Origin of the sequence: Corynebacterium ulceribovis DSM 45146 (assembly GCF_000372445.1) — a bacterium.
Lineage (GTDB): Bacteria > Actinomycetota > Actinomycetes > Mycobacteriales > Mycobacteriaceae > Corynebacterium > Corynebacterium ulceribovis.
Genome location: NZ_AQUY01000004.1, coordinates 1 through 57,671, shown reverse-complemented (window position 1 = coordinate 57,671; position 57,671 = coordinate 1). Strand labels below are relative to the sequence as shown.

52 protein-coding genes (1 of these 52 running past the window's edge) are annotated in these 57,671 nt (G+C 58.7%); 24 read left to right on the top strand and 28 right to left on the bottom strand.

The annotated features are described in order from the left end of the window. Positions 1-1,072, bottom strand: the 5' end (the start) of a protein-coding gene (gyrA, locus tag A3EC_RS0110110) for a DNA gyrase subunit A (RefSeq protein ID WP_018025073.1). The gene continues 1,448 nt to the left of window position 1, outside the view; only the first 1,072 of its 2,520 coding nucleotides appear in the window; it begins with the start codon at positions 1,070-1,072; the stop codon falls past the left edge of the window. A gap of 149 nt (positions 1,073-1,221) precedes the next feature. Between gyrA and A3EC_RS0110105 the strand changes: the two genes are divergently transcribed. Together A3EC_RS0110105 and A3EC_RS0110100 are read left to right on the top strand one after the other, a co-directional pair. Further along, on the top strand, positions 1,222-1,431 hold the full coding sequence (locus tag A3EC_RS0110105) for a hypothetical protein (protein WP_026162406.1): 210 nt from the start codon (positions 1,222-1,224) through the stop codon (positions 1,429-1,431). 28 nt (positions 1,432-1,459) lie between these two features. Further along, positions 1,460-1,699, top strand: coding sequence for a hypothetical protein (locus A3EC_RS0110100; protein WP_018025071.1), 240 nt, complete (start codon positions 1,460-1,462; stop codon positions 1,697-1,699). On the opposite strand, the gene A3EC_RS0110095 is transcribed toward A3EC_RS0110100, so the two are convergent. From A3EC_RS0110095 to dnaA, 6 genes are all read right to left on the bottom strand, one after another. After that, complete coding sequence (locus tag A3EC_RS0110095) at positions 1,696-2,604, bottom strand: alpha/beta fold hydrolase (RefSeq protein ID WP_018025070.1); 909 nt, start codon at positions 2,602-2,604, stop codon at positions 1,696-1,698. The two genes, A3EC_RS0110100 and A3EC_RS0110095, sit on opposite strands and share 4 nt — an antisense overlap. Before the next feature lie 13 nt (positions 2,605-2,617). Further along, positions 2,618-4,711: a DNA topoisomerase (ATP-hydrolyzing) subunit B gene (gyrB, locus tag A3EC_RS0110090; protein WP_425386775.1), complete on the bottom strand. Its 2,094-nt coding sequence runs from the start codon at positions 4,709-4,711 to the stop codon at positions 2,618-2,620. A gap of 97 nt (positions 4,712-4,808) precedes the next feature. After that, on the bottom strand, positions 4,809-5,414 hold the full coding sequence (locus A3EC_RS0110085; protein WP_018025068.1) for a DciA family protein: 606 nt from the start codon (positions 5,412-5,414) through the stop codon (positions 4,809-4,811). Next, on the bottom strand, positions 5,407-6,636 hold the full coding sequence (gene recF, locus A3EC_RS0110080) for a DNA replication/repair protein RecF (RefSeq protein WP_018025067.1): 1,230 nt from the start codon (positions 6,634-6,636) through the stop codon (positions 5,407-5,409). The genes A3EC_RS0110085 and recF overlap by 8 nt, the downstream gene beginning before the upstream one ends. A 12-nt stretch (positions 6,637-6,648) precedes the next feature. Beyond that, positions 6,649-7,842, bottom strand: coding sequence for a DNA polymerase III subunit beta (dnaN, locus tag A3EC_RS0110075; RefSeq protein ID WP_026162404.1), 1,194 nt, complete (start codon positions 7,840-7,842; stop codon positions 6,649-6,651). A 710-nt stretch (positions 7,843-8,552) separates the two neighbouring features. Beyond that, positions 8,553-10,283 (bottom strand): chromosomal replication initiator protein DnaA, encoded by a 1,731-nt coding sequence (gene dnaA / locus A3EC_RS0110070; RefSeq protein ID WP_018025065.1) that lies wholly within the window; start codon positions 10,281-10,283, stop codon positions 8,553-8,555. Positions 10,284-10,980: 697 nt separating this feature from the next. Here dnaA and rpmH point away from each other — a divergent pair. From rpmH to A3EC_RS12135, 9 genes are all read left to right on the top strand, one after another. Next, the gene (gene rpmH / locus A3EC_RS0110065; protein ID WP_026162403.1) at positions 10,981-11,118 is read left to right on the top strand and encodes a 50S ribosomal protein L34; all 138 of its coding nucleotides are present in this window, start codon (positions 10,981-10,983) and stop codon (positions 11,116-11,118) included. A gap of 23 nt (positions 11,119-11,141) precedes the next feature. Beyond that, positions 11,142-11,528 (top strand): ribonuclease P protein component, encoded by a 387-nt coding sequence (gene rnpA / locus A3EC_RS0110060; RefSeq protein ID WP_018025063.1) that lies wholly within the window; start codon positions 11,142-11,144, stop codon positions 11,526-11,528. After that, entirely contained in the window at positions 11,506-11,808 is a 303-nt protein-coding gene (gene yidD / locus A3EC_RS12815) for a membrane protein insertion efficiency factor YidD (RefSeq protein ID WP_083880026.1), read from the top strand. The genes rnpA and yidD overlap by 23 nt, the downstream gene beginning before the upstream one ends. 127 nt (positions 11,809-11,935) lie before the next feature. Then, positions 11,936-12,994: a membrane protein insertase YidC gene (gene yidC / locus A3EC_RS0110055; RefSeq protein ID WP_018025062.1), complete on the top strand. Its 1,059-nt coding sequence runs from the start codon at positions 11,936-11,938 to the stop codon at positions 12,992-12,994. Between the two features lie 119 nt (positions 12,995-13,113). Continuing rightward, the gene (locus A3EC_RS0110050) at positions 13,114-13,608 is read left to right on the top strand and encodes a Jag family protein (protein ID WP_018025061.1); all 495 of its coding nucleotides are present in this window, start codon (positions 13,114-13,116) and stop codon (positions 13,606-13,608) included. Positions 13,609-13,815: 207 nt separating this feature from the next. After that, entirely contained in the window at positions 13,816-14,445 is a 630-nt protein-coding gene (gene rsmG, locus A3EC_RS0110045; RefSeq protein ID WP_026162402.1) for a 16S rRNA (guanine(527)-N(7))-methyltransferase RsmG, read from the top strand. A 312-nt stretch (positions 14,446-14,757) separates the two neighbouring features. After that, positions 14,758-15,684, top strand: a complete 927-nt coding sequence (locus A3EC_RS0110040) for a ParA family protein (RefSeq protein WP_018025059.1) — start codon at positions 14,758-14,760, stop codon at positions 15,682-15,684. Between the two features lie 21 nt (positions 15,685-15,705). Beyond that, positions 15,706-16,893 carry a ParB/RepB/Spo0J family partition protein gene (locus A3EC_RS0110035; protein WP_018025058.1) on the top strand — a complete coding sequence of 396 codons (1,188 nt, stop codon included), beginning with the start codon at positions 15,706-15,708 and terminating at the stop codon, positions 16,891-16,893. 46 nt (positions 16,894-16,939) lie between these two features. After that, complete coding sequence (locus A3EC_RS12135) at positions 16,940-17,590, top strand: GNAT family N-acetyltransferase (protein WP_018025057.1); 651 nt, start codon at positions 16,940-16,942, stop codon at positions 17,588-17,590. Between the two features lie 46 nt (positions 17,591-17,636). Here the strand turns inward: A3EC_RS12135 and A3EC_RS0110025 are convergent, their stop codons facing one another. The 8 genes from A3EC_RS0110025 to A3EC_RS0109990 all read right to left on the bottom strand — a co-directional run bounded on the left by A3EC_RS0110025 (position 17,637) and on the right by A3EC_RS0109990 (position 27,812). Beyond that, positions 17,637-18,827: an N-acetylmuramoyl-L-alanine amidase gene (locus A3EC_RS0110025; protein ID WP_018025056.1), complete on the bottom strand. Its 1,191-nt coding sequence runs from the start codon at positions 18,825-18,827 to the stop codon at positions 17,637-17,639. A gap of 77 nt (positions 18,828-18,904) precedes the next feature. After that, positions 18,905-19,228, bottom strand: coding sequence for a thioredoxin (gene trxA / locus A3EC_RS0110020; RefSeq protein WP_018025055.1), 324 nt, complete (start codon positions 19,226-19,228; stop codon positions 18,905-18,907). A gap of 109 nt (positions 19,229-19,337) precedes the next feature. Then, a complete protein-coding gene (trxB, locus tag A3EC_RS0110015) occupies positions 19,338-20,288 on the bottom strand; it encodes a thioredoxin-disulfide reductase (RefSeq protein WP_018025054.1) in 951 nt (316 codons plus the stop codon). 58 nt (positions 20,289-20,346) lie between these two features. Next, on the bottom strand, positions 20,347-20,985 hold the full coding sequence (locus A3EC_RS0110010) for a hypothetical protein (protein WP_156812932.1): 639 nt from the start codon (positions 20,983-20,985) through the stop codon (positions 20,347-20,349). Between the two features lie 56 nt (positions 20,986-21,041). Further along, on the bottom strand, positions 21,042-21,608 hold the full coding sequence (locus A3EC_RS12130; protein ID WP_018025052.1) for a sigma-70 family RNA polymerase sigma factor: 567 nt from the start codon (positions 21,606-21,608) through the stop codon (positions 21,042-21,044). 118 nt (positions 21,609-21,726) lie between these two features. Then, a complete protein-coding gene (gene murJ, locus A3EC_RS12125) occupies positions 21,727-24,177 on the bottom strand; it encodes a murein biosynthesis integral membrane protein MurJ (protein WP_018025051.1) in 2,451 nt (816 codons plus the stop codon). Positions 24,178-24,189: 12 nt separating this feature from the next. After that, positions 24,190-26,679 (bottom strand): hypothetical protein, encoded by a 2,490-nt coding sequence (locus A3EC_RS0109995; RefSeq protein WP_156812931.1) that lies wholly within the window; start codon positions 26,677-26,679, stop codon positions 24,190-24,192. A 71-nt stretch (positions 26,680-26,750) separates the two neighbouring features. Further along, complete coding sequence (locus A3EC_RS0109990) at positions 26,751-27,812, bottom strand: NUDIX hydrolase (RefSeq protein ID WP_018025049.1); 1,062 nt, start codon at positions 27,810-27,812, stop codon at positions 26,751-26,753. A gap of 124 nt (positions 27,813-27,936) precedes the next feature. Between A3EC_RS0109990 and A3EC_RS0109985 the strand changes: the two genes are divergently transcribed. Beyond that, on the top strand, positions 27,937-29,364 hold the full coding sequence (locus tag A3EC_RS0109985) for a CCA tRNA nucleotidyltransferase (RefSeq protein ID WP_051061074.1): 1,428 nt from the start codon (positions 27,937-27,939) through the stop codon (positions 29,362-29,364). Positions 29,365-29,382: 18 nt separating this feature from the next. Beyond that, positions 29,383-29,991, top strand: a complete 609-nt coding sequence (locus A3EC_RS0109980) for a YqgE/AlgH family protein (RefSeq protein WP_026162401.1) — start codon at positions 29,383-29,385, stop codon at positions 29,989-29,991. Here A3EC_RS0109980 and A3EC_RS12120 read toward each other — a convergent pair. Then, positions 29,988-31,007 carry a bile acid:sodium symporter family protein gene (locus A3EC_RS12120; RefSeq protein ID WP_018025046.1) on the bottom strand — a complete coding sequence of 340 codons (1,020 nt, stop codon included), beginning with the start codon at positions 31,005-31,007 and terminating at the stop codon, positions 29,988-29,990. The two genes, A3EC_RS0109980 and A3EC_RS12120, sit on opposite strands and share 4 nt — an antisense overlap. Before the next feature lie 13 nt (positions 31,008-31,020). Then, a complete protein-coding gene (locus tag A3EC_RS0109970) occupies positions 31,021-31,509 on the bottom strand; it encodes an SdpI family protein (protein ID WP_018025045.1) in 489 nt (162 codons plus the stop codon). 75 nt (positions 31,510-31,584) lie between these two features. Here A3EC_RS0109970 and leuS point away from each other — a divergent pair, with 75 nt between their 5' ends. Beyond that, positions 31,585-34,455 (top strand): leucine--tRNA ligase, encoded by a 2,871-nt coding sequence (leuS, locus tag A3EC_RS0109965; protein WP_018025044.1) that lies wholly within the window; start codon positions 31,585-31,587, stop codon positions 34,453-34,455. 91 nt (positions 34,456-34,546) lie between these two features. On the opposite strand, the gene A3EC_RS0109960 is transcribed toward leuS, so the two are convergent. The 4 genes from A3EC_RS0109960 to A3EC_RS0109945 form a co-directional block, all read right to left on the bottom strand. After that, positions 34,547-35,023 (bottom strand): hypothetical protein, encoded by a 477-nt coding sequence (locus tag A3EC_RS0109960; RefSeq protein ID WP_018025043.1) that lies wholly within the window; start codon positions 35,021-35,023, stop codon positions 34,547-34,549. Positions 35,024-35,037: 14 nt separating this feature from the next. Then, positions 35,038-35,949 (bottom strand): universal stress protein, encoded by a 912-nt coding sequence (locus A3EC_RS0109955; RefSeq protein WP_018025042.1) that lies wholly within the window; start codon positions 35,947-35,949, stop codon positions 35,038-35,040. Between the two features lie 33 nt (positions 35,950-35,982). Then, a complete protein-coding gene (locus A3EC_RS0109950; RefSeq protein ID WP_018025041.1) occupies positions 35,983-36,492 on the bottom strand; it encodes a MarR family transcriptional regulator in 510 nt (169 codons plus the stop codon). A gap of 212 nt (positions 36,493-36,704) precedes the next feature. Continuing rightward, positions 36,705-37,796, bottom strand: a complete 1,092-nt coding sequence (locus A3EC_RS0109945; protein WP_018025040.1) for an inositol-3-phosphate synthase — start codon at positions 37,794-37,796, stop codon at positions 36,705-36,707. A 141-nt stretch (positions 37,797-37,937) separates the two neighbouring features. Between A3EC_RS0109945 and A3EC_RS13075 the strand changes: the two genes are divergently transcribed. The 8 genes from A3EC_RS13075 to A3EC_RS0109905 all read left to right on the top strand — a co-directional run bounded on the left by A3EC_RS13075 (position 37,938) and on the right by A3EC_RS0109905 (position 46,264). Then, a complete protein-coding gene (locus A3EC_RS13075; protein ID WP_083880031.1) occupies positions 37,938-38,300 on the top strand; it encodes a DUF5318 family protein in 363 nt (120 codons plus the stop codon). A 35-nt stretch (positions 38,301-38,335) separates the two neighbouring features. Further along, a complete protein-coding gene (locus A3EC_RS0109940) occupies positions 38,336-40,702 on the top strand; it encodes a transglycosylase domain-containing protein (protein WP_018025039.1) in 2,367 nt (788 codons plus the stop codon). Positions 40,703-40,706: 4 nt separating this feature from the next. Continuing rightward, on the top strand, positions 40,707-40,904 hold the full coding sequence (locus tag A3EC_RS0109935; protein WP_018025038.1) for a hypothetical protein: 198 nt from the start codon (positions 40,707-40,709) through the stop codon (positions 40,902-40,904). Positions 40,905-41,099: 195 nt separating this feature from the next. After that, entirely contained in the window at positions 41,100-41,387 is a 288-nt protein-coding gene (gene rpsF, locus A3EC_RS0109930) for a 30S ribosomal protein S6 (RefSeq protein ID WP_026162399.1), read from the top strand. 73 nt (positions 41,388-41,460) lie between these two features. Continuing rightward, the gene (locus A3EC_RS0109925; RefSeq protein ID WP_018025036.1) at positions 41,461-42,015 is read left to right on the top strand and encodes a single-stranded DNA-binding protein; all 555 of its coding nucleotides are present in this window, start codon (positions 41,461-41,463) and stop codon (positions 42,013-42,015) included. A gap of 94 nt (positions 42,016-42,109) precedes the next feature. Continuing rightward, a complete protein-coding gene (gene rplI, locus A3EC_RS0109920) occupies positions 42,110-42,562 on the top strand; it encodes a 50S ribosomal protein L9 (RefSeq protein ID WP_018025035.1) in 453 nt (150 codons plus the stop codon). A gap of 716 nt (positions 42,563-43,278) precedes the next feature. Continuing rightward, the gene (gene dnaB / locus A3EC_RS0109910; RefSeq protein ID WP_018025033.1) at positions 43,279-44,862 is read left to right on the top strand and encodes a replicative DNA helicase; all 1,584 of its coding nucleotides are present in this window, start codon (positions 43,279-43,281) and stop codon (positions 44,860-44,862) included. Positions 44,863-44,962: 100 nt separating this feature from the next. Beyond that, entirely contained in the window at positions 44,963-46,264 is a 1,302-nt protein-coding gene (locus tag A3EC_RS0109905) for an acyltransferase family protein (protein WP_342661863.1), read from the top strand. Here the strand turns inward: A3EC_RS0109905 and A3EC_RS12115 are convergent. From A3EC_RS12115 to A3EC_RS0109880, 5 genes are read right to left on the bottom strand one after another with little or no spacing between them, the layout of a single operon-like run. Continuing rightward, positions 46,187-47,023, bottom strand: a complete 837-nt coding sequence (locus A3EC_RS12115) for an EamA family transporter (RefSeq protein ID WP_018025031.1) — start codon at positions 47,021-47,023, stop codon at positions 46,187-46,189. The two genes, A3EC_RS0109905 and A3EC_RS12115, sit on opposite strands and share 78 nt — an antisense overlap. A gap of 12 nt (positions 47,024-47,035) precedes the next feature. Further along, positions 47,036-48,322 carry a glycoside hydrolase family 3 N-terminal domain-containing protein gene (locus tag A3EC_RS0109895; RefSeq protein ID WP_083880025.1) on the bottom strand — a complete coding sequence of 429 codons (1,287 nt, stop codon included), beginning with the start codon at positions 48,320-48,322 and terminating at the stop codon, positions 47,036-47,038. Next, a complete protein-coding gene (locus A3EC_RS0109890; protein ID WP_018025029.1) occupies positions 48,291-49,973 on the bottom strand; it encodes a formate--tetrahydrofolate ligase in 1,683 nt (560 codons plus the stop codon). Before A3EC_RS0109890 ends, A3EC_RS0109895 begins: the two co-directional genes overlap by 32 nt. 10 nt (positions 49,974-49,983) lie before the next feature. Continuing rightward, positions 49,984-52,263 (bottom strand): heavy metal translocating P-type ATPase, encoded by a 2,280-nt coding sequence (locus tag A3EC_RS0109885; RefSeq protein WP_018025028.1) that lies wholly within the window; start codon positions 52,261-52,263, stop codon positions 49,984-49,986. Between the two features lie 44 nt (positions 52,264-52,307). Then, on the bottom strand, positions 52,308-52,511 hold the full coding sequence (locus A3EC_RS0109880) for a heavy-metal-associated domain-containing protein (RefSeq protein WP_018025027.1): 204 nt from the start codon (positions 52,509-52,511) through the stop codon (positions 52,308-52,310). Positions 52,512-52,778: 267 nt separating this feature from the next. Between A3EC_RS0109880 and A3EC_RS0109875 the strand changes: the two genes are divergently transcribed. After that, entirely contained in the window at positions 52,779-53,168 is a 390-nt protein-coding gene (locus tag A3EC_RS0109875) for a thioredoxin family protein (RefSeq protein ID WP_018025026.1), read from the top strand. 63 nt (positions 53,169-53,231) lie between these two features. On the opposite strand, the gene A3EC_RS0109870 is transcribed toward A3EC_RS0109875, so the two are convergent. Then, positions 53,232-54,347 (bottom strand): serine hydrolase, encoded by a 1,116-nt coding sequence (locus tag A3EC_RS0109870; protein WP_169331409.1) that lies wholly within the window; start codon positions 54,345-54,347, stop codon positions 53,232-53,234. A 143-nt stretch (positions 54,348-54,490) separates the two neighbouring features. On the opposite strand from A3EC_RS0109870, the gene A3EC_RS12110 reads away from it, so the two are divergent. Next, the gene (locus A3EC_RS12110) at positions 54,491-55,456 is read left to right on the top strand and encodes a PspA/IM30 family protein (RefSeq protein WP_018025024.1); all 966 of its coding nucleotides are present in this window, start codon (positions 54,491-54,493) and stop codon (positions 55,454-55,456) included. Positions 55,457-55,572: 116 nt separating this feature from the next. On the opposite strand, the gene A3EC_RS0109860 is transcribed toward A3EC_RS12110, so the two are convergent. Beyond that, positions 55,573-56,925, bottom strand: coding sequence for an NYN domain-containing protein (locus A3EC_RS0109860; RefSeq protein ID WP_018025023.1), 1,353 nt, complete (start codon positions 56,923-56,925; stop codon positions 55,573-55,575). Positions 56,926-57,671: the final 746 nt, after the last annotated feature.

The following is a 57,671-nucleotide window of genomic DNA, read 5'->3' as shown; positions in this document are numbered from 1 at the left end:
CCATCTGGTCAATGCGCAGGGTACGTGGCACACCGTCGACGATGGACAGCATGTTGCAGCCGAAGGTGGTCTGCAGCTGCGAGTGCTTGTACAGGTTGTTCAGCACCACACGTGGCACGGCGTCGCGCTTGAGCGTCACCACAATGCGCATACCGACACGGTCGGAGGATTCATCCTCAATCTTCGCAATACCCGCGAGGCGGCCGTCGCGCACCTGCTCCGCAATGTTGGCAATCATGCGGTCCGGGTTCACTTCATACGGCAGCTCGGTAATGACAATGGTTTGCCGCGAGCCTTCTTCTTCAATTTCGGTGACACCGCGCATGCGGATGGAACCACGGCCGGTGGTGTACGCATCCTTAATGCCGGAGGTGCCAACAATCATGCCGGAGGTTGGGAAGTCCGGTCCCGGAATCCGTTCCATGACCGCTTCGAGGGTGGCGGCGTCGTCCGCGTCTGGGTTATCCAGGCACCAGGACACGGCGGCGGCGATTTCGCGCAGGTTATGTGGCGGAATCTTCGTGGCCATACCGACGGCAATACCGTTGGAGCCGTTCATCAGCAGGTTCGGCACCCGCGATGGCAGCACCACAGGTTCGGTGGTTTTACCGTCGTAGTTCGGCTGGAAATCCACGGAGTTTTCGCGGATATCGCGCACCATTTCCATGGCGATTGGCGTCAGTCGCGACTCGGTATAACGCATTGCTGCCGGGCCGTCGTCACCGCGGGAACCGAAGTTACCCTGGCCGTCGACCAGCGGGTAGCGCATCGACCATGGCTGCGCCATACGCACCAAGGTGTCGTAAATCGCGCTGTCACCGTGTGGGTGGTAGTTACCCATGGTGTCGGCCACTGGCTTTGCAGACTTCACATAACTGCGGTCTGGGCGGTAGCCGTTGTCGAACATGGCGTACAAAATTCGGCGGTGCACCGGCTTCATGCCGTCGCGCACTTCCGGCAAGGCACGACCAACAATCACCGACATTGCGTAGTCGATATACGACTTCTGCATTTCGTCGTTGATGTCAATTGGATTGACCTTGTCAAATAGGGTGTCGTCCCCGTTGCTCATCACAGGCCTCTTTCTAATGGCTGTTAACAGCCCCATCCTACCGGTTGGATGGGGGTTACGGCCGTTGAAGGGGCTTATTGACGTTGTGGAGCCCTCTCTTGATACCACAGTGGTATCTGATGCCCTGGTTTCTTGTTAGCGTATGAGACATGGCCATGACACTCCGACTGACTCCCGAACAAGACGCCGCCCTGGCGCTGCTTGCTTCTGCACAAGGCATCTCAAAACAGGAAGCTGCCACCCGCGCAATTATCGATAACGCCGCACGTCTCGTGCGCACCTCAGAATTGCGGGAACTTGCTCGGGCGCAGGTACCGACCTACCGCGCACTCGATGAACGGGTTCGGACGCACAAGTAGGCCACTGCCCCACTAAGTTTGGTGAACTATGACCTCTGAAGACCTGCTGACCTTGGCCGATGCTGTTGCTGACGAACTCGGTACCTCAGTGCGTTCCCTGCCGGCGCTCGTCATGATTGCGTCGTTGACCACCGCCCATTTCGGCGGGGTGCCCCTGTTCCGCTCTGAGGCAGACCGCAACCGCCAGATCAACAATGCCTGCCGACAGTTAAGACCACTGCAGGCAGGCAATGAAGTATTCGCGAAAGTTGTGATTGCGGTTATTTAGTCACCCGCGGCATGCGCCGCACACAGCTCCTCAATGCGATTCGCCACCGCTTCCGGCACCCGCGCCCACCGGTTATGGCCCAAATGCACATTGAGCTGCTCAATTGACACTTTTGCCTGCGGCACGGTGTCCGCTAGGTAGCGCGCCGAATCCAATGGACAGTCTTCATCGTCAACGCAGCGCGTCAGCACAATTGGTGTGCGCACTCGTTTCTTCGCCTGCCGGTAATCGATGTCTTCATCCAGCAGATTCTCCAGCTGTGCGGTCTGCGCAAAATGCGCCCATTCCTGCACATGCGTCCCAGATTGGCGACCATATCCGGCGATATCCCACTTACCGTCCGGCCAAAAGCCCAGCACCCCAGCGACTTTCGCCATCACTAGCGAGCCCCACCGCAGTCGGCTGCCAGCTTTCCCAGGAAACGCCGGGAAGTACGGTGCACCGGCCCCCACACCCAACACGGTGACAATATTCAGGTTTTGGGTGTGCTCGGCGCTGGCTTCTCGCGCCAGCAGCAGCGTGGCAATCTGCCCGCTCATCGAGTGACACACCAGCACCACCGGATGCTCCGGTGCCAGGCCGAGTTCCCGCTTTGCCGCTTGGATACTCAGCGGAAAATCCTGCGACGCCATGTGGTGGTAGCCCCACTGGTGGCTGCGAGTAGCCCGTGCAGTATTGCTGCCTTGACCTCGCAATTCCCCAGAAATCACTGGGTAGCCGCGCCACGCCAGCTCTGCACAGAGCGGGTCGTAGTAGCGCGCGCCCATCCCCCAGCCTGGCCACACCGCGATCAGGGGTTTTCCGCTTTGCGACGGATTGGGCGCCGCGATGTCTGGGTTGTGTTCGTCAAAAAGCCGAATATCCGAAATGGAATCATCCGGCAAAGTGACTGGGTGAAGACGCATACAGCTCTGGTTCCTAGATGTCGAGGAACCGCACGTCCTTCGCGTTACGAGTGATGAACGAGCGGCGGGCGACAACGTCATCGCCCATCAGAATGCTAAACAATTCGTCAGCGCGCTGGGCGTCAATCAGCTCAACTCGGCGAAGCACACGCACTGAAGGGTCCATGGTGGTTTCCCACAGTTCCTTCGCATTCATCTCGCCCAGACCCTTGTAGCGCTGGATACCGTCATCGATGTTGATCTTGCGACCCTCCGACAGACCACGCTCCAGCTCCTCGTCGCGTTCGGCGTCGGAGAAGGCGAAATCTGGCTTACCCTTCGACCACTTCAGCTTGTACAGCGGTGGCTGTGCCAAGTAGACGTAACCGTCTTCAATCAGTGGGCGCATCAGGCGGTACAGCAGCGTGAGCAGCAGCGTTGCAATGTGCTGACCGTCAACGTCGGCGTCGGCCATGATGACAATCTTGTGGTAGCGCAGCTTGGACACGTCAAACTCTTCATGGATGCCGGTGCCCAGCGCAGTAATAATCGCCTGCACTTCCGCATTCTTCAGCACCTTATCCAGGCGGGCCTTCTCCACGTTCAGGATCTTGCCGCGCAGCGGCAGAATGGCCTGGTACATGGAGTCACGGCCGGACTTCGCCGAGCCGCCTGCGGAGTCACCCTCCACGATGTACAGTTCGGACTTCGCTGGGTCCTTCGAGCGGCAGTCAGCCAGCTTACCTGGCAGTCCGCCCAGGTCAGAGGCAGATTTGCGGCGCACCATTTCGCGGGCGTTACGGGCAGCCAGTCGAGCCGACGCCGATGCCTTCGCCTTTTCGATGATGGTCTTGGCCTCAGCTGGGTTGGCCTCCAACCAGTGACCAACGTGCTCATTGGTCATGCGCTGGACAAAACCCTTGATTTCGCTGTTGCCCAGCTTGGTTTTGGTCTGGCCCTCGAACTGTGGGTCCGCAACACGCACCGACACGACGGCAGACAAGCCTTCACGGCAGTCATCGCCGGTGAGGTTGTCTTCCTTTTCCTTCAGCAAGTTGTGGTCACGGGCGTAGCGGTTCATCAGGGAGGTCAGCGCAGAGCGGAAACCTTCCTCGTGGGTACCACCTTCGATGGTGTTAATGGTGTTGGCGAAGGTGTGCACCGACTGGCTGTAGCCAGTGTTCCACTGCATTGCGATTTCCACTTCGTGGCCATCGCCTTCGACATCGAAACCGATAATCGATGGGTGCAGCTGCGTCTTGGTCTTGTTCAGGGTCTTGACGTAGTCAATCAGACCTTCGGCGTAGTGGAACACCTTGCGGCGCACCTTCTTCTCGCCGGACTTCGCCTTTGGCTTCGCCGCTTCTTCCTGGTCCTGTTCTTCCTTGGACTTGGCCAGTTCTGCGGTTTCGGTGCCAGCCTGCTCCGCCAGCTCTTCCTGCTCCAGCTCTTCTTCGGAGACACGCTCGTCAGTCAGGGTGATGGTCAGGCCCTTATTCAGGAATGCCATTTCCTGCAGACGCCGCGCAATGGTCTCGAAGTTGAAATCGGTGGTTTCGAAAATATCTGGGTCAGCCCAGAAGCGCTGGGTGGTACCGGTGCCACGGGCACGCTTGCCCTGGATCAGTTCTTCCGGCACGGCGTAGTTGAAGTTCTGCTGCCACTGGTGGCCATCACGCAGAATGGTGGTTTCCATGCGGGTGGACAGGGCGTTCACCACAGAAATACCGACACCGTGCAGACCACCCGACACTGCGTAGGAATCGGAGTCGAACTTACCGCCGGCGTGCAGCTGCGTCATGACAACCTGCACAGTTGGTGCGCCGGTTGGGTGCATTTCTACTGGAATACCACGGCCATTATCGACAACTTCCACACCACCGTCTTCCAGCAGAGTGACGTTGACTTCGTTGGCGTAGCCTGCCATCGCTTCGTCAACGGAGTTGTCAACAACTTCCCACACCAGGTGGTGCAGGCCGCGTTCGCCAGTAGAGCCGATGTACATGCCCGGACGCTTACGGACCGCCTCCAATCCCTCGAGGATTGTGATTGACTCGGCACCATAGTTCTTTTCGCTAGCGGACACTTGTTTACCCGACTCCTTTAACAAAACAGCGGTCTGTTTCACCGCTGGGACACCTTCCCATCTTACCGTGTGGTCCCCCTTAGGTGGGTAACTCAGTGTCCTTAAATTCCATTTCCGTAAGTTATGCCTGCATAACGGCTTATCCGTAGGTGTCGCGAGGCCCACGACCCTTCACATGCAGTGGACCTTTTCGCCAGCTCGGCGCATCCGGCCCGAAAATTTTGATTTCCGTCACCACGCCCTCGCCGACTTCAGCCGCGATGACATCCAGCATGTTGCGAGTCATATACCGCAGCTGTGTGGCCCAGGCCGTCGAATCACATTTCACAAAAACGGAGGTGTCCTTGAACTGAAACACCCGACTGTGCTTGGCGACCTGCGTCCCGACCACCTTGTCCCAGTTCGAGACGATCCACCCCTCAACAATGACCCGATTCCAGCCGCGGTTTTCAATCTCCTGCTTCAAAATGTCCCCAAAACGATGCGTCCGCCGCGGTCGTTTGGTGAAAAGTTGCAGGTTAGGGTTGCCGGTCAGCCGTAGGTAGGTTTCATTATTTTGCTTCATGACGGGTTGGGGCCGTGGTCTCCGGTTTTTTAGCAACGGCGGAGGCTTGCGGCCACCTCGAGCAGCAGCTTTGCGCATTCGGTTAAAGGTGTCGGCCACCATGTCTTGCTCAACATCCTGCTCGGTGTTCTGCCCAGGGCTGTGTTCAGTGCTGTGCGCTGGTTGGTCTGCGTCACTCATCAACGTCGCTCACTTCAGCGGAGGCATCCGTTGGCATGTCCAGTGATGCATCCTGTGGTGCGTCCAGCAACGACCGCCTGTCATTGCCTTGCCCCGTCATGGTGACATGATGGCGATGAACCGTACTTCCCACTAGGGCTTCGGGAAGCTCCTCCCCTACCGCAGAAGTAATAAGTACCTGCTCAGCGTCCTTTGTCAGCGCAATAAGCTGCTCCCGGCGGTGCCGATCTAACTCAGCAAACACATCATCCAGCACCAACACCGGCACAATATTGTCCGTCAGCTGCAACCGAAATGACGCCAGCCGCAGCGCCAACGCAAACGACCAACTTTCGCCGTGGGAAGCGAACCCTTTCGCTGGTTGATCCCCCAAAATCAATTGCAAATCGTCGCGGTGCGGCCCGACCAAAGTACTGCCACGATCGATGTCCTTTTGCCGCCCCTCAGCCAACTGCGTCAGCATGAGTGCTTCCATAATCTCAACATCGGGCACCAATTCGTCGCCAAGCGTCGATTGGTACTGCACTGTCGCCGGCCGTGACGATGGTGCCAACCCCGCATATGCCTCGGTGACCTGGGGCATGAGCTCGGCGATGATGGCCAAGCGGGCGGCGATAATCTGGCCACCGAACTGCGCCAACTGGCTATCCCACACATCCAAAGTAGCCAGCGCGGCGGCACCTTCCGCACTGCCGTAACCACGACGCAGCGGCAACTGCGCTGTTTTCAACAAGGCATTGCGCTGCCGCAATACCTTGTCGTAGTCCGCGGTGACTCCAGCAAAGGCTGGGCGACGGGTAGCGATCAGCTCATCCAAAAACTTGCGGCGCTGCGCCGGTTCGCCGCGAACTAGTTCCAAATCTTCCGGGGAAAACAGCACGGTCCGGACCACACCGAGCAGGCCGCGTGCGGACTTCAATCGAGTGCGATTTAGCTGCGCTTGATTCGCGCGGTGTGCCTGAATCAGCAGGTGGGCGGTTAATTCGCGGCCATGATTGACCGCGGTTGCCGACACCCGGGCAGCGTTCTCCCCGGCCCGCACGACAGCGCTATCTGCTGAGACGCGATGGCTGGACAATGACGCCAAGTAGCCGACAGCTTCGACGATATTGGTTTTCCCGTTGCCATTCGGACCGGTAAATACCGTGATTCCCGGTGCCAATTCGATGTCAAGCTCGGGCCACGACCGGAAATTAGTCAGTTGTAGCCGGCTCAGATGCATAAATCCTCCGGCTTAACCTGGCAGGCGCACCGGCATCAGCAGGTAGGTGAAGTCGGTTTCCGGGGTTGGGAAATTACCATCAGCGTCCGCTTCTGGCAGCTCTTCCGGTTCTGGAATCAAAATCGCCGGACGCGACGGCTGTGTGAAGCCAATGACCACCCGTGGCGTGTGCACAGCGGACAGGCCATCCTTAAGGTAGCCGTAGTTGAAGGCAATCATCAGCGAGTCTTCGCCGACGAATGCACATGGCACGACTTCCTGGGCGGAACCTTCTTCGGCACCACCGGCAGAAAGTTCAACTTGACCGTCGCTGAAGTTCATCCGAATCTGCGCGGAACGGTCCGCCAGCAGCGCCACACGCTGAATAGCGTCCAGCAGCGGCTGAATCTCAATTGTCGCGATTGCGCTGTGGGTTTTCGGCAGCAGCGGGCGGAACTTCGGGAATTCCGCATCGAGGAGCCGGGTGGTGGTCTGGCGCTGACGGTCGACGATACCAAGCAGACCATCGGAGCCGATTTCCTCGGCAGAACCGGTACCCACTGCGAACTGAACTGGCTCAGAGCTGGAAGTGTCCAAGGTGCGGGCGGTCTCTGACAGCGTCTTTGAAGGAATCAGAAGTGCCGCCTGCACATCGTCCTGCGCTGGATCCCACTCGAAGGAGCGGACAGCGAGACGAAAACGGTCGGTAGCAGCCAAAACGACCTGCTTGCCTTCGACCTCCATGCGAATGCCCGTGAGCATCGGCAACGTTTCATCGCGACCAGCTGCAACTGCGACCTGGCCGATGGCCTCGGTAAAGAGGTTCGGGTCAATGGTGCCGGTAACCGCGGGAACGGATGGAAGCTGCGGGTAGTCGTCCAGGTTCATCAACGGCAGATCGAACTTGGAAGAACCACAAGCAACCTTGGCTCGGGAACCGTCAACTGTGACGTCGATCGGCTTATTTGGCAGCTTGGCGATGATTTCCGCGAAGAGCTTGCCGTTGACGGCAAAGCGTCCGATTTCAGCGACTTCGGCAGGGATGCGCACCTGAGTGGAGACTTCGTAGTCGTAACCAGCAAGTTCCAATCCATTGTCGTCGGCGGTGATCACCATGCCGCGAAGAATCGCCTGTGCTGGACGGGCGGGCAAGCTACGTGCGACCCAGCTGACTGCGTCCGCTAGCTCGTTCTTTGGCGCCCGGAAGCTCACATCATTGTGCTGCATGTTGTCTCCGCTTGTCGTTTCTTCGAGTTCTGTGATTCGACCCCACTCTAGTGCACCGGCGCAGCCCATGAAATTACAACAGTTCGGTGGGGCAGTTTTTCGGATTCTTGTAATTCGCTTTGTCGAGGCGGATGTGCACAGGCCCTAACTCTATGTACTTAGATCTTGGTAATTAACTGGTAACAGCAATAGGTGTTGTGCAATCTGTGGATAACCAGGGATCTGCGCACGTCCTGTGGATAATTTTTGTGTGCGATCGCCTGTGCACAATGTGTGGACAACCAAGGGCCAAATGTGGATGAATTTTCGGTGCTAGTTTCATCCACAATTCTGATCACCGTTTTGGGCAATCAGTACACCGCGCATCCACAGTTATCCACAGCCCGTGAGAATGATCTGACCTGCGGAAACACAAAAGTAGCACGGGGGTAAAGAGTCCTCGGATGGGCTATTCGGTTCCGGGCATGGCACCAGCTACCGGAATCTCCTCTACGGCTATAGCGCGGGACTGTGCACAACTACGCCTGAAAAGGCCTCTGCTACGGCGAATTGACGGGCTAAACGTGCACGTCAGATGAGTTACATGAGTGTAATTACACACGTGTGGATAAGCCTGGGGATAACCAGAGAAAAGCAGCGAGATGCGATCAAAAAAACGCCTAGGCTGAGCACCTAGGCGTCAAAAAGCACTGTTTTTAAGGCGGGAAAACCTAACTGCGGGACCTGGACTTAATCCGAGAAGTCAACTCCTGCACCTGGTCATAAGTACGCTGACGCTCCGCCATCTCCTTGCGAATCTTGCGCTCGGCATACATGACCGTGGTGTGGTCGCGCTTGCCAAAAGCCTGACCAATCTTCGGAAGTGACAAATCAGTCAGTTCACGGCACAGATACATCGACACCTGGCGGGCATGGGCAATCGGACGAGTCTTACCCGGACCACACAGCTCATCCAGAGTCAGACCGAAATACTCCGCGGTCATCGCAATGATGATGTCCTCGGTGATTTCAATGTCCTCTTCCGCCGGCAGCAAATCCCGAATCGCATGCTCAGCGCTATTGAGGTCAATCGCCTGACCCGACAAAGACGCATAAGCAGCCACGCGAATCAGCGCACCTTCGAGCTCACGAATCGACGAACTAAACCGAGACGCAATCAGCTCGAGGACCTCATATGGAACCTCAATCGCGTCAATCTGGGCCTTCTTCGACAAAATCGCAATTCGCGTTTCCAGATCCGGCGGCTGAATGTCCGTAATCAAACCCATTTCGAAACGGGTCCGGAGACGATCTTCCAGCGTGGTCAACTGCTTCGGCGGCCGGTCCGAAGACAAGACAATCTGCTTATTCGCCTGGTAGAGCGCGTTAAACGTATGGAAGAACTCTTCCTGAGTACCTTCCTTGCCCTCCAAGAACTGGATGTCATCGACAATCAGAATGTCCAGATTGCGGTAGCGCTGCTTAAACGATTCCTGGCGGTCATCACGCACCGAGTTGATGTAGTCGTTCGTGAACTCTTCACTAGAGACGTACTTGACCCGAATGCCGTGGTAGAGGCTCGCGGCGTAGGTGCCGGTGGCGTGCAACAGGTGGGTCTTGCCCAGACCCGAACCACCGGAAATGAACAGTGGGTTATAAGCCTTTGCCGGCGCTTCCGCTACTGCAACCGCTGCCGCCCACGCAAAGCGGTTAGAGGAACCAGTAACGAAGGAATCGAAGGTGTACTTCGGGTTCAGGTTCGGCTCGGTAGCGGTTTGTGGAGCCACGGATTCCCGACGAGCGAAACCGCCGGCCAGCGTTGGTGTGCGGGCAGTACCTGGGCGTTGCACTGGAGGCGCTGGCTGCTGGGACTGTTGCAGCACAGATTGCTGGTGGGCATTGTCCTGCTGAAATGGCGCCACCATGGTCGACCAACCAGATGCGTGCTGGTCCGAGGCATCGCCGCCAAAAGACAGTGCATGCTGCTGGTGGGTTCCGACACCGAACTGCTGCTGTGGCTCCTGCATCGAACGCTGCGGGGACCGAGGTCCAGGCTGGAACTGACCGTGTTGAGCACCCGCCTGGCTTGGTCCTGTGCTGGCGCCCGTTGTCGGTCCTGCGTATTGCGGGGTGATGCTGTGCGACTCGTCGTCTTCGGATTCAGTCGGAGTTTCCGCCAAATTCACATCGACACTAATAGCCAAAGTGACGCTTTGGTTTAGTTTCTCCCCGAGCTCGGCTACCAACTGGTCAGTCAGCTGGGATTCGACGACGTTTTTGGCGTACTCGCTTGGGACGGCGAGCACCATAATTCCATTGAGCAGACCCATCGGTTGGATGAGCGCGAGGATCGCCTTTTGTTGCTGAGTGAGGATGCTGGCACCGGAAGCGCTTTCAGCCGCGGAAAGCTTTGCGACTACTTCATTCCAGATCTCGCTGAAGTCGGCGGAACCGTTGAGCACGTCGCTTTGCCTCCACCTAGTCGTAGTTCGAAAAATTTTATTCACTGCCCAGTCCACATCCCAGAAGTGGGTGTGGCCTGTTGATCCACAATGTTATCCACAGGTGTGGACAACGGCAGATGGTTGATTCTTCCACAGCTTATGCACATCTGCTGCATTGGCCTAGGTTTAGGCAATTCAGGCTAGCTGACCTGCATAGATGTGGAATTATCGCCATCTTCCAAGCGAATTCGAGCAGTTGTTGTCCACAGGACTGGGGATAAAAACCTTCGCTGCTCCGGTTCCGTCAGGGATCCCAAAGGTTAGCAGCGAAAACTAGCCCACTCAACTCCCAGGCACATTTATGCCGCTAGATGTGGGATTTCAATTCGGCGTGTCGGAAATAATCTCACCACTGTAATTTACCGACTAGCTAAACACCTAATTTGTCTCTATTCGCCCTATTTAGTAGCCTGTGATCGTCTACACACGCCAGCCGTTTTGTCGGCCGGGTGTTCTCACTCGTTGTCAAGCTCTTGGCAGGTTGCACTGCTCAAGCGCCGCGCGGGTGACTCGGATTCCTCCGCAGGACCACATTCTGCTTGGGCCGAGTTTTACCATCGTCAATGGACTTGATGGTTACTACGCTGACAGCAGCGTTGCTTTGGGCAACCCGTTGTCGCCGGTGGCTACGAGTCCTGTCATTCAGGAGTTTTCTGTGTCGAAGCGCACTTTCCAGCCAAACAACCGCCGTCGTGCCAAGGTTCACGGCTTCCGTACCCGTATGCGTACCCGCTCCGGCCGCGCTGTGATTGCAGCTCGCCGCCACAAGGGCCGCGCACGTCTGTCCGCTTAATCTAAGCGAAACCAAGGGCTTACATGCTGCCCGCTCCACACAAGCTTTCCGGTTCGGCGAACTTTAGCCGCGTCGTAAAGAAGGGGAAACGCGCTGGTCGGAAGACCATCGTGATGCATGCTTACACTCACCAGCCTGAACTGACTCCGGTACGCACCGGTGGACCTCGGTTCGGGCTGATTGTGTCTAAAGCCGTCGGTAATGCCGTGGTTCGCCACCGAGTATCCCGACGGCTTCGCCATTGCTTAATGACGTTTATGGCCGACGTGCCACCGCACAGCGACATCGTAGTCCGCGCGCTTGCTGCATCAGCGACCGCCGAATCCGCTGATATTGAAGCGGACCTGCGTTCTGCTCTAGCTTCGCTGCGCAAGAAGGGGGCCTTCGATGTGCGGACACCAGAAGCATAGTCACGACCACCAAGTCAGCTGTGGCCACGAAAAACCGGCGGCCAATACGTCAATACGCCCAAGTCTTTTGCAACGCGGCGCACTAGCAGCGCTGCGGTTTTACCAACGCGTCCTGTCGCCAATGAAAGGGAGCCCCACCTGCCGGTTCGAACCAACCTGCAGTAGTTACGCCATCGGCGCGGTCACCAAGTATGGCGCGGTCCGCGGAACTATCATGGCCCTCATACGTTTATCTAAGTGTGGTCCGTGGCATCCCGGAGGCTGGGACCCAGTTCGATAGCCCCGATAACGCGGGGCGGCGGTTAACCACCGCCCGCGAGCTGCGTATACCCTATTGACTGGTAATGAAGTTCGGTGGTACCCGGTGACCACCTGACCTGAAAATCTGTAAGGAGCTCTACCCCACCGTGCTCAACTTTGTTTACTGGCCGATCTCGGCCATCATGTGGTTCTGGCGCGAAGCGCTCGGCCTGGTGATGGATAAGGACCTGGGTATCACCTGGGCGCTGTCCATTATCCTGCTGGTGTTTACTGTCCGTGGATTGCTGTTCTTCCCATCGCTGAAGCAGATGCGTTCCATGCGGAAGATGCAGAAGATTGCGCCGCAGATGAAGGAACTGCAGCGCAAGTACAAGAATGACCCAATGAAGCTCAACCAAGAGCGCAAGGCCATTCAGCAGAAAGAGGGCGTGAGTACGCTCGCCGGCTGTGTGCCGATGCTGGTTCAGATTCCGGTGTTCTTCGGTCTGTTCCACGTGCTACGAATGTTCAACCGCACCGGTACTGGCCGCGGGCAGCTTGGTCTGAGCTTCGAGCAGAACCGCGAAACCGCTAACTACATGTTCTCGGCGACGGACGTGCAGTCCTTCCTAGACGCCCGCCTCTTCGGTGCCCCACTGTCGGGCTACCTGTCGATGGGTTCGGAAATGTACCCGGCGTTCTCCGCCAACGGTGATGTGGACTTCACCCGAACTGACATTGCGCTTGTTACTGTGCCGCTGATGGTTTTCTCCGCGTTCGCGATTCACATGAACGCCCGGATCAGCATTGCGCGCCAGAAGAACCGTAAGGCAGCTGGCTTGGTGCCGGCGCCTGCAGCTGATGACATGATGGCGCAGCAGCAAGAAGCGATGACCGGCATGATGAACAAGATGATGCTGTGGTTCATGCCGCTGATGATTCTGGCGACCGGTTTCTTGTGGCACGTTGGTCTGCTGGTCTACATGACCACGTCGAACATCTGGACCTACTTCCAGCAGAAGATTATCTTCGGCATCGTTGACCGCGAAGAGGTTGAGGAAGCGGAAGCAGAGAAGACGCAGGCTCGGGAAGCCCGCCAGAAGTTGGCACCGAAGCCAGGCGTGCGGCCGAACAACCCAAAGAAGGCCTCCCGCGCTGAGCGCAAGAAGAGCGCTATCGAGCAGCTGCGTGAGAGCAAGGAACACAAGGACCAACCGGAGTCCTAGCCACTGCCCCACCTTCACCGGGACTAACCCGCCAGCCGTTTCACATGAGATGAAACGCTGGCGGGTTTTTGTATGCCTGCTTTGTCTAGACTTGTGGGAGTAGAACTCAGGAGGCAACCATGTCGGACAGTCGGTCAATTGCAGAGCTGGAAGCGGAAGGCAGCGTCGGCGCTGACTATCTCGAAGCGCTGCTCGATATTCTGGATTTTGACGGTGACTTAGAGTTCGGGGTCTCTGGTGAGCGTGCTTTCGTCGAATTGGTTGGCGGCGAGGACTTAGAGCGCTTCGTTGGTGAAGAGGGTAAGACGCTCGAGGCGCTGCAGACCATTGTCCGGCTGGCAGTTGCGCACAGGATTGGTGAGCGCTCGGACATCATGTTGGATGTGCTGGGTTGGCGTGAAGGTGTCAAACGGGATGTTGAGCGGGAGGTAGCGTGGGCGGCCGATGAGTTGCGAACGACGGGTTTGAATCAGAATCTGCGGCCGATGACTCCGTTTGAACGCAAGGTGGCGCATGACTTTGTGGGAACGCTGGATGGGGTTTCTTCCCATAGTGAGGGACTTGGTCCGTCGCGGCATCTCATTCTAACCTCGGATGAGGAAATTACCCGCTAGTAATTACATGCGTGGACGCCGGTGGAACGGCGATGTTTCACGTGAAACATTCTCTTGTTTGAATTGAGGAAGAAGTAGATGGTTGATCCCAATCAGTTGCGCGGCCCAGACTTGGGCTCGCGTGCCGAAGCTCATGGCGAACGTGAGCTAGATGAACCAATAGTGGATGCGGTGCGGGCAGGTGACACTGTGACGATTCTGTCGCTGATGTCCCCTCCCCCTCCGGCAGTAGATATTGAGTTCCCTGTGGCTGCTGACAAGCTGAAGAAGTATCATGACTCGCTTGCGACGGTTGCGTCAGTGCGCGGGATTATTGGGCCGCGGGAAGTGCCGCGGCTATGGGAACGGCACATTCTTAACTGTGTCGCGGTTGCGGAATTGATGCCGGAGGATGCGTCAGTAGTGGACATCGGATCCGGCGCTGGGCTGCCCGGCATTCCACTGGCAATCGTTCGACCGGATCTGAAAATCACTTTGGTGGAGTCGGCGCTGCGACGCACCACTTACCTATCCGAGGTTGTTCAGGAACTCGGGCTGGAGAATGTCACCGTCTTGCGGGGACGCGCAGAGAGTAAAGATGTCGCCGCAGTGGCGGGTAACAGCGACGTGATTACAAGTCGTGCCGTGGCTCCACTGGGGCGACTTGCGGAATGGTCCCTCCCCTTGCTCCGCTCAGGCGGTCACATGCTCGCTATGAAGGGGGACTCCGTCGCAGAAGAAGTCGAACGGGATGCTGCGTTAGTGAAGAAGTTTGGGGGACGCAATGCGAAGGTCACCGAAGTGGCTCCGAGCTATGTAGAAGAGCCAACCTTCATTATCGACATTGCCAAGAAGTAATAGGGGCCGAGCCGAGGAATGTTTCACGTGAAACATTGCATCGGTCGGGGGCGAGGACAGCTGTCTAGCGCTCAGCCAACTGTCTCCGAATGTTTCACGTGAAACAAAGACGACGGCGACTGAATCATGCGGAACGGGCTGGGCAAGGTTCGCAGTGTTTCACGTGAAACGTTCACAAATTCAAAGCATCGGCTTGGTGGCGGTGTGATTATTCGTAAGTTCGTACTAGATTAAATAGGTAGTCGCTGAGTTTGAATGTTTCACGTGAAACATCGCCAGCATGTGCCGCCAATTCCCTGGAAAGGTGTCTAAATGGCCGATAATGACTGGGCCGAAACTCCAATTGCAGCTGCCGCTCGTCACGCCGCCGAAGTTCGAAACCCATCCGGACTGACCTTGCCGCGACCGGCACAGCCACGGTTTGTGACCATCGCGAACCAAAAGGGTGGTGTCGGTAAAACTACGACAACAGTCAACTTCGCTGTCGCACTCGCACTCCATGGACTGAAAGTGCTCGTCATTGACATGGACCCTCAGGGCAATGCATCCACTGCCCTAGGCGTCGAGCATAGCTCGGGGACTACATCGGTGTACGAACTTTTGCTGGGCGAAGTCACCCCGGAAGAAGCGGCGCAGCCAAGCACTGAGTCGCCAAATATCTTTTGTATCCCAGCAACCATTGACTTAGCTGGCTCCGAGATTGAATTGGTCGGCATGGAGCGTCGAGAACATCGACTCGCAGATGCTATCTCAGATGAGTTCGTCGAAGAGCACGGATACGACTACGTCATCGTTGACTGTCCACCATCCCTCGGTCTGCTCACGATCAACGCAATGACCGCCGGCCGCGAACTCATCATCCCAATTCAGTGTGAGTACTACGCACTCGAGGGCGTCAGCCAGTTGCTGACGAACGTTAACCTCATTCGCCAAGGGTTGAATGCCCAACTACACATTTCCGGCATTCTGCTCACCATGTATGACGGCCGCACCAAGCTTTCCGACCAAGTTGCACGTGAAGTCCAAGGCTTCTTCCAAGACGCTGTCCTCCGCACCAAGATCCCACGGTCCGTGAAAGTTGCGGAAGCTCCGAGCTATGGACAAACCATTATGACCTACGACCCGGGTTCAACCGGAGCGATGGCATATATGCGTGCTGCCAAAGAATTCCACACCCGAGGGGACTACCTGCCAAACGACGAGTCCGGCGTAGTTGGCGTCGCACCGCAGGAATCCTAACGAGAACAGAATGATAGAAGATTGAACACCAAACGAAGTAACTCTCAGCGTGGTGGCCTCGGCCGTGGACTCGCGTCATTGATTCCAGCGGCAACATCACCAAGTGGACCACGGTTAACCAACGATGCCGCCGACATCATTCTCGGCGGCCCGCGCAAACAACGTCACAGTGACGAAAGTGACGTTAGTGCTAGCCCACCGAGCGACAAGCGTGAAAATGCCGAAAAAGGTCAAACGCCGCCGGCTTTCGTCAAAAAGCCCGACGCCGATGACAGCAACCAAAAGCCAACCGAATCGGGGACTGGAAGCGCACCGGCCCGCACACCAAAGGACTCGGAGGAAAAATCTCCCGCGTCGCAGCCAACGGATGCCCACCCGCCTACCGAAACAAATGAATTCGGCGCCACCTTCCAAGAAGTGCCGCTCGAACTCATCTCCCCCAACCCGAAGCAGCCCCGCGACACCTTCGAACCGGAAGCACTCGCTGAACTCGCGCACTCCATTAAAGAGTTCGGCCTGCTGCAACCGATTGTGGTGCGGCCAGTTGGTGGGCGCTATGAGCTGATTATGGGTGAGCGGCGCTGGCGGGCGTCGCAGCAAGCCGGGCTGGACGCTATTCCGGCAATCGTCCGGGAGACCGAAGAAGAACATCTGCTGCGCGATGCGTTGTTGGAAAACATCCACCGCGTGCAGCTCACTCCCCTCGAGGAGGCGGCAGCTTACCAGCAGCTCTTGGAAGAATTCGGCGTCACTCAGGCCGAGCTCGCGGACCGTCTGGGCAGGTCACGGCCAGTAATTACGAACACTATTCGTCTGCTGCAGCTACCAGTTCCGGTGCAACGTCGTGTAGCCGCCGGGGTGTTGTCCGCTGGTCATGCCCGAGCGCTGCTGGGGTTGAAGACCGGGACGGCAGACCAGGAGCATTTGGCGTCCAGAATCGTCCAGGAAGGCCTGTCCGTCCGCGCGACAGAGGAAGCTGTCACCCTGCTGAACAACGGCTCAGGGCGTATTCAGCCCGCAAAGCGGACCCCTGCTGCCCAACCACCGCAGCTGGGCGCCTTCGCAAACCGACTTTCTGACGCATTCGACACCAAAGTCAGCGTCACAATGGGTAAAAAGAAGGGCAAGATCGTGCTCGAATTCGGAGACCTCTCCGACCTCGACCGCCTCATGGACCTACTCGGCCAGCCAGCGGACGACACGAACTAGCCTGCAGCACGTACTCCCGCAGTCCCTGACCAATCCGAGGTAAGCCATGCTCACACAGCTCATGCCTGTCGATATCCGCGATCTTGGTGCCGTGCTGCCCGCCACCATGGAATCGCTGTACTGGGAAACCGAGCCGACCTCCGACGGCGCGGAATTAGCCGACACCGCTTGCGTCATCGACAAGGAAGCCTGGCTCAGCCAAGTCCAACTCGAATGGGGAACTGCAGGTCAGAACCTTATTTGCCTGGATCCGGACCGCACCCTCGGCACCATCATCTACGCTCCGCCGCGCTTCGTCCCCCGCCAACGCCACCTGCCCACTGCCCCAGTTAGTGCGGACGCCATCGTGGTAACCAGCCTAAAAATCGCCCCAGGTTTCCAGGGTGAGGGCTTGGAATCGTTGCTTGTTGACGGAGCGGTTGCCGACTTGACCCGCCGTGGCGTCAAGGCGATTGAAGCTTTCGGGTGCACGCACCGCAGCGATGAAGTCATTGCCATTGAGCTGTTGCTTGAGGCGGGGTTTCACATCGTCGCGGATGACCCGCAGATTCCGCGACTGCGATTGGATCTTCCCGGACAGATGAACTGGTCTATGGAAGTGGAAATGGCACTTGACCAGCTACAACAGGAGCAGCTCTTCCGCTCCATGCAAGTGAGCTACCCGGTGCCAGTTCGGAACCACAAGAAAGACGTGTAGTTCCGACTCCGGCCCAGGCCCGGTGAGGCTCCGGTGTGGTGTGCGCCTAGTCGGCGTTCTTCTCGACTTCGATTAGTTCGCGGAAGTCAAAGGTGCCGGTTTGGACGAAGTCGTCCTCCAGCAGATACAGACGCTTAATTGCCACAATGACTGCTTCCGCAATCGCTTCGCGGTGCGCCGGATCGGTGAGCACTTCGATGTCATGTGGGTTGGACAGGTAACCCACAGACACTTCAACAGTCGGCATCTGGGTGAGCCTCAACAGATCCCAAGTTCGAGCGTGTGTTCGACAGTCACCAAGTGGGGTTCGGGCCACAATTTCACGCTGAATGAAGCCAGACAGCATCTCCCCAACCAGAGAATTCTTCCCCACAGTCGAACCGAAATAGAACGTTGCGACGCCATTGCCACGCTCATTGCTGTACGTATCGGCCGACAGGGAAATCACCAGGTCGGCACCGACCGCATTGGCGAGTTCAGCGCGCTCTTCTGGCGATGGATTATCGTGGCGCGGCCGCGACTGAATGGTCTCCACCCCGACGGCCACCATCCGACCTTCAATCCGTGACGCCAGGTCCCAAAGAATCTCTTCTTCAGTAATCGGCCCAAACGGTCCCTGTACCGTCACGCCAGGCTCTGCGGTGGACCGGTGTGCATCAATGACAATGCGCTTCCCGGACAGCTTAGGTCCAGCTTGGCGCACCTTTTCCTTCTCACGTAGCCCGGCCGGCGAGCCACCAGTGATACGGCGGCCCAGCAGGCTTAGTTCGCGGAAGGTCGATGGGCCGCAGATGCCATCCGGTTCCAGGCCAACGGCGTTTTGGTACTGCCGTACCGCTTCGTAGGTTTCGGCATTGAAGTGACCATTGACTGGTGCGGTGTAAAAACCAAGCTCAGCGAGCTGATCTTGCAGGCTGTGCACATCATCGCCGGACATTGGTGCTGATGGTTCAAACTTCAGCACGCGTGTGCCCAGTACATAGGAGGCTTCGCGCATCAGCTGAAGCGTGCCCGGAGTAATCAGCCCGTCGGCACGAATGCCGCGTTCTTGCTGAAAAGCACGGACAGCTTCTTTCAGCGCCTCGTCATAAATGGAGTCCGATTGGTAGAGCTGTGCGGATTGACCTGCGGGCGTGGTGCCGCCCGTGACGCCCGGCAGCTTACCCAGGCGGGCAAGCAGCGTTCGCACCTCGGCTACACGGGGATTTGAATCCCCTACCTGCAAAATGTCCGACACTCGGAACGGATCTCCTTGTTATCCGACATCCGGTTGTGGCCGCATGTCTCTAAATAAGTACCCCGATAGATTATCAGCTAAACATGCGATTCAAGGGCACGCAGGATCTGGTTTTTCGGTTTGAAGCCGATCAGCTCATCAACCTTCTTGCCGTTCTTAAAAATCATCAGCGCCGGAATGGACATGATTTGGAACATGGCGGCCAGTTGGCGTTCCTCGTCCACGTTGACTTTGGCGAACACAAAACGGTCGCTGTGTTCGTCGGCAAGCTCCTCTACCAACGGGGAGAGTTTGCGGCATGGTCCGCACCATTCTGCCCAGAAGTCGACGAGGACTGGCTTGTCGGAATCGACAACCTCCGATTTAAAGGTGTCCGTTTTCACTTCAATAACATTCGACATGATAACTCCTTGACCTGTGCAAATATATTTCAATTATTGGTATTACCAATAATGGTTGTTGGTAATCCCAATTATTTATCGTTGGCCGCCCCAATTATTGGGTGCAATCCTAGTTCAGCGACTCCAGGTAGTGCTCCGCATCAATCGCAGCCGCACAACCGCTACCTGCCGCGGTAATAGCCTGCTGGTAGTAGCTGTCCACCACGTCACCCGCAGCAAAAACTCCAGGCACGGAAGTCAGCGTGGAAGGCTGCTGAACCTTGATGTAGCCATTATCGTCCAACTCCACCTGTTCTGCCACCAGTCCGGTGCGCGGATCATGGCCAATCGCCACGAACATCGCGGTGACATTCAGGGGTGATTCCGCACCAGTGACGGTGTCAGTCAGCACCAAACCGGACACCTTCCCATCGGCCTGCTGAACTTCCTTCACCACCTTGTTGGTCAGGAACTTAATTTTGTCATTCGCCTTCGCGCGGTCCAGCATGATCTGCGATGCTCGGAACTCCTCGCGGCGGTGCACAATCGTCACCGACTTCGCGAACTTCGTCAGGAAGGTTGCTTCTTCCATCGCCGAGTCGCCGCCACCAATAACTGCAATGTCATGGTCGCGGAAGAAGAAACCGTCGCAGGTGGCACAGGAGCTCACACCGCGGCCCAGCAGTTCCTGCTCACCGGGCACATTGAGGTAGCGTGGCGCCGCACCGGTCGCCAGAATCACGGTCCGGGCGCGGTATTCCTGCCCAGCGGCATGCACGACCTTGATTTCACCGTCGAGTTCCAGCTGGTCAGCGTCTTCCATCCGCAGTTCAGCGCCGAAACGTTCTGCCTGTTCCCGCATCTGAGCCATCAGTTCTGGGCCCATGATGCCGGTTGGGAACCCTGGGAAGTTCTCCACATCGGTGGTGTTCATCAGCGAGCCGCCGAATTCATAGCCCTCAAACACAATTGGCTTGAGGTCAGCGCGCGCAGCGTAGATCGCCGCGGTGTAGCCAGCGGGGCCCGATCCGACGATGATGACGTCATGGGTGGTGTCGGTGGTCTGTGCCGTTTCGGTCATGAAACTCAACTCTCCTGCTCGTGGTGCACGATTACTCAAACTCGGATCAAACTGGGATTCAGTTTAATGCGGCTACGTGAACGGTGGCAGCCTCCGGTACCCCGGAATCATCTGCCTGCCCGCAGCTCTCTTCTGTAATCAACACCGTCAAGCTCGCAGTTGTTCCGCCGCCATCAGAGCGCAGTAAAAACAGCTGCCGTTCCACCCCAGCGAATCGGATTGGCGCCGCACCCACCACCCGCTCCAGCGCGGAAGCGGCCCCCACAATCTCGTCCGAAAAAGTACTCGAAATTGGCGGCGTTTCCCCGTAAAGTTCATTGAGCTTTTTGACGTTTACCGCCACACATGCACCGGCAAGCTGCGGCTCAGCTAACCCAGAAAAATCGCTGCCCTTCGCCAAACTGGAAAGCAACTCAGGGTTCAGATCCGCAGCGGTGATGTCTTCCGGCTGACTAGCCAACTCCACCTCAGCACCGCCGGGCGAGGTCGTGCCAAGCCACCCCGTCGCAATGCTCACAGCTGCAATCGTTGCGGCCGCGGCGGCGGGGACGGTGTAGCGGCGAAAGAAGTGTCCACGAACCACCGCGTCATTCTCCGGGTCGTCGCTAGCTTCGTCCACGTTAGTGAGCAGACTAAAAACTAGTGCGTCGATATCGGCATCTGACAGGTCGGCAGCAGAAACATGTTTGGGGCTCATTGGCACCACCTCCACACCATTGGACGTGTTGCAGGAAGAAACGGTTCCAACCTTCACTATGACCTGTCCCACACATCAAAATCCGCGGCAATCTCCACTAACTCCGCCCGCAACCGTTTCCGCGCTCGCGCCCGCCGCGACTTCACCGTTCCCGGCGCCACCCCTAAGGACTTCGCGGCCTCCCGCACACTCATCCCCAAAATATCGACCGCATGCACAGCTGCCTGCTGTTCCCCCGGCAGCTTCGCCAACGCCGAGCGCAGCACAATCCGCAGCTCTGTCAGGTCCGGCGGCACCGGTCGTTGTTCTGGAAGCTCCGGCACATGGTCGGAGTCAATAGACACTGACACCAAGGTGCGTCGTCGCAGATGGTCCCGCGCCGCATTCGCCACAATCTGATGCAGCCACGTCACCACCGAGGATTCCAACCGAAATCGACCCAGGTTGCGCAACGCTTTTAGTGCTGATTCCTGCAGCACATCTTCAATATCGCTTTCGGTGACGCCGCACCGCCAGGCCACCCAATGCAAGTACGAACGGTGGCGTGCAAATAACTGACCGAACGCCGCTGGGTCACCAGCAAGGTGCGCTTTGACCAGCCCAAAATCCCCCACTTCAGGCACAATTCCCCCTCTGGAATGAGCTCATCCCCCAATGAGCTGTGTGTGCCTAGCAAACCACACCGCAGGCAAATCTGCAGCCGATATCGAACCTCGCCGCGACTCGATACCGGCACCCGCGCTACGGCAGGTTCCGCAGTCGCTGCAGCACTTCCCCAGCTCCGCCAACCCGCAGATTTCGGGTGTCAGCAATCAGTACGCGCAGTTGAGGATCCAGGTCAGATGTGCGGTTGACCAGCAACGCCAGTACCGTGCCCAAGCCCCGGATGTCCGAGCGATACGACGCCGTTGGGGTCAGTGCCGGGAAGGCGAGCACAACGTCCCCATCGACGGCGACCCGCAGCCGTGCGCGGTGGTCAATGCCCAGCGCGGTGCCGTGCGCGTGCGCCGCCACCACCGCTTCAGTGAGCTTAGTGACGGCATGGGCCGCCGCCCACGGATCTGGTGCGGCATCGGCAACTGTTGCCAGCGATGAACCAGCAACCCACTCCGAGACCACCACGCCACCGGTAGCGTCCGGCACCACCGCGAGGATGTTGGCCATGCCCGGCTGCCGCAGCTGTGCCAGTGCCTGAGTGCGTTCGGCGACTTGCTGCGCTGTGTCCTCCGCTGACATCGGAGTACCTGCAGCCAGCTGTTCTGCATCGTAAATGGTGAGCGCAACGTCGACGTTGCGCTTGACGTCACGGGCTCGCCAGAAACCCAACCCCGGTGCGCCGCCGTGGTCGACCAGCAACCGGAATCGTCCATTGGCCACATAAGATCCAGGAAGCTGACGCTTACCGCGCGCTTGTCCCGCCGGAAGCGGTGGCAACAGCGGGCTCGCAATTCCGTCACCAAGCACAGTGGCATCGACCTGGGCCGCAATGCTGTCGGAAGTCTGCGGCGGTGCTTCCGACACTTTAATCAGCTTGCCCAGCACAGGTAGCTTCGCCAGCAGACGGCCAATGGACATAACTTCTGCCAATCCAGATCGCGACAATACAAGTCCAGTAACTATCAGGAAAAGTACGCCAGCGACACCCGTGCGAAGCAAGTAGCCAAAGGAACCGACAGGGTCGAGCACACCGGTGACACTGAGCAGCCAATCCACCGGCATCGCTACTGCCACACCGACCATCGCCGCGCCCACAATCCACGCAGCAGAATGCATCACCGCGCCGGCCTGCAGCGACCCGAGGGACCGTTTCAGTAGCAGCGCGCCGATAATAGCGCCGGCCACAAAGCCCAGCCCATTGGCTGCACCAAGCAGCTGCACCACCGTCTCTTTTGACGGCGCGTTTTGCAGCGCCAACCAGGAAAAACCAACTTTCACCGACGTGATCGCCAAAATAATGGCCGTCGGAGTCCACGCCTGTTCCCGGGCGTAAAACACCCGCAGGTGCAACATGACCAGTGCGTAAGGCACCAAAGTGAAGGCTGAGTAGGACAGGGTGCGGCCAAGAATGTCCGCGGTTTCTGGTGGGAACTTGCCGTAGGCAAACAGCGCGTTAGCGATTTGGCGACCGAACGCCGTCATAAAAACAATGACTGGCAGCAGCGCAATGAAGGTCAGCTTCGTGGAAGTAGTGAGGTCATTGACCACTGCTTTGATGTTGTTGTCGGCCGCATTGCGCGACAGCTGCGGCATCATCGCAGTCAACAAGGTCACGCCGACAATGCCGTATGGCACCTGCAGCAGCAGCCACGACTGCTGATAAATATTCGGCGCGGCTGCATCCGCAATCGACGCCCACCGGTTGGTGATCATGTATCCGGCCTGCGAAATCGCCACATACACCACGATGGCCACACCCATCCCGGCGAACTCTTTCAGCCGGTCATCAATGCCCCAGAGTGGTCGCATATCAATCCCGGCGCGGCGCATCGGCGGAATCATAATCGCAAACTGCGCGACCACACCGAGAGTAGTACCAATGCCGAGCAGCAAAATCCCAGGATGTGTCAGTGTCGGCGGGTCCATCGGGTTGGCATAGGCATCCAAATTAGCGCCCGGCACCACCCAATACAGCAGCAGCACCGCAATGGCGATGACATTATGCGCCACCGGCGCCCACGCCCCCGGTTTGAACACCCCTTTGGTATTCAACACCGCCATGAACAGCGCAAATAGCCCGTAGAAGAGGATCTGCGGCAGCAGCAGGATGGCAAAGTTCGTTGCCAAGAAAACGTTGACTTCGCCGCCATCAGCCAGGGACATCCGCGTCAGAATCGGCGCGGCGAGCACTGCCAGCGTGGCAATGACTACCAGCACTGTCAGCGAAATGGTGAACAACTGCCGGAAGAACCTGGCGCCCTTATCGGGGTCTTCTTTCTCGGCCCGAACCAGCACCGGCACGACCAGCGAGGTCAGCACGGCACCCAGCACGATTTCCGTGATCAGGTTAGGCAGCGTGTTCGCCGAGTTGAAGGCGGAGGAAATGGCAGGGCCCAGCGCCGCGCCGATGAGCAGGTTCCGGAGAAAACCGGTGAGCCGACTAATCAGAGTGGCAATGGCCATCGAGCCGGTGGACCGTACAACCGAATCATCCGAAGTGGTCTGATTCGTCGGTGAGCTTTGTGCAGCGCTCACTTCACTCTCCTTCTACAAGCTGTCGGCATTGCGGTCAGCGTCGCCGTGATTGGCCGGCGCATCCTGCTGACTTTGTCGAACTCGGGTGATATTCCGAGCCAGACCCCATGCCATCGCAACCAACAGTACGACGATAACGCCCACGAGCCATAACAGTTCGCTGGCCGAACGCGTGCTCATGGTCACAGGTGCCGAAATCGGCACTTTACCGGGCGTCACCAGCGTCACCGTGAATTCGCCACTATCTACCTTCGGCACTTCTTCCGCCGGCATCGGCAGCGGAATCGAGCCACGCGCCGGAATAAGCTGCGGCATATCCACCAAGCTGCTGCCCGCATGCGCCGCACTGACCTGCAGTTGCGCTCGCACCGGCAGCGGCAGACCATTACTAGCCACAATCATCAGCGGCGTTGACTTCGACGCCCGGGTGTACACACTGCCCGGCGGCAATAACCGCACCGAATTATCCACCTGCTGCAGGATTAACTCACTGTCCTGCACAATGCTTGTTGACGAATTGTTGGCGACCGAATGCTGCGAGTAGACGCGGCGATGACGGTCAGTGATAGCTGTGAGCACATCCAGCCGCAGGGGCGTGACAAACCCAGTGCGAGTCAGTGCGATATCAGGCGTATTCACCATGATGCTGCTGAGTTTGGTCTGTGCCCGAGCCAGTCGCTTCGCCCGAGCCACATGTCCATTCGGCAGCGGGTTCGGATCGTTGTTCACCGAGTTCAGCGTCGCTTTCTTCGTGGCCTTGCTTTCGTCAATAAGCACCTGGTGGAGCGGTGCAGCGGTGACCTGCCGTTCATGCAGCAACGTCCCCACGGCGCCTAACCAGGTGTTCAGGTCGGCGCTGCTGGCGCTCCACATCGCCGGTGGCATCGCCACGATTCGGCGCCGGTTTTCGGTAGCATCGGCACTGGTCAGCCGGAGAATTCCGACGGCATTGTTCATCCGAGCGACCGCGGAATCATCGTCCAGGAATGAACGAGAGACCAGCGGGCTGTAGGGCGCAGTTTCTGGGAACTCGCCGGTGCCTGCCAACGCTGCGCCCAGCGGGGCTTGGAAACCGATGGCGGTGATGCCGTCGTCGATAGTGCCCGATGGCCTGCTCAGCGCGGCGTCCGCCAGCAGCACGGATACGTCCTGGGATAGTTCAGGTTCGGTGCCGGTGATAATCGATTCAAAATTCTGGTCAAACCCAGCCAAACCTCGGGAGGTGGCCTCCGCGGTGGCGGGTTCGACGCCCGCGTACTTCAGCACCCGTAGATTTGGGCCGGCAACGGTGCCCGTAGCCGGAATGACAATATTGCGCTGCGACTGCACCTCCAGAATCTGATCGAGCACCGTAGCGCCTGGAGCGAGCGCCGTCAGGGACAGCGATGGATCTTTAATGGTGGCTAGCGCGTCAATATTTGCCGATTGTGCTGGCAACGGCACCACACACATCTGCTGTGCGAGCGTGCGCAAGTCAGTCAGCCAACTCTTTGCGGCGGCGCTGCCGGTGCCCGGAACACTATCGACCTTATTCGGGTCTTGGCCCCACGAATCTCGCAATCGGACCGTCTGCGGCACTGGCGAAGGGCGATGCTCAGCAGTGACGTAGCCCTTCGCCATTCGGCTGGCCGTCGACACCAACACCGGGTCGATGGCTAGGCACGACGCGTTCTGAACATCCTTCGGAGCGGTGGCCATCGCCGTCACCAGGTTGTGAAGGCGGCCGGAGTCAGTGAATTCCTCCGAGAGGGATTCATCTTTGAGGATCAGCTCGGGGCTGCTCGGCGCCGTGCCCGTTTCACCTGGGACGATATTGACGTTGGCGGTCAGCGGCCACAACATCGTAAATGGCGCTGGCCGCTTCGGATCCCGCTCCGACTCGGCTACCGGTACCCCTGGTTCGGGTTCCGTCGCAGGTGCTTCAGAACCCGGGGTTTCGGTTTCGGAAGCTGCGCCCGCGGCAGCCGGGCCGACCGTCAACAAGGTCCGGGCATCGGCGAGAAAAGCATCTTGAGTTTGGTCACCGAGCCGACCATTGGCATTCACCGCGAAGCCGTACACGCCCGCTTCGGACAGTCCCAACCCAGTGGGGCTGGGCGCACCAACGGGAATCTCTAGTGTGAACTCGCGGGTTTCCTGCGGTGATAACTTATCGACAACCGGTTCAAAAGCGGTGGTGTGCACGTAAATTGATGCGGTATCAATCAGCGTGGTCTGAGCGTCCGCGGGATCGGCAAGCGAATCCGTTGCTTCAGAACGGACAATGATGTCCGAAATATCCTGATCTGTAGTGTTCGTCAGAGAAAACTTCACTGACACCGAACCATCGACCGGTACCGCAGTGGAATCGATGGATGTGATGTCAAGGTCGATGGGACGGTCCGCAGCTGCCGGACGAACGGCAGTGTTTGCCCACGCAGCCAAGTCAGTGCTTTGACTGGAGGACTGGCCCGGGATCGACTGTTGGGATTGAGCGGTGGCGGTCGGGATCGGCGTCAACAAGCAAAACAACGCAGTGGCTGCCGCAGCTGAAACACTGCACCGCAACCACCGCACACCTGGGTTTTGGCAGGTCAACGTGGTGTCGCCCTTCCGGCTTCTTTCTCCGCTCGGGCGAGATCCGGCAACAGGTCATGCGCGCGCCGAGCAAGCTTGCGTTCATCAGCATATGCCAGCTTTTCCAGCAACGCACTGACCGGAATCCAACTGACCTCAGTGACCTCCGGGTCCTCATCGTTGAGATCGCCGTCCACGAACCGCAGTAGATGGTGATGCACCGTCTTGTGAATGCGGGTGCCCTCCGACACGAACCAGTAATCAATGGTGCCGAGGTCCGCAAACACCTCGCACTCGATGCCGGTTTCCTCCCACACTTCTCGCTCCGCGGTGGCGCACTGGTCCTCACCAGGCTCAACATGGCCCTTCGGCATCGACCACAACAGTCGGCCACGACGATCCAGCCGACCAATCAGCGCCACATAAATCCGATTCAAATCGACCGAACCGTCGGCGCGGACCGCTTCCGCCATCCCCGAGACCACCAAACCACCGGCAGACGTCTCATCCGAGGTTTGCATCCGCTGGCGGGACGGCCGCTGAGGTTGCGAACGACCGCGGTTGCGCTGCTGCCTGCGGTTTTGCCCCTGAGGTCCGCCACCGCGACGACGACGGGACCGATTCGACTTCTTCCGCGGCTGCTCGCTACCCGAGGTGGAATCGCTGGCGGAACTGGTTTTGGCGGAAGTGGAGCGCGAAGTGGAACCAGCACTGCCTACTGCAGCAGTATCGGACTGCTGCGATGACTGGGACTTATGCGCCTGTTGGGCCTCACCAGACTGCCTACGGGAGCCGCCGCGGCCACGTCGACGACGATTCGGACGCCGCCGCGATCGCTGACCGTCACCTTCCCCGGCAGCTGGACGGCCCTTGTGCTCACCAGATTGATTCGCGCCGGTCTTCTGCTCACCAGACGATCCCCGACTGCCCTGGTCAGCGGCACTTTCGCCACTGGCGTGCTGCTTCAGGGTGTGGTTGCTGCTTGCGGCGCCGCTTGGGCGGGAGGAACGCCGACGAGAACGCCGACGGCGACGTGGTGCCGCACCGCCCGGCTGCTTAGTCTCATCATGTTCACTCATTCCGTATAGAATACCGCGCCTGCCAAACGGGAGTTGGGTTGGCTCGCCTCGGTAAGGTTGGGGCGTGAGCAATTCCGGAAACAATCCCCACCCAACCAGCGCGGCGACCGACCCACAGCAGACCATGGCGCTGCTGGCCCGGGCCCAACAGGCGCTCCGCGCCCACGACGACACCCTGGTGCCACTCGCTCACCGCTTCGAAACCGCAGGCTATGAACTGTACCTAGTCGGCGGATCGGTACGAGACGCCCTGCTGGGGCGACTAGGCCACGACTTGGACTTCACCACCAATGCGCGGCCGGAGGCAATCTCCGACATCCTCACCGGCTGGGCAGATGTCGTGTGGGACACCGGTATTGAATTCGGCACCGTCAGCGCCGAAAAGAACCACGCGCAGATCGAAATCACCACGTTCCGCGCCGACCAATACGACGGCCAATCCCGCAACCCAGAAGTCACCTTCGGCGATAGCTTGGACGCGGACCTGATTCGCCGCGACTTCAAAGTCAACGCCATGGCGGTGCAACTCTTCGGCAACGGGGACCAGAAATTCCTCGACCCAATGGGCGGACTGCAGGACCTCGAAGCACGGCTGCTGGACACCCCCGGCACCCCAGAAGACTCCTTCAATGATGATCCGCTGCGCATGTTGCGCGCCGCCCGCTTCGCCAGCGCCCTGAACTTTGCGCCGGCGCCGCGGGTCGTTGCCGCAATGACGGATATGGCGTCGCAGATCGATCGGATTACTGCCGAGCGAATCCAGGCGGAATTGAACAAACTGATGCTGGGTGAAAACCCAACCGCAGGCCTGGAATTGATGGTGGATACCGGACTGGCAGAACGATTCTTCCCAGAAATTCCGGGCATGCAGATGACCCAAGACGAACACATGCAGCACAAAGACGTGTACGCACACTCCCTGCAGGTGATGCGCCAAGCCATCGACCTGGAAACCGACGGCCCTGACCTGGTGCTGCGCTGGGCCGCGCTGCTGCATGACATCGGCAAGCCAGCGACTCGTGCGGCAAAACCTGGCGGCGGCGTCACCTTTTATCACCACGAAGTTGTTGGGGCGAAGATGGTACGCAAGCGTTTGCGTGCCTTGAAGTACCCGAAGCAGGTTATTTCCGATATTGGTCAGCTCGTGTTCCTGCACCAGCGTTTCCACGGCTACGGCGAAAGCCAATGGACGGACTCTGCGGTACGGCGCTATGTCACTGACGCCGGACCGTTGCTGGAGCGGCTGCACAAGCTGGTTCGAGCGGACTGCACCACTCGGAATAAGCGCAAAGCAGCGCGTCTGCAACGCATCTACGACGACCTGGAAAACCGGATTGAGGAACTTGCCGCGCAGGAAGATCTGGCGAAGATCCGCCCGGATCTCGATGGCAATGAAATTATGCAATTGCTGGACCTGAAGCCAGGGCCAGAAGTGGGCGCAGCATGGGGATTCTTGAAGGAACTGCGCCTAGAGCGCGGCCCGATGGAACGCGAAGACGCCATTTTGGAGTTGAAGAAATGGTGGGTTTCGCGCGAAGAAGGCAATTCCTGACACAATGACGGTGTGGAAATGAATGATGGACTATTTGCGGACCGACTGTTCAACGCGCTGGATCGGCAGGACCCTGCCGCCGGAATGTTGCTGGTCGCCGCCCCCGGCATGCTCGCCCCAGAGTTCGCCCGCTCTGTGGTTTTCCTCATCGAGTACGGCCCTGACGGCGCCCTCGGCGTGGACCTGACTGCTCGCAGCGAAACCCCGCTGCACAATGTCATGCCCGAATGGGAATCCATCGCCACCGCACCAAAGGTCCTGTACGTGGGCGGGCCGGTCTCCCGCACCCTGCCACTGTGCCTGGGCGTATCAAAGATGGGCGCCGACATTGCCGCCAATGAATGGCTGGAGCCATTGGGCAACCGCTTTGTCATCGTTAACCTCAACGGCACCGCCGCTGAAGTAGCCGATGACCTGCAGGGTTCCCGGGTATTTGCGGGGTATGCCGGTTGGGACCCAGGACAGCTTAATGACGAAATTGAACGGGGCGACTGGTATGTCACTCCGGCGCTGCCGTCTGACATTCTCGCGCCGGGTCGAGTCGATCTGTGGGGCGCTGTCATGCGCCGTCAAGAAATGCCGCTGCCGCTATACGCCTCTTTCCCAGTGTCGGTGCGCAGTAACTAGGCGGCGGGCTGCTCTTCCGGGTGCGCTAGCGCATACTGTTTCGCGTAGCGCGCCGCCAGCCAGGAGCACATCATCAGCTGAATCTGGTGGAACAACATCAGCGGCAGAATAATCAGGCCAAGGGATTGGCCCGCGAAAATAACTGCTGCCATCGGCAGACCAGTAGCTAGCGACTTCTTTGTGCCACAGAACTCAATGGCGATCTGGTCGCCGCGGTTAAAGCCCAGCTTCATCGCGCTGTAGCGGGTCAGCCACAGCATGAAGGCAACCAGCACCACCGACAGGACACAGACAAAGAGCAGCTGCCATATCGGCACGGACACCCAAATGCCATCCACGACACCTTCAGAGAAGGCGGCGTAAACCACCATGGCAATGGAAATACGGTCGAACTGTTTCGTCAGGCTGTTGGAGGCAAATTTCGCTGTCCACTTTCGGGATAGCTGGCCAACCACGAACGGCAGCAGCAGCTGAATCGCCACGTCCAAGAACACTTGACCGGAAATCACCAGGCCACTGCTGCTGGACATCAGCAGCATCACCAGCACTGGCGTGAGCACCACACCTAGCAGATTCGACGCCGACGCCGACACAATGGCACCGGCGACATTGCCACGCGCAATCGACGTGAATGCTACCGACGACTGCACTGTCGACGGCACCAAGGTCATATACAGCAGGCCCAAGTACATTTCTGGGCCCACAATCGGTTCCAAGCCCTTCATGGCAAGGCCCACGACCGGGAACACCAAGAAGGTGAACACCAAAATAATCAGGTGCAACCGCCAGTGCTTAAACCCCTGCTTCGCCTCCTCTGGCGACAAGCGGGCGCCGTATAGGAAGAAGAGGAAAGCAATTGCCACTGTGGTGGCCACACCAAACCCGTCGGCGAACTCACCGCGCGCGGGCAGGAAAATAGCAATGACCACGGCCAACAGAATCAGCACAATGAGCGGATCCGGGCGGTAGTTACGCATTCGGGTCAGGATGGTGGTGTTACTTTCTGTTGCTGCCATTAGCCCAGTATTGTTAATTCTGTGCCGAATTTCCGCCTAATGCGCGCTTTAGCGCATCGCGGTCAACGGCAGGGGCAGGGGCTGCAGCAGTGCTCTGACCTGCATCACTTCCGCAGCCACCGTCGCCGCAGCCACACGAACCCGAGTCGCAGCCATCGGAGTCGGATTCCTTTTCGTCAATAAGCGCAACGGTGCGCGCACCCATCGACGCGCCGACACCAAGGAAGACCACCGCAAGCAACAACGCTACTGCGAAGAACACCCACAACCAGCCGGACACCCGCAGTGCAACAACCCCCGCGACGAGCAGGGCACCAGCGGCACCAAACCACATTGGGGCGGCGACTTTATGTGCGATGGTCCAGTAGCGTTCGTTCTTGCGGGCTGCTTCAGTGCGGATACCCAAAATATTGTTACCAGGGAGTTTGCCCTGCATCGCCAAGAATGCGACCACGGCCAGAGCAAGGGCCAAAACAAAAATGATTACGGCAAGCACAGTCATGCGTCCTAGCCTAATCCGCGACTTGGCTGGGATTGAATCCGTGGCCGCGGCAGCACCCTACTATGCTGTGCAGTTATGACCACTTCCAGCGAGGCACCTTCGTACCGTTATTCGCCAGAGCTGGCCGCGGAAATTGAGACCCGCTGGCAAAGCTACTGGACCGACAACGCGACCTTCCAGGCACCAAACCCAACCGGCACGCTGGCACCAGCCGCCGGGGACGACCTGCCGGACAACAAACTCTTCGTGCAGGACATGTTCCCGTACCCATCCGGGGCGGGCCTGCACGTCGGGCACCCGCTGGGCTATATCGCCACCGACGTTTACGCACGCTTCCACCGCATGCAGGGCACCAACGTGCTGCACACCCTCGGCTACGACGCTTTCGGCCTGCCAGCCGAGCAGTACGCCGTCCAGACCGGCACCCACCCCCGCACCACCACCGAAGCAAATATTGCGAACATGGAACGGCAGCTGGGTCGCCTTGGCCTCGGCCACGACAAGCGCCGCGCCGTCGCCACCACTGACCTGGACTTTTACCGCTGGACTCAGTGGATTTTCCTGCAGATCTACGGCGCCTGGTTCGACCCGCGGGAAAACAAAGCAAAGCCAATTGACACGCTCGCCGCGGCCTATGCCGACGGTTCCTTCCCACTGCCGGAAAAGTACGAAGGCCGCAGCTGGGATGAACTGAACAATGTGGAACAGGCCGACGCGCTGGACGCCCACCGCCTCGTCTACCACTCCGAATCGACCGTGAACTGGTGCCCAGGCCTCGGTACCGTGCTGGCAAACGAAGAAGTCACCGCCGACGGCAAGTCCGAACGCGGCAACTTCCCAGTGTTCCGCCGCAACCTGAAGCAGTGGATGATGCGGATTACCGCCTACTCCGACCGCCTGATCGACGACCTCGACGACCTGGACTGGCCGGAGAAGGTCAAGGCCATGCAGCGTAACTGGATTGGCCGTTCCCGCGGCGCCGAAGTCGACTTCCAGTGCCAGGGCCACAAGCTGACCGTGTTCACCACCCGCCCCGACACCCTGTTCGGTGCCACCTACATGGTGCTTGCGCCAGAACATGAGCTTGTTGACGAATTGGTGGCCGGCGGAACCGGAAACTTTGACGGGATTGATGAGCGCTGGACCTACGGCGCCAACACCCCAGCGGATGCAGTGGCCAAGTATCGCGCTGCCATTGCCGCAAAGTCGGACCTGGAACGTCAGGAAAACAAGGAAAAGACGGGTGTTTTCCTGGGCACCTACGCCATCAACCCAGTCAATGGCGCCGAAATCCCAGTGTTTATCGCTGACTATGTGCTGACCGGCTACGGTACCGGCGCGATTATGTCGGTGCCAGCGCACGACGACCGCGACTACGAGTTCGCCGAAGCTTTCGGCCTGCCAATCGTGGAAGTTGTGGCGGGCGGCAATATTTCCGAAGCTGCGTTCACCGAATCCGGCACCGCAGTGAACTCCGCTAATGACCAAGGCCTAGACATTAACGGCCTGGATATGGCTGCCGCGAAGGCGAAAACCATTGAGTGGCTGGTGGCAAAGCAGCTGGGTGTGGAGAAGATTCAGTACAAGCTGCGCGACTGGCTCTTTGCCCGCCAGCGTTACTGGGGCGAACCATTCCCAATCGTCTACGACGAAGATGGCGTGGCGCACCCACTGCCTGATTCCATGCTGCCGGTGGAGCTGCCGGAAGTGGAGGACTACCAGCCGGTGACTTTCGAGCCGGATGATGTCACCTCCCAGCCGCACCCGCCGCTGGCGAAGGTCACCGACTGGGTGAACGTCACGCTGGACCTCGGCGACGGTCCGAAGCAGTACACCCGCGACACCAACGTGATGCCACAGTGGGCCGGTTCTTCCTGGTACCAGCTGCGTTACATTGATCCGACGAATCAGGATGCGTTCGTGGACATTGAGAATGAGCGCTACTGGACCGGTCCACGCCCAGCAGAACACGGCCCACAAGACCCAGGCGGTGTTGACCTGTACGTCGGTGGTGTGGAGCACGCGGTGCTGCACCTGCTGTACTCGCGCTTCTGGCACAAGGTGCTGTTTGACCTGGGCCATGTCTCCTCGTGGGAGCCATACCGCCGCCTGTTCAACCAGGGCTACATTCAGGCGTTTGCCTACACCGACAGCCGCGGCGTGTACGTTCCAGCCGCTGAGGTGGAGGAGAAGGACGGCAAGTTCTTCTACAACGGTGAAGAGGTCACCCAGGAATACGGCAAGATGGGTAAGTCCCTGAAGAACTCCGTGTCCCCGGACGACATTTGCGACAATTTCGGTGCCGACACCCTGCGTGTTTACGAAATGTCGATGGGCCCGTTGGATACCTCCCGTCCGTGGGCGACGAAGGATGTTGTTGGTGCGCAGCGTCTGCTGCAGCGCGTGTGGCGCCTGGTGGTTGATGAAGCTACCGGTGAGCTGCGCATTTCCGATGCGGTGCTGACCGATGAGGACAATAAGGCTGTGCACCGCGCTGTCGCTGGCGTGACCGATGACTACGCGAACCTGCGGGATAACACCGCGGTGGCGAAGATTATCGAGTGCGTGAACTACCTGACCCGCGTCTACGCCAACGAGCCGGCCACCCCACGCGCCGCTGCCGAAGCAGTGGTGCTGATGTTGGCCCCAGTGGCACCGCACATTGCGGAGGAACTGTGGTTGCGTCTGGGCCACACCGACACTTTGGCGCATGGCCCATGGCCATCCTTCGAAGAGAAGTGGCTGGTCGACGACTCGGTTGAGTACCCAGTCCAGGTCAACGGTAAGGTCCGCGGTCACCTTGAGGCGCCAGCCGATGCCGACCGCGATGCCGTTCAGGAGCTTGCCTTGGCTGATGAGCACATCCAGTCCCTCATTGCCGGTAAGAACCTGGTCAAGGTGATTGTGGTGCCGGGCCGCATGGTGAACCTGGTGGTTAAGGGGTAACCGACTGCCCGGCGGCCAATCCGTCATTAAGCAAAAATAAAGACCTGCAGGAGGAATCCTTCCGCAGGTCTTTGGGCTTATTGACGGTTATTTACCGCAGTGGCAGCCCCAAAATCGCAAACTGGGCGGTCGAGGTGATCCACAGCAGCGATACCGGAATCAGCAGCCATGTGATGGCCAGCCACGGGGTCCATTTCTGGTAGCGGGACCACTTGACGTAGCAGATCCACATGGCGCCGAAGGTGCCGCCGAGGGCGATGGCCGCTGGGATAAGTGGGAATGCGAGTTCGAAAGTGCGGCTGCACATGAAGCTGGAGTAGCCGGCGTCGCAGTTTGGGCCACCGACGGCGCGGCCGATGAACGCGATAATCATCGCAGACACCAAAATGGCGACCATAGTGCCAATGGCCCAGAAAATGGCTTGACGGCGGGACTTTTGTTCCAGCTCTAGGCGTAGCAGTGGGTCAAAGTCTAGGTCGGCTTCGCTGATTTTGCCCGGCCGATCTTGGCCACCGAGTCTGCGCTTCGGCTTCGGGGCGTCGTCATTGTGATCATGAGGCGTTGACATACCCCCGAGCCTACCTATGCTGGGGTGACGTAGATAGGGGTGGGGCAATGCCGCAGGATCTGCGAGGTGCTGGACCCAATGAAAACGCGGGCGAATGGGCCGAGTGCCGACGAGCCGGTGACCAGCAGATCACCCTTCTTCCACTTGACGGTATCCAATGCCGCCGCCCAGTTTGGGCCGGAACCAATCTCAGTTTCCAGATGGATGTCGGGGTAGCGGGTGAGTGCGCGGTCGCGGCCCCGGTCGAGGGTGGCCATTGCTTGCTCTTGCCATTCGACCATCAAATTGGAGTCATTGCCCATCGGGGCGTCCACTGGGCTGAACGCGGCACCGGAAGGAACGAAGGCGAGCAGTCGCAGCGGCAAATCCCACGCCATCGCCATGTCGGCGGCGCGAGCTAGGGCAGTGTGGGACTGAGCAGTGTCGACGTAAGGGCAGCAGATGCGGGTGATGCCACGTTTCGACAGCTTCGGGTGACGCGGGGCCAAGCCAATCGGAATCGGGGAGTAGTGCAGTAGCGCATCAGCGGTCGAACCCATCCGGAAGTAGCCTTTGGCTGCAGAACCATGGGAGCCAAGGATGATGAGGTCCGCGTCGAAGTCGGTGGCGGCTGTGGACAAGCCAGCAGCTTCGGAAGTACCAGTGACAGCGACAGTGGGTTCGTCATCGAGGGCAGACTTCGGTACGCCAGCTTCCTTCAACGCGGCGCGTGCGGCGGCGGCGGAGCGGTCGGCTTCCTCTTTGGCCCAGGTGTCGAAACCGGAGAGGACACTGAGGACCATCGGCCAGGTACGTGGGATAACCGTAGCGACGCGGATGGTCACCGGCCCAGTGCGAGCCAGCCAAGCGGCGTAGTGAAGTGCTTCAGTGCCGGCGGATTCGGGGCGCCAGCCAACAAGGATGCGCTGCGGGACACCGTGGCTCACCGTGGGCCTCCCAAGTGGAGGCTCAAATGCAACCTACGAGTGCGCTTCCTTAGCGTTCGGCTTTCCATAATTCTCTAGCATGTCACGAATAATTGGAATTGCCGAAACCGCCCGTTCAAGTTGTTCACGGTCCAGACCAGTGAAAAGCGCACGGAACAGTCGATTACGTTCTGCCCCAACACGATTGAGTTCTTCGTGGCCTTTGTCGGTCAGCTTCACCTGTACGCCACGGCGGTCTTCTACGTCTCGGACTCGGGTGACCATCCCCAGCTTCTCTAGCTGATGAATCGCGTTAGAGGCCGTCGGCATCCGGATCGATTCTGTTTGGGCGATTTGGCTGATTCGGCATGGTCCGACATCAGCGAGAGTGGACATGATCGACAGCTGCGCGCGGGAAATCGACGACTCCTGGGACACGCGGGTGTACAGCAGTTCCAAGCGAGTGAGCATTGGGCGGATCTCGTTGGCGAGGAGATCTTCGATTTCCGCGTCGCTCATTTTGCTGAGCGTGGCATCGTCTGGAAATGCAGCGTGGTCGGTCATGACGGAAAGCACTTTCGTTGGTGGACTAAAACTACTTATTTACCATAGTGCCACCAAATAATGTTATTGCTAGCAAAAATGTTGGCGATCCGGAAATAATGGGGTGAATGTAACCGTCGCCACTTGCTGCACAACTACGAAAACCGCAGCACAAGTTGGCTGCGGTTTTGCTTGTTGGCTACTTGCTTTTCAGCGAAGTAGCAAGGGTGCGGCTATTTCTCGCCGCGGATAAACGCTTCCAGGTTCGCGCGGGCAGTATCGTCCGCGATCTGCTTCGGCGGCGACTTCATCAGGTATGCCGATGCGTCGAAGATTGGGCCACCAATTCCGCGGTCCAGTGCAATCTTCGCTGCGCGGATGGCGTCAATGATGATGCCAGCCGAGTTCGGGGAGTCCCACACTTCCAGCTTGTATTCCAGGTTTAGTGGCACTTCACCAAAGGCAGTACCCTCCAAGCGGACGTAGGCCCACTTGCGGTCGTCGAGCCAGTCAATCCAGTCCGATGGTCCGATGTGGACATTGCGGTCATCGATCTTGCCGGCCAGCGGTCCGGTCAGGTTCGAGGTGACTGCCTGGGTCTTCGAGATGCGCTTGGAGTCGAGGCGTTCACGTTCCAGCATGTTCTTGAAGTCCATGTTGCCGCCGACGTTCAGCTGCAGGGTGCGGTCCAATCGCACACCACGGTCTTCAAACAGTTTCGCCATCACACGGTGGGTGATGGTGGCACCAACCTGGGACTTAATGTCGTCACCAATGATCGGCACCCCGGCGTCTTCGAACTTCTTTGCCCATTCTGGGTCGGAAGCAATGAACACTGGCAGGGCATTGACGAAGGCAACACCAGCGTCAATAGCGCACTGTGCGTAGAACTTGTCGGCCTGCTCGGAGCCCACCGGCAGGTAAGACACCATCACATCGACCTTGGCGTCCTTCAATGCCTGCACCACGTCCACGGCTTCCTTGCCGGACTCTTCCACGGTCTCGCGGTAGTAGCGGCCGAGGCCGTCCAAGGTTGGGCCGCGCTGGACCTCAATGCCCAGGGTTGGCACATCGGCGATCTTGATGGTGCAGTTTTCTGACGCATTGATTGCTTCGGACAGGTCCTTGCCGACCTTGACATCATCAACATCGAATGCAGCGACGAACTCCACATCGGAGACGTGGTAGTCGCCGAAGCGGACGTGCATCAGACCGGGGACGGTGTCGGTGTCCTTTGCGTTGCGGTAAAACTCGACGCCCTGAACGAGTGCAGAAGCGCAGTTGCCGACGCCGACGATGGCGACCCGAATTGGGTTGGAAGACATGAGACTCCTTTGAGGCATGATTTCTGTGGTATTTACGCTATACCTATCGGGCATAAAAACGATATTTGTGCTGTCTTTATTCCCGCTTCTTAGAACTGAGAAGCTTTTAAGCAGACTGGGTTGGGCGGTAGAATCGCAGCTGTGTTTGTCAAAAAGGACGAGCTGGACCGGTCATTGTTGCGCACTACCGTTCTTCGGCAGTGGCGCGCCGGTGAAGAAGTAACGCCGGCAGTGATACCAGCTGACCGGCAGCTGATTAACTCTGCTCGAGATCTCGGTGTACCCTCCGAGAAACCGTGTCCGGTCTGTGGAAGAGACAGCCTTCGACTCGTATTGTGGGTATACGGAGAGCATCTCGGGCAGATATCCGGTACTGCTCGTGCCCTTGTTGAAGTTGAACAGTTAGTGGCTAATTTCGGGGAAGTGACAGTCCACGAAGTCGAAGTCTGCACCTCATGCAGGTGGAACTTTTTGCTACGAGCAGCAACTGCCATCGCTGGCTAACCACGTCAGCACAACCAAGTTTGAGGTAAAAATTCGTGTCACCATCTAATCCGGGAAACCAGGCGGGCCGTAGCGGTGCGCCACGGAAGAAGCCTAATTCCGGCGCGTCCGGAACGTCGCGGTCGAATGCGACGGGTTCCCGCTCGGGCGGCCAGCGCCGCACCCAGCCAAAGAATGGGCCGAAGAATGGGCCGAAAAACGGTACTGCCAAGAGCACAAACCCGAAGGGTGGTGCTCAGCGCAAGGGGCAGAAGAACGCGCCAAAGAAGAAAAACGTCGGCAAGCAGGTGCTGGCATGGTTCGCACTCTTCGTCGCGGTCTGCGTCACCATTCCGTTGGTGACTTTTGCGGTGGCGTACTCCACCACGGAGGTCCCCGAGCCAGAGGATTTGGTGAACAACCAGGTCGCGACGATTGTCCAGGCAGACGGTGAAACCGAAATTGCTCGCGTGGTGCCCGAAAATGGTAACCGCCGCACAGTGGAACTGTCTGACATCCCAGTGCATGTCCAAAACGCAGTGCTGGCCGCTGAGGACCGCGAGTTCTGGACTAACCCGGGCTTTTCTCTGACGGGCTATGGCCGTGCAGCTTTGGGCGTATTGACGGGTAGGCCATCGTCTGGTGGCGGTTCGACCATCACGCAGCAGTACGTGAAGAACGCGATTGTCGGCAACGACCACTCCTACGTCCGTAAGGCCAAGGAGCTGGTGATGTCGGCGAAGATGGCTAACGAATGGTCTAAGGAAGAGGTCCTTGCGGCCTACCTCAACACCATCTACTTCGGTCGAAACTCCTATGGCATTGGTGCTGCGTCACAGGCCTACTTCGGTAAGCCAATTGAGAAACTGACGATGGAAGAAGGCGCAGTGTTGGCGGCGTCGATTCAGCGGCCATCACAGCTGGATCCGTGGCACAACCGGGCAGAGGCTGAGCAGCGGTGGAACTATGTCCTTGACGGCATGGTCTCCATGGGTGTGCTGGAAGCGTCGAAGCGCCATGCTTCGGAGTACCCGAAGGTGGCGGACCCAGAAAAGACTCGGAAGACCGTTGAAGTTAAAGGTACGAATGGTTTGATTCGGGACCGAGTGCTCGCGGAGCTCAATGACATTGGAATCACTGAGCAGCAGCTCAACACCAAGGGTTTGAAGATCACCACCACTATCGATTCGAAGGTGCAGGAATCGGTGTTGGCTTCTGTCAATGACAACACTCAGGGTCTTGCCGAAGGTGTTGAAAGCGCAGCAGTGTCGATTGATCCTCGCACCGGCGCGGTACTCGGCTACTTTGGTGGCCGCGATCCGAATGGTTGGGACTACGCCAACTCGGGGCTGCAAACCGGCTCGACTTTTAAGATTTTCGGTTTGGCAGCGGGCCTAGCCCAAGACATTCCACTGTCGGCGATGTATGACTCTTCCCCCGTGCAGACCGGTGATGCAACCGTCAACAACGTGAGCGGTCAGTCTTGCGGTACCTGTTCAATTTCGCAGGCACTGAAAATGTCCTTGAACACAAGCTTCATTCGCTACCAAAAGGACTTCAAGAATGGTCCTGCTGACACTGCTGCGATGGCGCACAAGCTGGGTGTAGCGGAGTCGATTCCTGGTATCGAGCACACCCTGGTGGAAGAAAATGGCCAGTCCTATGAGGGCGTAATTCTGGGCCAGTACCAGTCCCGTCCAATGGATATGGCTTCGGCGCTGTCCACCTTGGCTAACGAAGGCGTGTACAACCGTCCGCACTTTATTTCCAAGGTTGAAGATGCCACCGGCGAAGTCCTCTTCGAGTTCGTCAAGGATGAAAAGCCAGACCGTCGGGTGAGCGCAGCGGTGGCCAATAACGTCATGGATGCGATGTTGCCGATTGCACAGTACTCCGGCACCCCGCTGGCTGGTGGCCGACCATCGGCCGCTAAGACCGGTACCGCTCAGCTGGGCGATACCGGCACCAACAAGGATGCCTGGATGATTGGCGCTACCCCGCAGCTGGCGACCGCTGTGTGGGTCGGTTCGACCAACGGGCAGCCGCTGGTTAATGAGTGGGGCGGCATGATGTACGGCGCTGGCGCGCCAGCCTCCATCTGGAAGCAAGTGATGGATACGTCGCTAGCAGACCAAGAGTTCCAGTCCTTCCCAACGCCAGAGGCTATTGCCGGGCAGGCTGGCCGCTACGATTACGTACCGCCGGTTGACAACTATCCTGAAGATTCTGACAGTGAGGAGCCAAGCGATTCGTCCGAAAGCTCCTCGGAAAGCACGCCGGGACGTCGCCCAGGACAGCCTGGCCGCGGAAACGGTCCGAGCCAGCCGGGTGACGGTGGCGATGAGCCAGCTCCGGCTCCGGAACCAGCGCCAGCGCCACCGAGACTAAACGACATTCTCGACGGCTTAGGACTTGCAGGCTAGACCAATGACGAACTTGCCATTGCCTGTCATTATCACCATTTGCAGCGTCGGGATCGGGTTCTTGCTGTGGGGCACCGCCTTTGCGGGGTACTACCTGCGGTGGGGACGAAAAGCAGTAATCTCCCTGCTGGTTATTGCCACCGTGTTTGTCACGCTCGTGCCGGTGTTTATTGCGGTGTTCTTCGCCGCGACATCGAGTTGATGACCTGAACCAAAACCCTCTGGGCGGCCCTGTAGAAGCTACGACACTTCTGCAGCTTGGCCGCCTTTTTGGGATTAGGGGGAAGCGGGGGAGATGGGGTAGGCTGGCCAAGTTGCTGACGCAACGACCCTCCTGTCACCCGCAAAAGGCGAGTGGCCGATTCAAAACACTAGACCATAGGAGGTGATGAGGTCCGTGCGTCAATACGAAATGATGATGATTCTCGATCCAAGCTTGGATGAGCGCACCGTTGCCCCGTCCCTGGATAAGTACCTGGAAATCGTCCGCAAAGAAGGCGGCTCGATCGACAAGGTCGACATCTTGGGCAAGCGCCGTCTCGCTTACCCAATCGAGAAGAACGCTGAAGGCATCTACGCCGTCATCAACATGACTTGTGAGCCAGCTGCAGTGCTGGAACTTGATCGTGTTGTGAACTTGGCTGACTCCACTCTGCGCACCAAGGTGCTGCGGACTGAGCGCTAACAGAGCACACTAGGAAGTACAACTACTTCGTAGTGATCTCTTTGAAAAGTAGCTAGAACCTCAGGAGGAACACATGGCACAGGGAGATACCAACATCACGGTTGTCGGCAACTTGGTTGCTGACCCAGAGCTTCGCTTCACCCCCAACGGTGCGGCAGTGGCTAACTTCCGGATTGCATCTACCCCTCGTCGATTCAATTCCCAGACCAACGAATGGGAAGACGGCGAAGCTTTGTTCTTGACCTGCAACATCTGGCGCCAGGCAGCGGAAAACGTTGCCGAGAGTTTGACTCGGGGCATGCGCGTTATCGTCACTGGACGACTGCGTCAGCGCTCCTACCAAACCCGTGAAGGTGAAAACCGCACGGTGTTTGAAATCGAAGTTGATGAGGTTGGACCATCCCTGCGTTACGCGACCGCACAGGTCACCCGTACCCAGGGCGGCGGTGGCGGCAACCGTGGCGGTGGCGGCGGAAACTTCCGCGGCAACTCCGGCGGCGGTCAGGCCCCACAGCAGAACCAGTCCTCGGGCGGCTTCGGCTCGCAAGCGCCGTCAGATGACCCATGGAACTCTGCACCACAGGCTGGTGGCGGGTTCGGTGGCATGGATGAAGAGCCTCCGTTCTAACTCGTAGATTCTGCGCTTACTTTTCACACGATTATTTTCCACACTTCACCCGACTGGGTAGAACCAGTTAGGTATCAAGCGAAAGGCAGGGATCATGAAGCTGATCCTCACCGCCGAAGTTGACAACCTCGGTGTTCCAGGCGACATCGTTGAGGTCAAGGCAGGCTACGGACGTAACTACCTGCTTCCTCGTGGGCTGGCCATGGTGGCTACCCGCGGTGCTGAGAAGCAGATCGAGGGCATTCGTCGTGCCCAGGAGGCTCGCGCAATCCGCGACCTCGACCACGCACGTGAAGTCAAGGCTGAGCTGGAAGCTCTCGAAGGCCTGACTGTGTCTCTGAAGGCTGCCCAGGGTGGCAAGCTCTTCGGTTCCGTCACTCCTGCAGACATCGTGGCTGCAGTGAAGAAGGCAAACGGCCGTTCTCTGGACAAGCGCTCCGTTGAACTGGCTCCAGGCGAAGTCAAGACCACCGGCAAGTTCCGGGTTCAGGTCAAGCTGCACGACGATATCGCCGCAACCGTGAAGTACGAGGTCGTGGCTGCCTAATTAGGCACTGCACGGCGGCCGACAGCAGACGTTAGACATCTGCAGTCTGGCCACATGACAACAGCAAACAACGGCCCCAAACTCTTCGTGCCCAACGCCATTGGGTGACTGGAGTTTGGGGTCGTTGTCTTTTTGCCCTGCACTTTCGGCAAGTGGATGCTGAGTTATCCACAGGGGGTGTGAATAGGTTGGGGACTTACCCACATTGGCTGTGGATAATTCGGGATAAAGTAAACGCCTCAAGTGACAGCAGACCTGAAGTGGACACGATCCGGTAACCGGCGATCAACTAAACGGATTGGCAATTAAGGTTGCCAACTTTCCGAAGGTGCGCTAGGGCTGACTGATATTGCAGGTGAAACACTGTTTTGAAGCGTTGTTGCAGTAACTGTCGTTGCTTCATGTCAATCAGCAGTTTGTCACCATGCTTGACCAGTGACTTTACCAACTGTTCACTTTTCATCCCCATTCTTCTCCACAGAGCCTGTGGATAACTGGCCTGCGAGTATGCAGTTTTAGGGCCAGAACATGCATTGAATCCACATCGGTCGGGCGAGTTTCCACAGTTATACCCAGCCCGGGATAGTCCACATATGAGGTGAGCCACTCCGTCAACAAGCCAAATGCCGAGGCGAAAAATACGGCACAATTGGATACAGCAACAGAACGCACAGCAAACAACTCTTCTGTTGAAACGCAGTGCGCAGTGATGGAAGATGGAGCAAATGAACTACCCAACATCAGGCTTTAATGCACCCGACTTCGGCGATGCGAGCTTCGATGACTCCGCACCACTGCCGCCCGAACCAGCGGAGCCAGCGTGGGGCCAAAACAGCGGCGGCGAGGGCCAAGGCTGGCAGAACACCGGCGGCAAGCGCGACTTTGGTGGCAACCGCGATTTCGGCGGCCGGAACAACTATGGCGGGGAAGGGCGCAACACCGCACTGGACTACGGACGGCAACCGCCCCACGATGAAGCTGCCGAGCAAGGCGTGCTGGGTGGCATGCTGCTGAGCAAAGACGCCATTCCCAATGTCATCGAAAAGCTCAAGCCAGAAGACTTCTACCGGCCTGCGCACCAGACCATCTATGAAGCCATTCTGAAGCTCTACGGCGACGGGCATGAAGTCGACGCTCTCATTGTTGGCGGTGAGCTGTCCCGCGCTGGCGTCGTTGACCGTATCGGCGGGCCGAGTTACCTGCATACTCTCGCTGCGTCAGTGCCAACGGCAGCCAATGCGCACTACTACGCCGAAATCGTTGCCGAAAAAGCAACCCTGCGCCGCCTTGTCGACGCCGGCACCCGGATCGCACAGCTGGGCTTCGCCGGGTTGGAAGGCGACGAAATCGACGGCCTAGTGGACCGTGCGCAGCAAGAAGTCTTCGGCATCGGGCAGTCCCGGTCGATGCAGGACTATGTCATCTTGGAAGACATCATTGAGCCAACCATGAACGAGCTGGACCAGCTCGCTGCCCATGGTGGTCTGGCGAACGGCACCCCAACCGGTTTTACTGAGCTCGATGCGCTGACCAACGGATTGCACGCCGGCCAGATGATTATTATCGCTGCTCGACCAGGTGTGGGTAAGTCAACCATTGCACTGGACATGATGCGCTCAGCTTCGATTGCGCATAAGCAGACCTCTGTGATTTTCAGTCTGGAAATGTCGCGCACTGAAATCATGATGCGACTGCTGTCCGCGGAGGCGAAAATTAAACTCGCCGACATGCGCGGTGGCCGTCTGAAAGACTCCGACTGGTCGGCATTGGCCAAGCGTGTCGGTGAAATTGCCGATGCGCCGCTGTTCATTGACGACTCTCCGAACATGACCATGATGGAGATTCGCTCCAAGGCGCGGCAGCTGAAACAACAACACGACCTGAAACTGATCGTGGTGGACTACCTCCAGCTGATGAGCTCCGGTAAAAAGGTGGAATCGCGTCAGCAGGAAGTTTCCGAGTTCTCCCGTCAGCTGAAGCTGCTGGCTAAGGAACTGGAAGTGCCGCTGATTGCGATTTCGCAGCTGAACCGTGGCCCGGAGAACCGACCAGACAAGCGACCACAAACCGCTGACCTTCGTGAATCCGGCTCTCTGGAGCAGGACGCCGACATGGTTATGTTGCTGTACCGGCCAGATATGGCCGAACCCGAATCGCCGTTGGCGGGCCAGGCCGAGATCATTTTGGCTAAGCACCGTGGTGGTCCTACTGGCACGGTCCGGGTGGCACAGCAGCTGCAGTACTCCCGCTTCTTTAACATGGCGGCGAACCTTGGCAACGAACCGTCGGGCTTCGAATAGGCCGATCTTTTGAGTATTCTCAGCTCCGCCCACTAGCCTGTTTACACATGTGTGCGAATGTGATGGACTTCGCCATGAATTGAGGCAGGAGTGAAGCGTTATCTCGTCCAGCAAACTGGAGAACCGAATCAGGCGGATAACTAACCCGTACGCAGCCGGAGATGACGACAGCGACGAAGCCGCTGCGCCAAAAGCACGTGGCCGGGAACAGTGGGTAGACACCGCCAAAGGCATCTGCATGTTTCTGGTTGTGCTCTATCACGCTGTCGGACAGTTCGTTGCCCACGGTTGGTATCTCGGCCCATGGGCAGCTGTCACTGAGCTGTTCGACCCGCTACGCATGCCACTGTTCTTCGTCTTGTCGGGACTATTCGCCCGCAAGGCACTATCCGGTTCCTGGCGCAGCCTAGCGGAGCGGCGCATCTGGGTGATGGTGTGGCTGTTACTGCTCTGGCCACCCATGATCGAAGGCGGTGCGCGCTTTGCCGACCAGCTTTCCTCGAACCAAGTGCCCGAATATCGGCCATACCTCGAAGTAGTGCTGGAGGGTTACATTTACCCGATGGCGAACCTGTGGTTCATTGCCGCTCTCGGAATCTTCGCTGCCGCATCGAAACTGCTGCACCGCGTGCACCCCGCCATCCAACTAGCGCTCGGCCTCACGCTGTACATTTGGTCGCCGCTGGCCGACTTCCACTGGGTATGGGATCGCATCACGACGATGTTCATCTTCTACCTCATCGGCATGTACCTCGGGCAATACATTCGTGCCGCTGCAAAGCCAGCCGCCTTTGTCGCCGCTGTCGGTGTTCTCGGTTACCTCGTGGTGCTGGGTACGGTTCGTGAATACGATCTGCATAATCTGCTTTGGCAAGACCACCCATACCTGCTGCAGTCCATTAACTTCATGGTGGCCATCTGCGGTGTCATCGCGGCAGTCCTAGCTTTCAGCGCGGTATCGAGCCACCCAACAATGCGTGTGTTTGGCTACATTGGCCGCAATACGCTGCCGGTGTATCTCATTCACGACACCCTGCTGCGCATCATGGCAAACCTGGGCGACTGGGTGATGACGCGGGAACAATCCGAGGAATGGCGTATTGGGATTTTGCCGCTGCTCGCTGCAATTCTTGCCACCGCAGCATCCCTCGGTATCCGCCGCCTGTTCGACCGCATTGGCCTGTACTGGTTCTTCGTTCGGCCGCGGTTCTTCACCGAAAAATACTGGCAGGAATACCAACCGAAGCAGCACCAACCAAAGCAGCGCCGGCCGTCGCCACTGCGCCGCGGCTCCCAAGACCAGACCTCCCAGGACCAGGACCCGTCAGGTGCGGCTAGTCGCAGCGAGCAAACCGCCGGACAGCACCACCAGCGCGATTCCCAACCAAGCAGTCAGCGGTAGCGCCTGACCAAGACCCGCCCACGCAAACAGCGCACCAAAAACTGGGTCCAAACCGAACAGCACCCCGATCGCTGGCGCCGACGACATCGTTGCCGCCAGCGCATCCACACAGAACGGCAACGCGACTGCTGCCAACCCTGCCAGCGCCACTAAGCCCAACGCGCCCGGGGCAGCATCCCACGTCCGTGCCACGGCCGGCACGCTGAACCACGACGTCAACAAGCTCGCAACAATGACCCCCATGGCGACCCCACGCAATCCCGCACCGTCCCCGCCGACGCGGGCGGTATAAACCGTGTAGAGGCCATAGAACACGGCGGCGCCGAGGCCCCACAGGTAGCCCGCTAGGTCAAACACGCCAGCTGGCCCAGCAATCATGGCGACACCAGCGAAGGCGCCGAGTCCCCACAAGCGGTGAATCGGCTTAGCCGCAAACGCCACCGCCACAAAACACGGACCCATAAAGTCCAACGTCATGGCAATACCGACCGGCAACCGAAACAGCGCCTGCTGCAGGCAAAATCCCATCCCCGCCACCGCGACACCGAACACCAGCGAGCTTTGCCACTGCAGCCGCGTGAACGCCAACGGATTCGGCCGGAACAGCACCGCCAGGACCACCGCCGCCGACGCAAACCGCAACGCCGCGATTTCCGGGGCAGTGAAGGTGTGAAACTGGCTGGTGCCCAGTACCGCGCCGAACTGCGCGCCAATAGAACCGATGCAGACCAACAGGGCTGCGCCAAGAACCTTATTCATCAGCGAGGCAGCCTACTTGCAGCCAGTGAACTGGGCGACGCGGGCGCGGGCATCGGCGAAGCGTTCCGCGGAAATCCGGCCATCGTCCACCGCCGTCGCAACTGCTTCCGCGGCGGCAGTCAGCTGCTCAGTACCCAACCACAACGGTGAATCCGCCCCAGCTGCAATCGCCGCGACGACAGCTTCGGTCACCGCCATCCGGTCCGTAATCGCTTTCATCCCGGAGAGGTCATCGGTAAACACCACACCGTCGAAAGCCGGGGTGTGACCGCCACCCAGTTTCGGGTAGCCACCAGCTTTCAGCAGCTGATACACCGCCGGGTTCAACGACGCGGGCCCTGGCTCACCGAATCCAGGCACTTCCATATGGCCCACCATGAACGCCGGCTGGTCAGTCAGCGCTGAAAAGGCCAGCAGGTCGTGCTTTTTCAGCTCCGGCAGCGGCGGGGCAGTGACCGCACCGGCATGGGAATCTCCCACTACGCTGCCATGGCCCGGGAAGTGCTTGACCACCGGTTTAATGCCACCGGCGGCGAGCCCATCGGCAAACACGGCAGCATACTCAGCAGCCACTTTCGGGTCATCGGAGAACGCGCGGTCACCAATCACGGTCGTCGCATCCGGCACATCAACATCCGCATTCGGGGCGAAGTCCACGCTCAGCCCCAGCGCCACCATCTTCTCTGCGTGACCTTTCGCCAGGTCATGAACCTGCTGCGGCGTCATGGTGCGAGCCATTTCGGCAGGTGTCGGCAGCGCGCCCAGTTCACCGGAAAGCCGCTGCACTCGGCCACCTTCTTCATCAATGGTGACCATCAGATGCCCATCGGCGGCGCCCTGCAGAGTCTTCAGGTCCGCGCCGGGCGTATGCAGCATCGACATGTCCGTCCACGAGCCAATGAAAACACCGCCCGCCCCGCGCGCCACCGCAGCAGCCGCATCGTCGTAGTTCGCCACCCCAACGGTCATCAGCGTTGTCGCTAGCTGCACCAATTCCAAGTGACTGAGCTTGCCAATGTCCCCGGCCGATGGCGTTTGGCACCGGATAGGTTGTGGGGTGCTTGTTGACGAAGACGGGGCCGACGCCGAGCTGCCGCCGCTGGTGCTGCTGCTTGCCGTCGCGCTTGCAGACGTGGTGTTCTCCACCGGAGGCTCAGCAGTATCGGGGGATCCGCAGCCAGAAAGGACAAGCCCGGTCAGGGCTATAACGGCAACAACACCACGGCGAGTGCTGCTGCGGTGGCTGTCGCTGCGGCGGGCACTGCGCTTAGAAGAGCCCCGAAATTTGTCCAAGTTCATCAATATCTATCCCATTCGCTGCTGGCTGTTTCGGCAGACCAGGCAAAGTCATAACGTCGCCAGTCAAAGCAACAATAAAACCGGCGCCGATCCGTGGGACCAGCGACCTCACATTCAGGGTATGTCCTGTCGGAGCGCCCAACTTGGTTGGGTCATCAGAGAAGGAATATTGGGTCTTTGACACACAGACCGGCAACGTATCCCACCCATTTGCCCGCAAAAATAGCAGGTCCTTTTCCGCCTGGGCCGATAGCTGCACCCCGGAAGCGCCGTAAATGCGCTGCGCGATGGTCTGCAAGGATTCCAGCAGGCCACGGCCTGGGTCGTAGATAGGGTGCGAATCGTGGGCATGATCCGCCATGGTGGCAAGCACGGTCTCGGCCAGCTCAGCCGCACCAGCACCGCCATCAGCCCAGACCGTGGTTTCCGCCAGCGCAGTATGGTGCTCCCGAGCCCACTGCCGCAGGTACTCGCGCTCAGCTTCGGTATCAGACGTGAACAGGTTCAGCGCAATAACGGGCTCCACCCCGAACTGGCGAATATTCTCGCAGTGCCGCTGCACATTCACCAGCCCATCAGCCAGCGCATCGAGGTCCGGCTCCGTCAGTGCTGTCCGATCCGCGCCGCCGTTAAACTTGATCGACCGAATAGTGGTCACCACCACTGCCGCAGCCACCTGCAGTTCGCCAGCACGAGCAGTGATGTCGAAGAATTTTTCTGCGCCAAGGTCAGAGCCGAAACCAGCTTCCGTCAGCACATAGTCCGCATGGTCCAGTGCTGTGGTGGTGGCCACCAGCGAATTGCAGCCGTGGGCAATATTGGCGAACGGCCCACCATGAACCAGAGCTGGCGTCCCGCCCAAGGTCTGCACCAGATTCGGGTTCATCGCATCGCGCATCAGCGCCGCCAATGCCCCAGCCACTCCGAGGTCCGAAACCGTGACCGGCACGCGGCTATACGTCGAACCAATAACAATCCGACCAAGACGAGCCCGAAGATCGGCCATATCCGTCGCTAAGCACAACACCGCCATAATTTCGGAGGCCGCGGTGATGTCGAACCCGGCTTCCCGCGGGGTGCCCTGGCCCGGACCACCCAGACCGGTGATGATATTGCGCAGCGACCGGTCGTTGACATCGAGGCAGCGGCGCCACGTGATGCGGCACGGGTCAATATTGAGTGCGTTGCCGTGCTGGATGTGGTTGTCGATCAGGGCGGCGAGGGTGTTGGTGGCGGCGGTAATGGCGTGGAAGTCGCCGGTGAAATGCAGATTAATGTCTGCCATCGGCACGATCTGCGCATACCCGCCGCCGGCCGCGCCACCTTTAATCCCCATCACCGGACCTTGCGACGGTTCCCGCAACGTGACAATGCTGCGTTTTCCGGCTGCCGTCAACGCATCCGCCAACCCGATAAGAACTGTGGATTTGCCTTCGCCAGCTGGGGTGGGGGAGGTCGCGGTGACCAAAATGAGTTTGCCGCGCCGAGCCGGGGCCTGCTGCTGTGCGGCAGCAAGATCCACTTTCGCCATGGAACGCCCATAGGGGATGAGGGTGTCATCGGGCAGTCCGGCGCGGCGGGCAATGTCGGACATCGGCAGCAACTGGTGTGCCGCCGCGATGTCGATATCACTGGGCTGAGAGGCACTCATACCCACAAAGTTACCCGCGGGAACCGCCGAAGGTTCGCAGTCGTTGGGCGTTAAGAACCACAAACACCGACGAAAATGCCATCGCCGCACCGGCCCACATTGGCCCCAGTAGCCCAATGGCCGCCACCGGAATCAGCACCACATTGTAGGCAAACGCCCAGAACAAGTTGCCTTTAATATTGCGCAATGTCGCTCGCGACAATTCAATGGCATCGACAGCGGCCAGTAGGTCACCGCGCACCAAGGTGATATCGGAGGCTTCAATCGCCGAGTCGGTGCCAGTGCCCATCGACAGTCCCAAATCTGCGGCAGTCAGGGCGGCAGCATCGTTGACGCCGTCGCCGACCATCGCGACAATCTTGCCGTCGTGCTGCAGGTCAGTAATCACTTGCGCCTTCTCATCAGGCAGCACATCCGCGATGACATCCTCAGTAGCGATGCCCACTTGCTTAGCCACTGCCTGCGCGGTCGCAGCGTTATCGCCAGTCAGCAGCATTGGCCGGAGCCCCAACTCGCGCAGTTTGCCAATGGCATCGGCGCTGGACGGCTTCACCGTGTCCGAAATGGTGATGACTCCGGCAGGGTTATCGTCAATAAGCACCGAAATTGGGGTGGTACCGGCGGCTTGGGCCTGCTCAATCTCGGCCTGCAGCGCCGGGGCGGTGGACTTGCCCACGGTGACCTTCCGGCCTTCGACGGTGCCTTCCACACCGATGCCAGCAGTGCTATGGAAGCTGTCTACCTGCGGCAATGCGGTATCCGGGTGGTTGTCGTTGTAGTGCTTGGTGACGGCGCGGGCCAACGGATGCTCAGAAGCATTCTCGGCTGCGGCAGCCAAGCGCAGCACCTCGTCCGCTGTGAAACCTTCGGCAGCGAAAACGTGGTCCACCGACATGTCGCCCGTGGTGACCGTGCCAGTTTTATCCAACACAATCGTGTCGACGCGGCGGGTCGACTCCAGCACCTCTGGGCCCTTAATGATGAGGCCGAGGGAAGCACCCTTGCCCGATGCCACCATCAACGACATTGGGGTGGCTAGGCCGAGGGCGCAAGGGCAGGCGATAATCATGACCGCAACGGCGGCGGTGAAGGATTCTGCGGTGGTGGAACCGAGCCACAGGTGCACAATCAGCGTGAGGATGGACACCACAATGACCGTCGGCACGAAGAACTGCGAAATGCGGTCGACGAGTCGCTGAACTGGTGCCTTTCGGGCTTGGGCTTCTTCCACCAGGCGGGCCATCTGCGCGAGTGTGGTGTTATTGCCAACGCGGGTGGCCGTGACAATCAACCGGCCGGAAGTGTTCACCGAAGCACCGGTTACCGTGTCGCCTGGGCCGACCTCTACCGGCACAGATTCGCCAGTGAGCATCGATTCATCGACCGCGCTGTGGCCATCATCGATGGTGCCGTCGGTAGCGATTTTCTCGCCCGGCCGCACCACAAACTGCTCGCCGAGCTGCAGCTGCTCAGCGGAAATCCGCTGCTCCTGCCCGCCGCGGATGACACTGACTTCTTTCGCGCCGAGCTGCAAAATGCTACGCAACGCTGCCGCGGAAGAACGCTTAGCCTTGGCCTCGAGCCAGCGGCCAAACAGCAGGAACAGGATGACACCGGCGGCAGCCTCCAGATAAATATCTGCCATGCCGTGACCGTGGCTACCGGTAAAGGACATGGACATTTCCAGGCCAGGTTCGCCTGCTCCGCCCCAGAGCAGGGCGTACACGCTCCACCAGTAAGCGGCTGAGGTGCCGAGGGTGATGAGCGTATCCATGGACACCGCGCCGTGGCGCAGGTTCCGCAGGGTGACACTGTGGAATGGCCAGCCGCCCCAGAAGTACACCGGGGAGGCCAGCGCGAAGACAATCCATTGCCAAAAGCGGAATTGCAGCGCTGGGACCATGGATAGTGCCATCACGGGGATGGTCAGCAGCGCAGTAACAATCAGGCGCTGCTTGAGGCTGGCGATATGAAGCGCAGCGGCATCCTCGGTGGCGGAGGTTTCGGCCGAGGCAGGTGTGGCCTCAGCGGTATCAGCGGGTTGTGCTGTTGGCTCGGGTTGCGGTTGCGGTAGTTCAGCGCCGTAGCCCGTGGCCTCGATGGTGGCCTTCAGGTCGTCTGGTGTGACTGCGTCGGCGTCGTATTCAACTTGGGCGGTTTCCGTCGCGAAGTTCACCACGGCCGCCACTCCGTCCATCTTGTTAAGTTTGCGCTCCACCCGAGACGAGCAAGAAGTACAGGTCATCCCGGAAACTGGAATATTGATCTTCGTCATGGCGACATCAGCCATGTCACTCGCCCCTTTTCTGGGAAGCGTTTGGTTAAAGCATTAAATTATTCGACTACTTGGTAGCCGGCCTCGACGACAGCAGCGTCGATGTCAGCGTCGGTGAAACCTTCACCGGAGACGGTCATGCGGCCTTCATCGATGGAGACATCGACATCTTCGACACCGAGGACCTGCCCAACTTCGTCCTTGACTGCCGCTGCACAGTGTCCACAGGTCATTCCCCGGATCGTGAAGTTCTTGGTTGCCATAGTGGCTTTCCTCCTTGGTGGAAACTGTAAAACGATACTTGTCGCTTCACCTTAGTTAGGTAGTGAATACAACAGACCTGAGGCTCCAATTAATCCCCAGGCCACGGCAAACCCTAGTGAGCTATATCACTGCTCGATGGTTCTTTGCTGGCGGTGCGCAGCTCTAGGGCATCGTCAAAAAGCAAAAAACATGTGGCTGGAATAGTGGGGCCGTCGGTAGCGTTGTGGTGGGTAAGCAAAGAGAAACTGACTGCAGAGGATTCGAATATGGCAACCGTTGAACTGACCGCCGAGAATTTCATGGACACCGTGGGCAAGGAAGGCATTGTGCTTGTCGACGCATGGGCCGAGTGGTGTGGCCCTTGTAAGGCATTTGGCCCAATTTACGAGCGTGTGTCCGAGAGCCACCCAGAGCACACCTTCGGCAAGCTGGACACCGAAGCGAACCAGCAGATCGCTGCATCTCTGGAAATCCAGTCCATCCCAACCATCTTCGCGTTCCGCGACGGCATCCTGCTGTTCCGCCAAGCTGGTCTGCTGCCAGAAGCAGCGCTGGAAGACCTCATCTCCCAGCTTGAAGGCTTGGACATGGACGAAGTGAAGAAGGAAATCGAAGCACAGATGGCTGCAGAGGCAGCTGGCGACGAAGAGAAGTAAGTTCAGCTGCGGCTGAGCGGACAATGGCTATCGGAGCGATCCGGTAGCCATTTTTTGTGGCGGCTACTCCGCGCGGGCTTGTTTGCGTAGCAGCCAGCCAGCAGAAAAACCGAGAATGAGGGCGACAAGCATGCCCGTCACCCACTTGGTGGTCGGGGATTTTGGCAAAACATTGGAGTCGGCAGCAGCTTCTGGGGCTTCGGGCACCGTAATTGCTCGGGAACTCGGTCCACTTTCGGCCACTTTGCCTTCTGGGAACACGGTTCGTACCGCCTCGGTGACATCTTCCGGGTTGGAGTTTCCGGAGAGCACGACCATGACGAACTGATTATTCGGACCGAAAATGCCGGTGGAATTATTAATCAGGCGGCCATCCCACCCGTTCTTCGTGCCGACAGTTTCTTCGGGGAGTCCACCACGGACGCCGAAGTCCTGGTCCATCATGCCGTAGGAGAATTTCGGCACCGAGTGCATGAGTTCTGCGAAATAGATGGTTTCACGCTGACCCAGGCCGCCGTCGCCATCGAGAACTCCGCCGAGGAAGGTAGCCATATCAGCGGCCGTCGACTGCGCGCCGGGCCAAAAGCCGACATCACGGGTGTTTTCCAAGCCGTAACGTTCCGCAACTTCACCAACAAGTTGTGTGCCACCGTAGCGCTCCCACAACAGATCGGTGGCTTCATTGTCCGACAGCCGAATCATGTTGTCGCGGGCGAGCATGTCCTCCAGAGACGTCTCATCCACTGTCATTTCTGGGTCTTTCCCAGGGGAGGCGGCGTGCGACTTTTTGCCATCCTTGTCATCTTCCGGATGGGTGTAGTTGTGGAAGGCAACCTGCTCCGCAATCAGGATTTTGGTGACACTAGCCAGCGGGAAGGTTTGGTCACCGGTGTCGTTGGTCAGCAGCATTCCGGAGTGGCGGTCCAGCAGCGCAATTCCGACGCGGCCGCCTTTGGCCTGAAAATCAGCGGACGCTTGGTCAATTCTGTGCTGCAGTTCCGTTTTCGATGCGGTTAGCGACGGAGCAGGGGGTTCAGTGGTTGCTGTTCCTTGAGCCTGAAAAGACACCGGTGGCGCGGCATTTCCGGGGTGTGCAGCGGCAACTGGTGCGCTGAGTGAAATCAGGGCAGTAGCTGCGGCGATTGCAATGGGCGCCGAGTACGTCCGGGTAATTGACATGGTTGCAATCATAGAAGGAATGTAAAGACGGCTGCGCGACAAGGCGGGCTTTCTGCGACGTTTCCGTCTGCAAAACTGTGCTGACCTCCGTAGGATCGGGGATTACTGAAGTAAATAGAAATTGCTCTCAAAGGAGTGTCGACATGGCGAACCCGTTTTCTAAGGGTTGGAAGTACATGATGAGTGCTTTCGACCAGAAGATTGACGAGAATGCTGACCCGCAGGTGCAGATTAACCAGGCAGTTGAGCAGTCGAAGAAGCAGCACGCTGACATTCAGCGGCAGGCGGCGGCCGTCATCGGCAACAAGAAGCAGTTAGAAATGAAGATGAACCGAATGGTTCAACAGGTGCAGAAGCTGCAGGAGCAGACTCGCCAGGCACTGACTTTGGCGGACAAGGCAGCTGCCGAAGGTGACACGCAGAAGGCTGCCGAGTTTGGTAATACTGCCGAAGTTTTAGCATCGCAGCTAGTGAGCACCGAGCAGGAGCTGGAGCAGACCAAGTCGCTGCACCAGCAGGCCGAACAAGCTGCAGCGCAGGCACAGGCCCAGGCGAAGGAATCTGAGGTTCGCCTGAAGGAGCAGTTGGACTCGCTAGGCCAGTTGCGTAGCCAGGCGGCGCAGGCAGAGATGCAACAGAAGACGACTGAGGCCATGGACACCATGGGCCAGTTCACCGCGGATCGCAATGTGCCGACTTTGGACCAGGTGCGCGACAAGATTGAGCAGCGTTACGCTAACGCGTTGGGCTCGCAGGCACTGATGGAAGACAATTTGCAGGGCCGGATGGCGGAAATTACTTCTGCCGGCACCGATTTGAAGGCAAATGCGCGGTTGGCAGAGATTCGCGCGCAGATGCAGGGCGGTGCAGCTGGCTCTGAGCTGACCACTGGCGCAGAGCAGCAGCAGGCTATTGGTGCAGGCGATGGCGGAGATGCGAATGCTGAAGCTTCTGACATGGGCACTGCCGCAGCTTCGGAGCCAAATCCAGCGCAGCCGAATGAGGCGGACGCGGAGGCAGCTGAGGTCGACGGCGAACTGATTGATACCCCAGAAGTGGATGATGCTGAGCTAGATGAGAACCCGTGGGGTCCGCAGTCCAACGCATAATTGCGTGCCATCACACATGGTGACGTAGAACGAAACGAAAACGGGGCGACATCGCATTGTGTCGCCCTGTTTCCCGCTCCGCACTCAGCTCGGCAGTGTTTTGCTGCCGGTTGTGGCTAGCCGTTTCGCAGGTTCATCAGTACCGCGCGGATTCCGGAGTGGAAGCCATCGCGCAGATTGACGCGCTGCGATTCCGTCAGCGTGTATTCATGCAGAGTTTCGCAGGCAAACTGCAGTAGCGGCCGGTCAATGTCTGGCGGTAGTCCGCCTCCGGACAGCAGGTGCGCTTTGTCGCGCTGGTCTTCGGTGGCGGCTTGTTCGTACCACCACGTGGCGTACTGTTGGCCGACGTCATACGGGGTTTGGAACCCGGCAGACGACCACACTTCATTCGGAAGCGGTACGTAGCGGGACCGCAGCTTTCGGCGCGGCGCCATCATGGAAGGGTTTGGCCGGCCAGCAGATGGGCCCGGTTTTGGCACTGGCGTTGGTGCCGGATCAGTAGAGGTCGTTGCGGTTTGCGGCGTAGCTGCTTCCTCTGCAGCTTCCGTTGCTGCTTCTACTTGCGCCGCTGTTGCCGCCTCCACTGCTTCGGTCGACGGTTCCGCTTCGGAGCCATCAACTGCAGGTGGCTGCCCACCGATTGGTCCGTGTTGTGCCCATCGCGAGGTGTTCATCGGCCGGGTCAAGTCCGACGGCCGTACAGTTTCGGTGCGGATTTCTGCCTGCACCGTTTCGCGTTCAGCCAGGTCAACTTCCGCTTCTACGTCTGCGGCTAGTTCCGCAGCAGCCTCAGCTGCGGTGTCGTCAGCTGGGCGAGTGGTTGGTGTGGCTGGTGCTTCCTCGTCCTGCTCGGCAGCGTCGTTGCTGTCAGCGGTTTCNGCATTGTCGTCAGCAGGGCGGATGACAGGTGGCAGTGGGCCTTCTAGCGGTTGCAGCTGCATTGCTGCTTCGAAGTCCTCCCGCGGATCGAGGATGGTCGTCGAATCGCAGGCATGGCGCAATACCGATGCCATGGAATCCCATCCGAAGCCATATAGATGCACCCGCACACCCATCTGCGTAACTTCTTGCACGCCCGGCAGCATGTCAGCGTCACCACTGACCAGCACCATGTCGGAGACTTGGCGGCCGACAGCAGCCAGCACCATATCCACAACTAGGCGCGTGTCGACTCCCTTTTGGGTTCGGCGGTCGCCCCATTCAATGAGTTGGCCGGCACGTAGCTGCACGCCGTTGATATTGCGCAGTGCACGTTGGTACCGGTGCGGCCCGGTTTCCGGAATGCCGTCGAACCACAGCTGGCGGTGAATTGGTTGCCCCAGCTGCTGGGTAATCATGCGGTCAAGGACGCTAACAACTTCAGGTAGGTCGATTTCTAATTGGCCGCGGGCTCCGGAGTCCCAGGAGTTATAGAAGCTTGCAAGTAAATATGAGGTGTCGACAAAGACAAGTGTGCGTTCAAGCATGGCTCCCGTTTCCGTGGCTAAAAAGGCTAAATCTGTTTTCCACCAGTGTGCCTTAAAACAAAAAGTGGCGTAGCTCTTCCCCTCAATTACGCGTGTGCGCTGCACGCTTTCCCGAGTGCGCCTGCGATGCGCACCTTGTCCCTGACGTTTCGAGTCGCTGTTGGAGCAGTCAACTCCGTGTCAGTCCACCGCCGCGCCGCTAGTCCCCGCCCGATTGATTGCCCCACTTCCTATAGATAGGAGACCGCCGCGGTGGTCCCCGTTTTAGCTTTGCGACGTAGTGGGGCTGTCTTATGTAGCTGTGCGGCGTTGCCGCAGGGCATCAAGCGAACGACAAATGGCTTGCTATGAAGTTAAATTTAGGTGAAAACAGCAGTCGACCTGCGGGTTTGTGAACGGTTTGGGTGCTGTGTAGTGTTTATCGAGTCAGCGCGGCCGGGGTCCGGTCGGGTTGGGGCTGCACTGGTTTACAGGTTGTTCAGAGGCTGTTTGCTTCTGGTTCGCTTGTTTGTTAGTGTGGTTCTTCGCTGCTGAAAGCGCTTGCCGGTGGGTGGGTGTGACAGTGTGCGTGTGTTTTTTGAGAACTCAATAGTGTGCCGATGTACAAATTATTTTTGTTTGTTTGAGCGGTTTTGTGTGATTACCGGGAGTTTTTCGGTTTTTACTTGAGCTGCCTGCTGCGCGCATAGGTTGTGTGTGGTGTGGTGGTGCAAAATCGTGTGGTGTGTTTTTGTCCTGTCAAGGGG

Coding starts and splice junctions, on each gene's coding strand:
- A3EC_RS0110105 (WP_026162406.1), top strand. CDS start 1,222: ATGGCCATGACACTCCGACTGACTCCCGAACAAGACGCCGCCCTGGCG.
- A3EC_RS0110100 (WP_018025071.1), top strand. CDS start 1,460: ATGACCTCTGAAGACCTGCTGACCTTGGCCGATGCTGTTGCTGACGAA.
- A3EC_RS0110095 (WP_018025070.1), bottom strand. CDS start 2,604: ATGCGTCTTCACCCAGTCACTTTGCCGGATGATTCCATTTCGGATATT.
- A3EC_RS0110085 (WP_018025068.1), bottom strand. CDS start 5,414: ATGAGTGACGCAGACCAACCAGCGCACAGCACTGAACACAGCCCTGGG.
- recF (WP_018025067.1), bottom strand. CDS start 6,636: ATGCATCTGAGCCGGCTACAACTGACTAATTTCCGGTCGTGGCCCGAG.
- dnaN (WP_026162404.1), bottom strand. CDS start 7,842: ATGCAGCACAATGATGTGAGCTTCCGGGCGCCAAAGAACGAGCTAGCG.
- rnpA (WP_018025063.1), top strand. CDS start 11,142: ATGCTGCCCGCTCCACACAAGCTTTCCGGTTCGGCGAACTTTAGCCGC.
- yidD (WP_083880026.1), top strand. CDS start 11,506: ATGTGCGGACACCAGAAGCATAGTCACGACCACCAAGTCAGCTGTGGC.
- A3EC_RS0110050 (WP_018025061.1), top strand. CDS start 13,114: ATGTCGGACAGTCGGTCAATTGCAGAGCTGGAAGCGGAAGGCAGCGTC.
- rsmG (WP_026162402.1), top strand. CDS start 13,816: ATGTCCCCTCCCCCTCCGGCAGTAGATATTGAGTTCCCTGTGGCTGCT.
- A3EC_RS0110040 (WP_018025059.1), top strand. CDS start 14,758: ATGGCCGATAATGACTGGGCCGAAACTCCAATTGCAGCTGCCGCTCGT.
- A3EC_RS12135 (WP_018025057.1), top strand. CDS start 16,940: ATGCTCACACAGCTCATGCCTGTCGATATCCGCGATCTTGGTGCCGTG.
- trxA (WP_018025055.1), bottom strand. CDS start 19,228: ATGTCGAATGTTATTGAAGTGAAAACGGACACCTTTAAATCGGAGGTT.
- trxB (WP_018025054.1), bottom strand. CDS start 20,288: ATGACCGAAACGGCACAGACCACCGACACCACCCATGACGTCATCATC.
- A3EC_RS0110010 (WP_156812932.1), bottom strand. CDS start 20,985: ATGAGCCCCAAACATGTTTCTGCTGCCGACCTGTCAGATGCCGATATC.
- A3EC_RS0109990 (WP_018025049.1), bottom strand. CDS start 27,812: ATGAGTGAACATGATGAGACTAAGCAGCCGGGCGGTGCGGCACCACGT.
- A3EC_RS0109985 (WP_051061074.1), top strand. CDS start 27,937: ATGGCGCTGCTGGCCCGGGCCCAACAGGCGCTCCGCGCCCACGACGAC.
- A3EC_RS0109980 (WP_026162401.1), top strand. CDS start 29,383: ATGAATGATGGACTATTTGCGGACCGACTGTTCAACGCGCTGGATCGG.
- A3EC_RS12120 (WP_018025046.1), bottom strand. CDS start 31,007: ATGGCAGCAACAGAAAGTAACACCACCATCCTGACCCGAATGCGTAAC.
- A3EC_RS0109970 (WP_018025045.1), bottom strand. CDS start 31,509: ATGACTGTGCTTGCCGTAATCATTTTTGTTTTGGCCCTTGCTCTGGCC.
- leuS (WP_018025044.1), top strand. CDS start 31,585: ATGACCACTTCCAGCGAGGCACCTTCGTACCGTTATTCGCCAGAGCTG.
- A3EC_RS0109960 (WP_018025043.1), bottom strand. CDS start 35,023: ATGTCAACGCCTCATGATCACAATGACGACGCCCCGAAGCCGAAGCGC.
- A3EC_RS0109950 (WP_018025041.1), bottom strand. CDS start 36,492: ATGACCGACCACGCTGCATTTCCAGACGATGCCACGCTCAGCAAAATG.
- A3EC_RS0109945 (WP_018025040.1), bottom strand. CDS start 37,796: ATGTCTTCCAACCCAATTCGGGTCGCCATCGTCGGCGTCGGCAACTGC.
- A3EC_RS0109935 (WP_018025038.1), top strand. CDS start 40,707: ATGACGAACTTGCCATTGCCTGTCATTATCACCATTTGCAGCGTCGGG.
- A3EC_RS0109925 (WP_018025036.1), top strand. CDS start 41,461: ATGGCACAGGGAGATACCAACATCACGGTTGTCGGCAACTTGGTTGCT.
- rplI (WP_018025035.1), top strand. CDS start 42,110: ATGAAGCTGATCCTCACCGCCGAAGTTGACAACCTCGGTGTTCCAGGC.
- dnaB (WP_018025033.1), top strand. CDS start 43,279: ATGGAGCAAATGAACTACCCAACATCAGGCTTTAATGCACCCGACTTC.
- A3EC_RS12115 (WP_018025031.1), bottom strand. CDS start 47,023: ATGAATAAGGTTCTTGGCGCAGCCCTGTTGGTCTGCATCGGTTCTATT.
- A3EC_RS0109895 (WP_083880025.1), bottom strand. CDS start 48,322: ATGAACTTGGACAAATTTCGGGGCTCTTCTAAGCGCAGTGCCCGCCGC.
- A3EC_RS0109890 (WP_018025029.1), bottom strand. CDS start 49,973: ATGAGTGCCTCTCAGCCCAGTGATATCGACATCGCGGCGGCACACCAG.
- A3EC_RS0109885 (WP_018025028.1), bottom strand. CDS start 52,263: ATGGCTGATGTCGCCATGACGAAGATCAATATTCCAGTTTCCGGGATG.
- A3EC_RS0109880 (WP_018025027.1), bottom strand. CDS start 52,511: ATGGCAACCAAGAACTTCACGATCCGGGGAATGACCTGTGGACACTGT.
- A3EC_RS0109875 (WP_018025026.1), top strand. CDS start 52,779: ATGGCAACCGTTGAACTGACCGCCGAGAATTTCATGGACACCGTGGGC.
- A3EC_RS0109870 (WP_169331409.1), bottom strand. CDS start 54,347: ATGTCAATTACCCGGACGTACTCGGCGCCCATTGCAATCGCCGCAGCT.
- A3EC_RS12110 (WP_018025024.1), top strand. CDS start 54,491: ATGGCGAACCCGTTTTCTAAGGGTTGGAAGTACATGATGAGTGCTTTC.